General features: G+C 53.2%; 57 protein-coding genes and 2 tRNA genes (1 of these 59 cut by a window edge). 45 read left to right on the top strand and 14 right to left on the bottom strand.

The features are described from left to right. Together Q354_RS0119825 and Q354_RS26610 are read left to right on the top strand one after the other, a co-directional pair. Positions 1-303, top strand: the 3' portion of a protein-coding gene (locus tag Q354_RS0119825; RefSeq protein WP_027859125.1) for a DUF6586 family protein. Its footprint begins 222 nt before the window's first position; 303 of the gene's 525 nt are visible here — the last part of the coding sequence; its start codon lies off the left edge, out of view; its stop codon occupies positions 301-303. A gap of 4 nt (positions 304-307) precedes the next feature. Then, positions 308-565: a hypothetical protein gene (locus Q354_RS26610; protein WP_036230817.1), complete on the top strand. Its 258-nt coding sequence runs from the start codon at positions 308-310 to the stop codon at positions 563-565. Positions 566-765: 200 nt separating this feature from the next. Here Q354_RS26610 and Q354_RS26605 read toward each other — a convergent pair whose 3' ends face one another. Next, positions 766-1,218 carry a cell division inhibitor SulA gene (locus Q354_RS26605; protein WP_051560413.1) on the bottom strand — a complete coding sequence of 151 codons (453 nt, stop codon included), beginning with the start codon at positions 1,216-1,218 and terminating at the stop codon, positions 766-768. 2 nt (positions 1,219-1,220) lie between these two features. Continuing rightward, on the bottom strand, positions 1,221-1,829 hold the full coding sequence (lexA, locus tag Q354_RS0119810; protein ID WP_027859124.1) for a transcriptional repressor LexA: 609 nt from the start codon (positions 1,827-1,829) through the stop codon (positions 1,221-1,223). Between the two features lie 126 nt (positions 1,830-1,955). Here lexA and dinG point away from each other — a divergent pair, with 126 nt between their 5' ends. From dinG to Q354_RS0119770, 8 genes are all read left to right on the top strand, one after another. Next, positions 1,956-4,076, top strand: a complete 2,121-nt coding sequence (dinG, locus tag Q354_RS0119805; protein ID WP_027859123.1) for an ATP-dependent DNA helicase DinG — start codon at positions 1,956-1,958, stop codon at positions 4,074-4,076. A gap of 17 nt (positions 4,077-4,093) precedes the next feature. Further along, on the top strand, positions 4,094-5,440 hold the full coding sequence (gene rhlB, locus Q354_RS0119800) for an ATP-dependent RNA helicase RhlB (RefSeq protein WP_084332681.1): 1,347 nt from the start codon (positions 4,094-4,096) through the stop codon (positions 5,438-5,440). Between the two features lie 155 nt (positions 5,441-5,595). Continuing rightward, positions 5,596-5,802, top strand: coding sequence for a hypothetical protein (locus Q354_RS0119795; RefSeq protein ID WP_156948437.1), 207 nt, complete (start codon positions 5,596-5,598; stop codon positions 5,800-5,802). Positions 5,803-5,862: 60 nt separating this feature from the next. Then, positions 5,863-6,885, top strand: a complete 1,023-nt coding sequence (locus Q354_RS0119790; RefSeq protein WP_027859120.1) for an NAD(P)H-dependent glycerol-3-phosphate dehydrogenase — start codon at positions 5,863-5,865, stop codon at positions 6,883-6,885. A 3-nt stretch (positions 6,886-6,888) separates the two neighbouring features. Beyond that, positions 6,889-7,350: a phosphohistidine phosphatase SixA gene (sixA, locus tag Q354_RS26600; protein ID WP_051560411.1), complete on the top strand. Its 462-nt coding sequence runs from the start codon at positions 6,889-6,891 to the stop codon at positions 7,348-7,350. 198 nt (positions 7,351-7,548) lie between these two features. Next, positions 7,549-8,394: an alpha/beta fold hydrolase gene (locus tag Q354_RS0119780; protein WP_245601099.1), complete on the top strand. Its 846-nt coding sequence runs from the start codon at positions 7,549-7,551 to the stop codon at positions 8,392-8,394. Further along, positions 8,391-9,266 carry a DUF4892 domain-containing protein gene (locus Q354_RS27635; protein WP_156948436.1) on the top strand — a complete coding sequence of 292 codons (876 nt, stop codon included), beginning with the start codon at positions 8,391-8,393 and terminating at the stop codon, positions 9,264-9,266. Before Q354_RS0119780 ends, Q354_RS27635 begins: the two co-directional genes overlap by 4 nt. A gap of 10 nt (positions 9,267-9,276) precedes the next feature. After that, on the top strand, positions 9,277-10,167 hold the full coding sequence (locus Q354_RS0119770) for a patatin-like phospholipase family protein (RefSeq protein WP_027859118.1): 891 nt from the start codon (positions 9,277-9,279) through the stop codon (positions 10,165-10,167). A 1-nt stretch (position 10,168) separates the two neighbouring features. Here the strand turns inward: Q354_RS0119770 and folE are convergent, their stop codons facing one another. Together folE and Q354_RS0119760 are read right to left on the bottom strand one after the other, a co-directional pair. Then, positions 10,169-10,708 (bottom strand): GTP cyclohydrolase I FolE, encoded by a 540-nt coding sequence (folE, locus tag Q354_RS0119765; protein ID WP_027859117.1) that lies wholly within the window; start codon positions 10,706-10,708, stop codon positions 10,169-10,171. An 89-nt stretch (positions 10,709-10,797) separates the two neighbouring features. Next, entirely contained in the window at positions 10,798-11,352 is a 555-nt protein-coding gene (locus Q354_RS0119760; RefSeq protein ID WP_027859116.1) for a Smr/MutS family protein, read from the bottom strand. Between the two features lie 73 nt (positions 11,353-11,425). Between Q354_RS0119760 and prmB the strand changes: the two genes are divergently transcribed. From prmB to phaR, 6 genes are all read left to right on the top strand, one after another. After that, positions 11,426-12,343: a 50S ribosomal protein L3 N(5)-glutamine methyltransferase gene (gene prmB, locus Q354_RS0119755; protein ID WP_027859115.1), complete on the top strand. Its 918-nt coding sequence runs from the start codon at positions 11,426-11,428 to the stop codon at positions 12,341-12,343. Positions 12,344-12,415: 72 nt separating this feature from the next. Continuing rightward, positions 12,416-13,507 carry a chorismate synthase gene (aroC, locus tag Q354_RS0119750; RefSeq protein ID WP_027859114.1) on the top strand — a complete coding sequence of 364 codons (1,092 nt, stop codon included), beginning with the start codon at positions 12,416-12,418 and terminating at the stop codon, positions 13,505-13,507. A gap of 85 nt (positions 13,508-13,592) precedes the next feature. Continuing rightward, positions 13,593-14,447, top strand: coding sequence for a polyamine aminopropyltransferase (speE, locus tag Q354_RS0119745; protein WP_027859113.1), 855 nt, complete (start codon positions 13,593-13,595; stop codon positions 14,445-14,447). A gap of 87 nt (positions 14,448-14,534) precedes the next feature. Next, positions 14,535-15,698: an MFS transporter gene (locus Q354_RS0119740; protein WP_027859112.1), complete on the top strand. Its 1,164-nt coding sequence runs from the start codon at positions 14,535-14,537 to the stop codon at positions 15,696-15,698. Between the two features lie 66 nt (positions 15,699-15,764). Beyond that, positions 15,765-16,022 carry a DUF6489 family protein gene (locus Q354_RS0119735; RefSeq protein WP_027859111.1) on the top strand — a complete coding sequence of 86 codons (258 nt, stop codon included), beginning with the start codon at positions 15,765-15,767 and terminating at the stop codon, positions 16,020-16,022. A 52-nt stretch (positions 16,023-16,074) separates the two neighbouring features. Next, entirely contained in the window at positions 16,075-16,566 is a 492-nt protein-coding gene (gene phaR, locus Q354_RS0119730; protein ID WP_027859110.1) for a polyhydroxyalkanoate synthesis repressor PhaR, read from the top strand. Between the two features lie 117 nt (positions 16,567-16,683). Here phaR and phaC read toward each other — a convergent pair whose 3' ends face one another. The 3 genes from phaC to Q354_RS0119715 all read right to left on the bottom strand — a co-directional run bounded on the left by phaC (position 16,684) and on the right by Q354_RS0119715 (position 19,608). After that, positions 16,684-17,727, bottom strand: a complete 1,044-nt coding sequence (gene phaC, locus Q354_RS0119725) for a class III poly(R)-hydroxyalkanoic acid synthase subunit PhaC (RefSeq protein ID WP_027859109.1) — start codon at positions 17,725-17,727, stop codon at positions 16,684-16,686. Continuing rightward, positions 17,724-18,644 carry a poly(R)-hydroxyalkanoic acid synthase subunit PhaE gene (locus Q354_RS0119720; RefSeq protein WP_027859108.1) on the bottom strand — a complete coding sequence of 307 codons (921 nt, stop codon included), beginning with the start codon at positions 18,642-18,644 and terminating at the stop codon, positions 17,724-17,726. The genes phaC and Q354_RS0119720 overlap by 4 nt, the downstream gene beginning before the upstream one ends. 82 nt (positions 18,645-18,726) lie before the next feature. Further along, complete coding sequence (locus Q354_RS0119715) at positions 18,727-19,608, bottom strand: LysR family transcriptional regulator (protein ID WP_027859107.1); 882 nt, start codon at positions 19,606-19,608, stop codon at positions 18,727-18,729. 173 nt (positions 19,609-19,781) lie between these two features. Between Q354_RS0119715 and leuC the strand changes: the two genes are divergently transcribed. From leuC to Q354_RS0119640, 15 genes are all read left to right on the top strand, one after another. Further along, positions 19,782-21,200, top strand: a complete 1,419-nt coding sequence (gene leuC, locus Q354_RS0119710) for a 3-isopropylmalate dehydratase large subunit (protein WP_027859106.1) — start codon at positions 19,782-19,784, stop codon at positions 21,198-21,200. 19 nt (positions 21,201-21,219) lie between these two features. Further along, entirely contained in the window at positions 21,220-21,867 is a 648-nt protein-coding gene (gene leuD / locus Q354_RS0119705) for a 3-isopropylmalate dehydratase small subunit (RefSeq protein WP_027859105.1), read from the top strand. A 52-nt stretch (positions 21,868-21,919) separates the two neighbouring features. Further along, complete coding sequence (leuB, locus tag Q354_RS0119700) at positions 21,920-23,002, top strand: 3-isopropylmalate dehydrogenase (protein WP_027859104.1); 1,083 nt, start codon at positions 21,920-21,922, stop codon at positions 23,000-23,002. 93 nt (positions 23,003-23,095) lie between these two features. Beyond that, a complete protein-coding gene (gene asd, locus Q354_RS0119695) occupies positions 23,096-24,211 on the top strand; it encodes an aspartate-semialdehyde dehydrogenase (protein WP_036230811.1) in 1,116 nt (371 codons plus the stop codon). A 343-nt stretch (positions 24,212-24,554) separates the two neighbouring features. Then, positions 24,555-27,938, top strand: a complete 3,384-nt coding sequence (locus Q354_RS0119690) for a FimV/HubP family polar landmark protein (RefSeq protein ID WP_084332678.1) — start codon at positions 24,555-24,557, stop codon at positions 27,936-27,938. A gap of 3 nt (positions 27,939-27,941) precedes the next feature. After that, on the top strand, positions 27,942-28,787 hold the full coding sequence (gene truA, locus Q354_RS0119685) for a tRNA pseudouridine(38-40) synthase TruA (protein ID WP_027859101.1): 846 nt from the start codon (positions 27,942-27,944) through the stop codon (positions 28,785-28,787). Positions 28,788-28,837: 50 nt separating this feature from the next. Then, positions 28,838-29,467 carry a phosphoribosylanthranilate isomerase gene (locus Q354_RS0119680; RefSeq protein WP_027859100.1) on the top strand — a complete coding sequence of 210 codons (630 nt, stop codon included), beginning with the start codon at positions 28,838-28,840 and terminating at the stop codon, positions 29,465-29,467. A 10-nt stretch (positions 29,468-29,477) separates the two neighbouring features. Continuing rightward, complete coding sequence (gene trpB, locus Q354_RS0119675) at positions 29,478-30,671, top strand: tryptophan synthase subunit beta (RefSeq protein ID WP_036230901.1); 1,194 nt, start codon at positions 29,478-29,480, stop codon at positions 30,669-30,671. A 26-nt stretch (positions 30,672-30,697) separates the two neighbouring features. Then, entirely contained in the window at positions 30,698-31,501 is an 804-nt protein-coding gene (gene trpA, locus Q354_RS0119670) for a tryptophan synthase subunit alpha (RefSeq protein ID WP_027859098.1), read from the top strand. 40 nt (positions 31,502-31,541) lie between these two features. Further along, entirely contained in the window at positions 31,542-32,402 is an 861-nt protein-coding gene (gene accD, locus Q354_RS26590) for an acetyl-CoA carboxylase, carboxyltransferase subunit beta (protein ID WP_036230808.1), read from the top strand. A gap of 71 nt (positions 32,403-32,473) precedes the next feature. Beyond that, on the top strand, positions 32,474-33,760 hold the full coding sequence (gene folC / locus Q354_RS0119660) for a bifunctional tetrahydrofolate synthase/dihydrofolate synthase (RefSeq protein WP_051560407.1): 1,287 nt from the start codon (positions 32,474-32,476) through the stop codon (positions 33,758-33,760). Further along, positions 33,744-34,295 (top strand): SPOR domain-containing protein, encoded by a 552-nt coding sequence (locus Q354_RS0119655; protein ID WP_027859096.1) that lies wholly within the window; start codon positions 33,744-33,746, stop codon positions 34,293-34,295. The genes folC and Q354_RS0119655 overlap by 17 nt, the downstream gene beginning before the upstream one ends. Positions 34,296-34,356: 61 nt before the next feature. Next, the gene (locus tag Q354_RS0119650) at positions 34,357-34,851 is read left to right on the top strand and encodes a CvpA family protein (protein WP_027859095.1); all 495 of its coding nucleotides are present in this window, start codon (positions 34,357-34,359) and stop codon (positions 34,849-34,851) included. Positions 34,852-34,895: 44 nt separating this feature from the next. Further along, on the top strand, positions 34,896-36,422 hold the full coding sequence (purF, locus tag Q354_RS0119645; RefSeq protein ID WP_027859094.1) for an amidophosphoribosyltransferase: 1,527 nt from the start codon (positions 34,896-34,898) through the stop codon (positions 36,420-36,422). A 13-nt stretch (positions 36,423-36,435) separates the two neighbouring features. Further along, a complete protein-coding gene (locus tag Q354_RS0119640; protein ID WP_051560404.1) occupies positions 36,436-37,653 on the top strand; it encodes an O-succinylhomoserine sulfhydrylase in 1,218 nt (405 codons plus the stop codon). A 70-nt stretch (positions 37,654-37,723) separates the two neighbouring features. Here the strand turns inward: Q354_RS0119640 and thpR are convergent, their stop codons facing one another. After that, complete coding sequence (thpR, locus tag Q354_RS26585) at positions 37,724-38,242, bottom strand: RNA 2',3'-cyclic phosphodiesterase (protein ID WP_051560402.1); 519 nt, start codon at positions 38,240-38,242, stop codon at positions 37,724-37,726. Between the two features lie 88 nt (positions 38,243-38,330). Between thpR and Q354_RS26580 the strand changes: the two genes are divergently transcribed. Further along, entirely contained in the window at positions 38,331-39,323 is a 993-nt protein-coding gene (locus Q354_RS26580) for a tRNA dihydrouridine synthase (RefSeq protein ID WP_051560401.1), read from the top strand. Then, on the top strand, positions 39,295-39,822 hold the full coding sequence (locus tag Q354_RS0119625; protein ID WP_027859092.1) for an O-acetyl-ADP-ribose deacetylase: 528 nt from the start codon (positions 39,295-39,297) through the stop codon (positions 39,820-39,822). The genes Q354_RS26580 and Q354_RS0119625 overlap by 29 nt, the downstream gene beginning before the upstream one ends. A gap of 24 nt (positions 39,823-39,846) precedes the next feature. Here the strand turns inward: Q354_RS0119625 and Q354_RS0119620 are convergent, their stop codons facing one another. The 3 genes from Q354_RS0119620 to acnB all read right to left on the bottom strand — a co-directional run bounded on the left by Q354_RS0119620 (position 39,847) and on the right by acnB (position 43,595). Continuing rightward, positions 39,847-40,266, bottom strand: a complete 420-nt coding sequence (locus Q354_RS0119620) for an Hsp20 family protein (RefSeq protein WP_027859091.1) — start codon at positions 40,264-40,266, stop codon at positions 39,847-39,849. A gap of 158 nt (positions 40,267-40,424) precedes the next feature. Then, positions 40,425-40,844, bottom strand: a complete 420-nt coding sequence (locus tag Q354_RS0119615; protein WP_051560397.1) for an immunity protein Imm33 domain-containing protein — start codon at positions 40,842-40,844, stop codon at positions 40,425-40,427. A 156-nt stretch (positions 40,845-41,000) separates the two neighbouring features. Next, positions 41,001-43,595: a bifunctional aconitate hydratase 2/2-methylisocitrate dehydratase gene (gene acnB / locus Q354_RS0119610; protein WP_027859089.1), complete on the bottom strand. Its 2,595-nt coding sequence runs from the start codon at positions 43,593-43,595 to the stop codon at positions 41,001-41,003. Positions 43,596-44,106: 511 nt separating this feature from the next. Here acnB and Q354_RS0119605 point away from each other — a divergent pair. The 7 genes from Q354_RS0119605 to miaE all read left to right on the top strand — a co-directional run bounded on the left by Q354_RS0119605 (position 44,107) and on the right by miaE (position 49,532). Next, positions 44,107-44,583, top strand: coding sequence for a hypothetical protein (locus tag Q354_RS0119605; RefSeq protein WP_156948435.1), 477 nt, complete (start codon positions 44,107-44,109; stop codon positions 44,581-44,583). Positions 44,584-44,600: 17 nt separating this feature from the next. Continuing rightward, positions 44,601-46,295 carry a hypothetical protein gene (locus Q354_RS0119600; RefSeq protein ID WP_027859087.1) on the top strand — a complete coding sequence of 565 codons (1,695 nt, stop codon included), beginning with the start codon at positions 44,601-44,603 and terminating at the stop codon, positions 46,293-46,295. Between the two features lie 40 nt (positions 46,296-46,335). Beyond that, positions 46,336-46,968: a hypothetical protein gene (locus Q354_RS0119595; protein ID WP_027859086.1), complete on the top strand. Its 633-nt coding sequence runs from the start codon at positions 46,336-46,338 to the stop codon at positions 46,966-46,968. A gap of 62 nt (positions 46,969-47,030) precedes the next feature. After that, a complete protein-coding gene (locus tag Q354_RS0119590) occupies positions 47,031-47,393 on the top strand; it encodes a roadblock/LC7 domain-containing protein (protein ID WP_027859085.1) in 363 nt (120 codons plus the stop codon). Positions 47,394-47,556: 163 nt separating this feature from the next. Continuing rightward, complete coding sequence (locus Q354_RS0119585; protein ID WP_027859084.1) at positions 47,557-48,018, top strand: PAS domain-containing protein; 462 nt, start codon at positions 47,557-47,559, stop codon at positions 48,016-48,018. A gap of 13 nt (positions 48,019-48,031) precedes the next feature. Continuing rightward, complete coding sequence (locus Q354_RS0119580; protein ID WP_027859083.1) at positions 48,032-48,778, top strand: phosphate/phosphite/phosphonate ABC transporter substrate-binding protein; 747 nt, start codon at positions 48,032-48,034, stop codon at positions 48,776-48,778. Between the two features lie 151 nt (positions 48,779-48,929). Then, positions 48,930-49,532 (top strand): tRNA-(ms[2]io[6]A)-hydroxylase, encoded by a 603-nt coding sequence (gene miaE / locus Q354_RS0119575; RefSeq protein ID WP_027859082.1) that lies wholly within the window; start codon positions 48,930-48,932, stop codon positions 49,530-49,532. A gap of 52 nt (positions 49,533-49,584) precedes the next feature. Here miaE and Q354_RS0119570 read toward each other — a convergent pair whose 3' ends face one another. Together Q354_RS0119570 and Q354_RS0119565 are read right to left on the bottom strand one after the other, a co-directional pair. Beyond that, on the bottom strand, positions 49,585-50,316 hold the full coding sequence (locus Q354_RS0119570) for a UDP-2,3-diacylglucosamine diphosphatase (RefSeq protein ID WP_027859081.1): 732 nt from the start codon (positions 50,314-50,316) through the stop codon (positions 49,585-49,587). Next, positions 50,316-50,849, bottom strand: coding sequence for a peptidylprolyl isomerase (locus Q354_RS0119565; RefSeq protein ID WP_027859080.1), 534 nt, complete (start codon positions 50,847-50,849; stop codon positions 50,316-50,318). Before Q354_RS0119565 ends, Q354_RS0119570 begins: the two co-directional genes overlap by 1 nt. A 319-nt stretch (positions 50,850-51,168) precedes the next feature. Between Q354_RS0119565 and Q354_RS0119560 the strand changes: the two genes are divergently transcribed. From Q354_RS0119560 to cysS, 3 genes are all read left to right on the top strand, one after another. Beyond that, positions 51,169-52,848: a glutamine--tRNA ligase/YqeY domain fusion protein gene (locus Q354_RS0119560; protein ID WP_027859079.1), complete on the top strand. Its 1,680-nt coding sequence runs from the start codon at positions 51,169-51,171 to the stop codon at positions 52,846-52,848. Between the two features lie 70 nt (positions 52,849-52,918). Continuing rightward, a complete protein-coding gene (locus Q354_RS0119555; protein ID WP_027859078.1) occupies positions 52,919-53,803 on the top strand; it encodes a hypothetical protein in 885 nt (294 codons plus the stop codon). A gap of 171 nt (positions 53,804-53,974) precedes the next feature. Beyond that, positions 53,975-55,360 carry a cysteine--tRNA ligase gene (gene cysS, locus Q354_RS0119550; protein WP_027859077.1) on the top strand — a complete coding sequence of 462 codons (1,386 nt, stop codon included), beginning with the start codon at positions 53,975-53,977 and terminating at the stop codon, positions 55,358-55,360. Between the two features lie 146 nt (positions 55,361-55,506). Here cysS and folD read toward each other — a convergent pair whose 3' ends face one another. Next, a complete protein-coding gene (gene folD / locus Q354_RS0119545) occupies positions 55,507-56,367 on the bottom strand; it encodes a bifunctional methylenetetrahydrofolate dehydrogenase/methenyltetrahydrofolate cyclohydrolase FolD (protein ID WP_027859076.1) in 861 nt (286 codons plus the stop codon). 257 nt (positions 56,368-56,624) lie between these two features. Between folD and Q354_RS0119540 the strand changes: the two genes are divergently transcribed. Beyond that, positions 56,625-56,701, top strand: a tRNA-Arg gene (locus Q354_RS0119540). Between the two features lie 39 nt (positions 56,702-56,740). Then, positions 56,741-56,816, top strand: a tRNA-His gene (locus Q354_RS0119535). Position 56,817 lies beyond the last annotated feature (1 nt).

Genomic DNA, 56,817 nt, shown 5'->3' with positions numbered 1-56,817 from the left:
CGGTCATTGGTGCAGGAGCTGGAACACAGTGGTCAGGAAAGTCCTGAAATTTCCGAGATCGTTAAGCTGGAAAACGATGACATCAGTTGGCTGCATAAGCTGCTGGCCGCCTATGAGGCTTGCTGGCATGGCAGTGATAAGCGCCAGCAGGTAACGGAAACCAGCAGTGTATCGGAGATTCATGTGTTACAGGTCAATCCTGATCATGCCGAGGATGTTGATATCATCGCTGAGCTGGAAGGGTGGCTGGTGTCTCTTCGTGAATTGGTTGAGCGTCTCAGAAATAATATGCAGGAGTGGTAAAAGTTTGAAGGGTAAGGGTGTGGCTGGCGAATTGCTGATGGAGATCGTAGAACTGGAAAGTGGTGAGTTTGCGATCAGACCGAGTGGGGAGGATGGAGAGCCTGTTATCAGAGTTGCTTTTTCCGATGCGCTGAAGGATCAGCTGGGTGACGGGGGGACTGAAATCAGTCGCGTCATGCTCACGGCCGGAATTCAGCTGGTTGCTGAAGCGGGCCATGAGATTCAGGCGCCTGCACCTGCACCAAGGCCTGTTATTCACTGAGTGTTGGATACAAAGAAGGGTGGCATATGCCACCCTTTTTTTGTTTCAGGGATGCTGCTTCAACCCAGCTTGTCGGCACGGTGGTAATCAGTGTAGGAAAGTCCGCTCAGGCATTTGCGATACCTCTTCCGGCGTGGAGTGAAAGCGCATGTTACCGGGCTTATGAGGTCGATAAAGCGGTGCGGGTGTTGCAGGGTATTTCAATCCAGCAGCCGGCGTCTGATCACTATGCCGTGACTTTTTCCTGTCAGGGCGGCTTCTTCCAGTCCGCAGAGTTCATCACCTGAAAGGTAACCAGACCAGCTTATCACGGCGTGACAGGTGCCTACCTTCAGCGCCTTCCTCGCCAGGTCGTAGGTTGAGTGCTTGTCATCGGTTTTCAGCAAAATGACCTTATTGAGATCGATGCCCGCTTCCAGCAAGAGGCTTTTCGGCAGTGATACCGGCGGGTCAACCCATACCAACCAGCGGTTATCCTGGCTGAGTTGTGCCAGTAGCGGCATTAGCATAGCAAAGTGGTTTGCCTCATCGTCGGTAACGATGATTTCGGTTACTTTGCCTGAAAGAGAGTTACTCGCCCTGTTGGATTTGTTATTGAACAGTTCAGGGCGAATAAAAGGGAGTTGCTTATTATCGGTGTACCTGTTCAACATCTTCAGCTTCCTCGCCGGATCACGCCGACTCCAAGACCTTCAATGTGCAGTTCCTGCTCGCGAAGGTCGACTTCAATCGGCGGAAACTCGTCATTCTCAGCGATAAGGTAGGCCATATGGCCTTCGCACTTCAGTCGTTTTACCGTTACATCTTCTTCCAGGCGGGCCACCACTATCTGACCATCCTGGGCCTGATTGCATTGGTGTACTGCCAGCAGGTCGCCGTCCATAATGCCGACGTTGATCATGCTGCTGCCTTTAACGCGCAACAGGTAGTCAGCTTTGGGATGGAAAAAGTCTGAGGAGATGGTGCAATGGTCTTCAATGTGCTGCTGCGCGAGTATCGGATTACCGGCAGCGACCTGGCCAATGACCGGTAAACCTTCATTCGCGGCTTCTTCGGGCTCGGGCAGTCGAATGCCGCGCGATGTGCCCGGAATCATCTCGATAGCGCCTTTGCGGGCCAGTGCCTTGAGGTGTTCCTCTGCCGCATTGGCTGACTTGAAACCCAGGTCTTTCGCAATATCGGCCCGGGTTGGTGGGTATCCGGTGTCATCGATATGACGCTTGATGCATTCCAGCACTTCTGTTTGGCGTTTTGTGAGTTTCATAGTCTTAATCTGTTTTTTTATACAGTACATGTGATTATATACAGTGTTTTAATTGTGTAAAGCTGCTTCTGTCTATATATCCAGTGTTTTGCTAGAATCGCCGAAAAATTTTCCGGACTTAATCACTTGCTCGACAATTCCACCAAAGCGCGTATTCAGGGCGCTTACAGTACTTTCCTCGAAAACCGTAAGCTCAAGCCGCGTAGTGGTCAGAAGATGATGATCGCTCAGATTGCACGTACGCTTGGCAGTATTGAGCAAACCGGCGAAGGTGAACGTGATGGTGGTGCGCATATTGCGGTGGTTGAAGCCGGTACCGGTACGGGCAAAACCATGGCCTACCTGCTTGCCTCTGTGCCGGTTGCGCAGGCCCGCAAGAAGAAAGTTGTCGTAGCTACGGCCACCGTAGCTCTGCAGGAGCAGCTGATACTGAAGGATCTGCCGCAGCTTGTCGCGGACGCTGGTATCAACCTTACCTATGTTCTTGCCAAGGGGCGTGGGCGCTATTTCTGTGTGTCGAAGGCAGAGCAGGTGCTGCATGACCAGAACGAGTTAGGGCAGATTGCGCTGTATGAGGATGAGCAGGAGCGCAAGCTGGATGCCGATGCGGTTTCCTTCTATAAAAGTCTGCTGAATGACTTTGCTGCCGGAGAGTGGGATGGCGATAGGGATTCTCTCACCGACGCGGTGGAGGAGGAGCTCTGGCGACCTATGACCAGTGACCACCTGCAGTGTACTAACCGGCGTTGTGCGAACTTTAGTATCTGTCCGTTTTTTCAAGCCCGGCAGGCGTTGGATGGGGCGGACCTGATTGTCGCCAACCATGACCTTGTTCTGGCCGATCTTTCACTGGGTGGCGGGGCTATCCTGCCTGAGCCGGCAGATGCGATCTTCGTGTTTGATGAGGGGCATCATCTGGGTGCGAAAACCACCGGGCATTTTGCCTATAGCATGAAGTTGCGCAGTTCGCAGCGCTGGCTGAGTAAGGCCATGCGGCAGCTGAATAAAATGCTGACGGATTGTGAACATCATCAGGTGTTGAGCCGCTATGTTGAGCAGCTGTCGCAACCGTTTACAGATATGGAGCATATGCTGGAGCAGTGGCAGCAGATGTTCTCAGAGATGTTTAAGGACAAGATGGATCGGCGTGAGGCGCGCTATCGCTTCGCGCAGGGGGTTCTTCCCGAAGAGTTAATGGTGCTGGCGTCATCCTTTAAGGGGAGTGCTGAGCGTGCAGCCCAGAAGTTTGAGCAGATTGTAGATCTGCTAAAGCAGGGCATGGATGGAGAGGTAGCCGATATCTCCCGTGATGCGGCTGAGCGCTGGTATCCTCAGATTGGCCAGCTTACCGCGCGGATGCAGGGGATGTGCGGCCTGGGGCGTTCCTATGCGGCCCCTGACCCGGCGGGAAGCTCTCCTACCGCTCGCTGGGTTAATATTGCCGACAGCCTGGAGGGGGTGGACTTTGAGTGTCGGAGCAGCCCCGTTTCGGCTGCGGACACGCTGCGTTCCAACCTGTGGGACGTCTGTTACGGCGCGGTCGTAACCTCTGCTACGCTTACTGCGCTGGGACGGTTTGATCGACTTCAGGCCGACCTCGGGCTGCCTGCGGATGCTTCCTTCGGCTGTCAGCAGAGTCCGTTTGATTATTATAATGCCGCGGAACTGCTGATTCCTGCGATGAAAAGTGATCCCAAGGAACCTGACCTTCATACTGCCGAAGTGGCTGAGTACCTGGAGCGCGAGCTGAAAGAGATTGACGCCGGTCTGGTGCTATTCAGTTCCTGGAAACAGATGCTGACAGTACTGGATAATATGCCGCAGTCTCTGAAAGAGCATATTCTTGTTCAGGGTGAGTTGGCGAAGCATGAAATACTGTCCCGGCATCGCAAGCAGGTAGATCAGGACGTTCGCAGTATCATATTCGGTCTTGCCTCGTTTGCCGAAGGTGTGGATCTGCCGGGGAAATATCTGACGGAGGTAATTATCACAAAATTGCCTTTTGGGGTGCCAGATGATCCTGTAGATGCGACAATGGCTGAATGGATCGAGCAACAGGGCGGTAATGCCTTCTCTGAGTGGGCCATTCCGATGGCTTCAATGAGGTTGACTCAGGCAGCGGGACGGCTGTTGCGAACTGAACAGGATCGGGGGCGGGTAACACTTCTGGATCGCCGTCTGGTGAACCGTCGCTATGGGCGACAGTTGCTGGACGCGTTACCGTCTTTTCGACGAAACTTTGCATAATTCGGATATATATAGTTTTGAGTACCGAACAGATTTCTAACAGTGAGCCGCAGAAGGCTTCAAAATCTCCTAAGGAAAACGGTGCAGGCAAGGAGCGTCGTCAGCGCAGGCGTCGTCCGCGTCGTCGCAGCGAGCCTAAAACAGCTGCAGCGACTGGCTGGACGCCGTCTATGTTTGCAGTGGCTGAGGAAGAAGGTAAAACCCGGTTTCAGGACTTTAATCTGCCGGATGATGTCCTGCGCGCGGTAGCCGATCTTGGTTTTCAATATGCGACCCCGATTCAGGCAGAAACTGTTCCGGCGGCGCTGGCAGGTAAAGACATTATCGGTAAGGCGCAGACAGGAACCGGTAAGACGGCTGCATTCCTGCTGGGGATTATCACTGACCTGGTCGACTATCCGCTTGAAGGCGAGCGTCGTCTGGGTGAGCCACGCGCCCTGATTATCGCGCCTACCCGTGAGCTGGCGCTGCAGATTGCGGCCGATGCTGAAGGGCTGGCGAAGTATGCCGGTCTGCATGTGGTGTCTCTGGTAGGCGGCATGGACTATGACAAGCAGCGTCGTCAGCTAAAGGATAAGCCGGTTGATATTCTGGTGGCTACGCCGGGTCGGCTGATCGATTTCGTCAATAATAAGGAAGTCGACCTCTATCAGGTTGAGGTGTTGGTGCTGGACGAAGCGGATCGCATGCTCAGTATGGGCTTTATTCCGGACGTGCGTACTATTATTCGCCAAACGCCGCGCAAAGGAGCCGATCGCCAGACATTGCTTTATAGCGCGACGTTCTCGGATGATATTATGAGCCTTGCCAGTCAGTGGACGCTGGATGCCGTCAAGATTGAGATCGAATCTGAGCGTAAGACAACGGACAATATCTCTCAGACCGTGTTTCTTGTTTCCGGCGAAGAGAAATATAAGCTGCTGCGCAACTATATCCGGGTGAACAACGTCGAGAAGGTTATCGTGTTTGGTAATCGACGCAGTGAAACCCGTGATCTGGCTGAAAAGCTCAGCAAAGACGGCCTGAAAGCGGCGCTGATGTCGGGTGAAATCTCCCAGCAGAAGCGGGTGCGGACACTTGAAGAGTTCCGCGAAGGCAAGATTCAGGTGCTTGTCGCTACAGATGTTGCCGGTCGCGGCATTCACATTGATGGCGTTACCCATGTGGTTAACTATCAGTTGCCGGATGATCCGGATGACTACGTGCATCGGATTGGTCGGACTGGCCGTGCAGGGGCTACCGGTACTTCTATCTGTTTCGCCTGTGAGAACGACTCTTTTATGCTGCCTGAAATCGAGGCTGAGACCGGCGTGAAGCTCGAGTGTGTTCATCCGGAAGAAGAGTTGCTGAAAGATCTGGACTGAATAGTCTGAGGCGTTTATAGCCCTGGAGTGAAGAAAGCCGGTAACCCTTGGGTGCCGGCTTTTTTATTTCAGGAGATTTCCGGGCGCCTTTGGCTATGGGTTTGCCTCTCCCGGGGCAAGCTGCCACAATGCGCTGGCGTCAGAAGGAGATCGTTATGGATAAGCATAATACCCGTAAAATCAGCAATATAGTCGCAATCGTAGTCAGTGCATTTTTTGCAGCGATCGGAGTCGCGGGTTACCAGCGTACCGGAGATCTGACGCAACTGATGGTCTTCGTGGCGCTTGCAGTCCTGGCTTTCGCTGTTGTGAAGCTGCTTTTCGGGCTGGTGAATAAAGTGTTGGATCATTTCAGTGACTGAATCTCCTCTAGGGAGGTTGCATGTTAACGTTTTGCATAAAGGAAGAGAGGTCATCTTTGAATGTGCGCAGTGAATAAAGTTGCGGTGCTGGGTGGTGGTAGTTTTGGTACCGTAATCGCGAATATCGTCGCCAATAAAGGAATTTCTGTCAGCCTTTGGATGCGCAGTGAGGAGCGGGTGGCTGAAATTAAAGCCACGGGAGAAAACCGCCGCTATTTGCCTGGCTACAGTCTGGCTGAGTCACTGGAACCTACCACCGATATGGCGGCCGCGCTGGAAGGTGCTGAGCTGGTGTTTGTTTCAATTCCAAGTCAGTCGTTTCGTCAGGTGGTGCATCAGGCAGCAGCCTTCCTCCGGCCAGAGCAGATGGTTGTCAGCACCACTAAGGGCATTGAAGCCGGTACCTTTAGCCTGATGAGTGAGATTCTGCTGGATGAATTACCGCGGACTCCTATCGGTGTGCTGAGTGGCCCCAATCTGGCGAAGGAAGTGGCGAATCGCTGTCTGACCGCGACCGTAGTTGCCAGTGAAAGTGACGAACTGCGTCAGGCGGTCCAGCGAACCCTGCATAACGAGTATTTCAGGATCTATGCCAGCAGTGATATGTATGGTGTTGAACTGGGCGGTACGCTGAAAAATATCTATGCCATTGCGGCAGGATTAAGCACCGCCATGGGTATGGGCGAAAACACTAAGAGTATGCTGATGACCCGCAGTCTGGCCGAGATGAGCCGTTTCGCGGTATGTATGGGAGCCAACCCGATGACCTTTATAGGTCTGGCCGGTGTGGGAGACCTGATTGTTACCTGTATGTCGCCGCTGAGCCGAAACTACAGGGTTGGCTACGCGCTGGGCGAAGGTAAAACACTGGATCAGGCGGTCGAGTCACTGGGACAGGTGGCAGAGGGCGTCAGCACGTTGAAGCATGTGAAGGCTAAGGCCGAAGAGATGAATGTCTACATGCCGCTGGTATGGGGCTTGTACGAGGTGGTTTTCAATCAGGCGCCGGTGGCTGAGGTCGTTAAGACGCTGATGCTGAACGAGCAGAGTACTGACGTGGAGTTTGTACTGCCAAGGGAGTGAGCTATGGAACTTTTGCTGATGCGTCACGGTGAGGCCTCCTGGGAAGCGATGCAGGACCAGCTTCGCCCCTTAACGCCAGCTGGTGTGCTGAGTGTCAGGTGCAAGGCGGAGCTGTTGGTGCGGCAAGGGGTTACGCCGGATGCGTTGTTACACAGCGGCTTTCTTCGGGCTGAGCAAACGGCGGCTAACCTGGCTGATGTGCTGGGGTGTCAGCAGGTTATCGTAAATGAGGCCTGGCAACCGGATTGTGACCCGCAGGCCGCGATTGATACGCTGGAGCAGTATGCAGATCTTCCATTGATTTTCGTCGTGGCCCATATGCCGCTGCTTAGCAGGGTTGCCGGGTTATTGTGTGAGGGGCGGGGGGGGATTGGCCCCGGGTTTGCGACAGCTGATATATTGCGGCTGGAGATGGAATGGCCGGGGCTGGGTATGGCAACCGCCGGTGGTTTTATCGCTGAGTAACAGAGGGAAGCAATAGCTTCCCTTTTTTGTTAGTTAACCTGGCTGCGATTAACTGGTGGAGCTATGAGGCGGGAACTGCAAACCGCTGCTACCCAGCGTCGGCTTTATTGTATTTTTCGGCTGGCTGGCTGGCTGGCTGGCGGGTTTTCCTATTTCACAGAATAGTGTGCAGCCGATTTTGTTTTCAGGGAGTTTATCTTGTCAGAATCAGAGCTTCGTTTTGAGATAAATGGCCATCTGATCGCTGCGGTTGAATGGGGCGATCCAACGGGTGTACCGGTGCTGGCGTTACATGGATGGCTCGATAATGCCGCAAGCTTTTCATTTGTGGCGGAGGAATTGACAGGAATCCGGTTGATAGCTCTGGATCTGATGGGGCATGGCTATTCAGATCACAGGCCCGAATCGATGCCCTATTATATCTGGGATAATGTCACTGATGTTATTGCCGTTGCAGATGCCTTGGGATTGGATCAGTTTTATATCGCCGGACACTCGATGGGAGCCAGTGTGGCGACATTGACAGCCGCCGTGTTCCCCCGTCGGGTCAGAGGACTTTGTCTGATCGAGGGGCTGGCGCCACTTGTCTACAGTGAAAGTGAGCTCCCCGGGCGCATGGCCGAGGCTATTCTGAAGCGCCAGCGCATGAAAGGGCGCAGCCTGCGGCCATACAAGTCCATTGATCAGGCTGTGGATGCGAGGGTCAACGGGCGCTGGCCGGTATCGAGGCAGGCCGCAGCACGACTGGTGTCACGGGGGGCTGTGGTCAGTCAAGAGGGGGTTATCTGGCGCTCAGATGCCAGCCTTATGATGCCGTCGGTGCTGCGCATGAGCGAAGCACAGGTTGTTGGTTTTATTCAGAATCTCAGGGTTCCGGTTAGCCTGGTTTTGGGCAGTGACGGTATTGAGGATGAGCAGATGCAAAGCCGAATCGCGTTACTCGAAAGCTGTGAGATTATCCGGCTGGAGGGCGGGCATCATTTGCATATGGAGCAGCGGGCCGCCCAGAGAATTGCTAAGCTGATTAATTGTTGGGCTGCTTGATATTCGATGCAGTGGCTGATTTTCCGGGAGGAAGTAAAGGAATGAGACGTATCTGCTGGGTGATAGGATTAATGCTACTTGGTGCGCCAGTGTTGGCGGCAAAGGATTATCCGGGGTCTTCTGACCATGCCGGACTGGATCGCTTTCCTCTCTCGTATATTGTGCACTATCGAGACCAGAATATTCCTGAATACCGGCTTGCGCTCGGGGAGCTGGAGAAAATCAACGGGGTTGTAACGCCGGAAAAGGAGGTAAGGCTCTCTGGCCCGCTTAAACGGGTTATCTACCGGTTGCCGAATAGCTACTCAGCTCAGGCCCCGTTCGATCACTTCCGTGACCAGTTAACCGGGCAGGGCTTTGAGATTCTTTTTGAATGTGCTGGCCAGGCTTGCGGTAGCAGTAATTATTGGGCGAACACTATCTTTCGATATTCAAAGCTGTATGGACTGGAGCGTTCTCAGCGTTATCTCGCGCTAAAGAAAGCCGGTCAGCATATTGCTCTTTACAGCATCAAGCGGGGCAATAAGCGGGTCTATACTATTGTTGATGTGATTGGTAAAGCTGAGGAGCAAAAAGTATCCAAGCTGGATCAGTTACTTGAAGCAGGCTCTTTGCTCTACCGGCAGCCGTTGGCGGATGAGGTGCTGGAATATTTGCGCCAGGCTGAGTCTCCATTCTGGCTGTTGGGGGCAGTTGCACCGGCTGAGGACGCCGATGCCGGTGTCAGTCGTTCTGTCGGGCTGGCGGAAGCTGTGCGAGATCAACTTGTGGAGGCAGGAATTGCGGGAGAGAAAGTCCGGGTTCACGGTGTAGGTGCTCTGATGCCGTCGAAGGAACTACGCGAAGCGCAGGTGTGGATAGTGATTCCATGAGGAGGGATCTATGGCAACCACCGTGTCTCTGGTGTTGGGGAGTGGGGGCGCACGCGGTTATGCGCACATTGGCGTAATCGAGGAACTGCAGCGTCGTGGCTATGAAATTACCTGCATAGCGGGCAGCTCGATGGGCGCGTTGGTAGGCGGAGTCTATGCGGCTGGTTGTTTGCACGAATATAAGGACTGGGTTACCAGTCTGGGAAAAATGGACATTTTTCGCCTGCTTGATCTTGCGCTGACCAGAGGTACCATCAGAGGTGAGCGCCTGTTCACACGCATTCGAGAGATCGTGGGCGATCCCCTGATTGAAGATCTGCCGTTAAGCTATACCGCCGTGGCGACCGATATCTTCCGCCAGAAAGAGGTCTGGTTTCAGCGGGGATCATTGCAGGCGGCCATGCGGGCGTCTATCTCTGTACCCGGTTTCTTTACGCCGGTTGTGTCAGGCGACAAAGTGCTGGTCGATGGAGGTGTGCTTAACCCCCTTCCCATTATTCCCACCGTAGCCGCGCACGCTGACCTGATCATAGCGGTTAACCTGAATGCTAAGGATGCTGAGCTGGGGCGTCCGAAAATCGTTGCTGAAGAAGTGGTGGATCGTTCCGGGTTCTCAGATGTATGGCGTTCGGCGAATGGCAGGGGCGCTAAGGCTGCCGGCAAGACCCGGCTGGGGCCGCGAATCGGTGGCCGGATTGATGTGCTGCTGGATTCTGTTGAGGTTATGCAGGCAAGTCTTTCGCAATACAAGATTGCCGGCTATCCGCCTGACCTGGTGGTGGAGATTCCTTCGGACCTATGTAGCTTCTATGAGTTTCATCGTGCTGCGGAGGTGATTGAAGTAGGGCGTCAAATTGCCAGAGAGCAGCTTGACGCACTGGAGAATGGTGGTGCGGGGTAGATCAGCTAACCAGAGAGAAGAATTCCGCACGGGTTGCCGGGTTGTCACGGAAACTACCCAGCATCATTGAGGTTTTCATGCTGGAGTTCTGTTTCTCGACGCCGCGCATCATCATGCACATATGTTTGGCTTCGATAACCACCGCAACACCGGCTGCATCAGTGACTTCCTGAATCGCTTCGGCGATCTGCTTGGTCATGTTCTCCTGGATCTGCAGGCGACGCGCATACATATCAACGATACGGGCAATTTTTGAAAGGCCGACTACTTTGCCCTGCGGGATATATGCAACATGTGCCTTGCCGATGAATGGCAGCATATGGTGCTCGCACAGTGAGTACAGCTCGATATCTTTGACGATAACCATTTCGCTGTTATCTGATGGGAACATAGCACCGTTCACAACTTCTTCGAGCGACTGCTCGTATCCTTGTGTCAGGTAGCGCATAGCCTTGGCGGCGCGCTTAGGTGTATCTTTCAGGCCTTCACGGTCAAGATCTTCACCCAGTTCGGAAATGATTTTGGCAAATGCGTTTTCCATCAACTAATCCTACGAAACAGGTCGGGTTTTAAAAAGCCGTTAAAGGTACGTCATCAGATCGTCAAGGTAAAGGGATACCGTTGTCTATTTTAGCTGTCGCGTTTAAGCAGGACGTAGACAGCGCCGGTACCGCCGTCTTTAGGCTGAGCAGAGCAGAACGCCAATACGCCGGGGAAGCGGCGCAACCATTCATTGACATAGGATTTGATCAGGGGGGACTTGCCTGCCTGGGTATGAGCCTTTCCATGGACCAGAATCACGCTGCGCATATTCTGCCGGCGTGCATCGCGCAGGAAGTGGCTGACCTGATCCCGCGCCTGATCAATGCTGTACCCATGCAGGTCCAGTCCCGCTTCCCAGGGAACATGGCCCTGCTTAAGGCGTTTGATCAGGCGGAGCTGAACACCGGGGGATACGAACAGCAGCTCCTCGTTGGACTCGACCAGCCCGACCGCTTCGCTGGAAAGGTCATCGATAACCTTCTCCTCCTCCCGAATTGCCTGGCTGCGTTTATATTCGATGCTGATATCGACCGGTGCGGGCTTACTCAGGTCGGCGCGATCATGATGGTGTCGCGTAATTCCCTGCATCGCCTCACTGAAGTCTATATCGTCGTCCGGCGACAGATCTGGATAGTCTGACATGGCTTTCCACTACAATATTCATTAACATAGCGGCCCTTTTTCGACCGCATTGAAGGTTATTATCCGCGCTGCCATGATAAATGATCAAGACCAGATTCTGGATGAGCTCCAGACGATACGCGACTATATCCGCTGGTGCATGAGCCGGTTTAATGAGCACCGGGTGTTCTTTGGTCACGGCACAGACAATCCGTGGGATGAGGCTGTTCAGCTGGTGCTGGGTGCCTTGCACCTGCCATGGGATATGGATAACAGCGTCCTCGATGCCCGCTTGACGCTTAGCGAGAAGCAGCGGGTACTGGAGTTCGCCGAAAAGCGGATCTTTGAACGCGTGCCACTGCCCTATCTTACGAATGAAGCCTGGTATTGCGATCTGCCTTTCTTTGTCGATGAGCGGGTGTTGATTCCGCGCTCGCCAATCGGCGAGCTGATCCAGCAACAGTTCGCGCCCTGGTTGCGCGAAGGGCCTGTGCACCGGATTCTGGATCTTTGTACGGGCAGCGGTTGTATTGGTATTGCCTGCGCCTATGCATTTGAAGAGGCGGAGGTTGATCTGGTCGATATCTCTCTGGATGCGCTGGCTGTCGCCGAGATCAATATTGAGCGTCATCAGTTACAGGACCGGGTTATTCCGCGCTACAGCGATCTTCTCGATGGTTTGGCGGGCGAGAAATATGATCTGATCGTCAGCAACCCGCCCTATGTTGATCTTGACGACCTCAGCAGTATGCCGCAGGAGTATCATCATGAGCCGGAGCTGGCGTTGGGTTCTGGCGATGATGGCCTGGATATAACCCGCAGGATTTTGCGCGAAGCCTCTGATTATCTGGCGGACGATGGCTTGCTGGTGGTCGAGGTGGGTAACAGCGAAGTGCATCTGATGAGCAAGTTTCCGCAGTTACCTCTGGTATGGATAGAGCTTGAGCACGGTGGCAACGGAGTGTTTGCCATCACCGCAGAAGAGCTCAAGCAGCACCGCGAGCTAATTTAACGGCGTTCGCGACGAACTTTGATAGGGGCGCTATAATTGGCTTCCCTAATTTTCAGGAACAGGGCATAGGCAATGTCAGGAAACAGTTTCGGCAAATTATTTACAGTCAGTACCTTCGGAGAGAGCCACGGGCCGGCCCTGGGTTGTGTCGTCGATGGCTGCCCTCCGGGTATCGAGCTTTCAGAAGCCGATCTGCAGCGCGATCTGGATCGACGCAAGCCGGGTACATCCCGTCATACCACGCAGCGTCGTGAGCCGGATCAGGTGAAGATCCTTTCCGGTGTGTTTGAAGGTAAGACTACCGGTACTTCTATCGGTCTGCTGATCGAAAATACAGACCAGCGTTCAAAGGATTACTCTAATATCGCCGAAACTTTCCGGCCGGCACATGCTGACTATGTATACACTCAGAAGTACGGATTCCGTGATTATCGCGGCGGCGGTCGTTCGTCAGCCCGTGAAACCGCGATGCGGGTGGCGGCTGGAGCTATTGCCAAAAAAGTGCTGGCAGCCAAGGGTGTAGAGGTTAAGGGTTACCTATCTCAGCTTGGGCCGCTGGCGATCGATCCGGCAAACTTTGACTGGAACGAAGTGCATAACAACGCCTTCTTCTGTCCGGATGCAGCGAAAGCAGAAGAGATGGCCGACTATATGGATGCCCTGCGTAAAGAGGGGGATTCTGTCGGAGCTAAGGTCTCTGTCGTCGCGTCCGGCGTGCCGGTCGGGCTGGGCGAGCCGATTTTTGACCGGCTTGATGCCGAGCTGGCTCATGCACTGATGAGTATCAACGCCGTAAAAGGTGTGGAGATCGGAGATGGCTTTGCCGTTGTCTCGCAGAAGGGGACTGAGCATCGCGACGAAATGTCGCCGGACGGTTTTAACTCCAATCATGCCGGAGGCATCCTTGGCGGTATCTCAACCGGTCAGGATATTGTCGCCCATATCGCGCTTAAGCCAACCTCGAGCCTGCGCCTGCCCGGTAACAGTATCAATACCCGTGGTGAGCCGATTGAAGTCGTGACTAAAGGGCGGCATGATCCCTGTGTCGGGATTCGTGCGACGCCAATAGCTGAAGCGATGGTTGCAATTGTATTGCTGGACCATTTTATGCGGAACCGGGGTCAGAATGCCGATGTCGTATCCGGGGTGCCGGTGATCGCCTGAGTGGGTCGGGGCAATAGAATTATTCCTGAGTGCCCGTCTTGTGCGGGCACTTTTCGTTATTGATTTGCATAGTGAAGAACAACTGATGGCAAACGTATATACAGAAAAACTCTATGACGGTTACGGTCAGAGCTTTGATATTGATGAAGTGCTGTTCGAGCAGCAGACCGATTCATGGCACCTGATCATTTTTCGTAACAGCATGTTTGGTACTGTGATGGCGCTGGATGGCATTATTCAGACGACTGAGAAGGATGAGTTTGTCTATCACGAGATGCTTACCCATGTACCGCTGTTTGCACATGGGAATGCTAAGCGTGTACTGATCATTGGTGGCGGTGACGGTGGCATTCTGCGCGAAGTATGCAAGCACCCGGAAGTTGAGCATGTAACACAGGTCGAGATCGATCAGGCAGTCATCGACATGTGTAAAGAATACCTGCCGGGTCATTCTGACGGTGCCTTTGATGATGCCCGCGCCAATATCGTTATTGCGGATGGTATTGAATACGTCAGCACCACTGATGAAAAGTTTGATGTCATTATTTCTGACTGCACCGACCCAGTGGGGCCTGGCGAGGTGCTGTTCTCGAGCAAGTTCTATGAGAACTGTAAGCGCTGCCTGAATGATGGCGGGATCTTTGTTGCTCAGAACGGCGTGGCCTATATGCAGATCGATGAAGTAGTGACCACACGTCGTCGTCTGAGTCCTTACTTCACGGATCAGTCCTTCTACGCGGCTGCTGTGCCTACCTATATCGGGGGCGTGATGACGCTGGCATGGGGTAGCGACGATGCATCCCTGCGCCAGGTATCACTGGAAACGCTTGAGCAGCGCTTTAAGGCGGCTGGCTTTAAGAGTCGCTACTATAACCCGGCGTTGCATCAGGGCGCCTTTGCGCTACCGCAGTTTATACGGGATGCGCTTGACGACGCCTGATAACGGAAACCAAAAGCCGACGATCTGTCGGCTTTTTATTGTCTGCTTTGTGCAGTATTTGTTGGTCGGATTTGGTGCAGCGATCTGATGTACACCCGCGTTCCCTATCTTCGCCTTTCTGGCTTCTACTTTTTCTACTTTGCTTTGCTGGGCGCGCTGGTGCCCTACTGGAGTCTGTACCTACACGGCTTCGGGTTTGATGCGTTTACCATCGGAGCGCTGATGGCAATCCTGCATGCGACCCGTATCTTCGCGCCGAATCTGTGGGGATGGCTGGCGGATCGCAGCGGGCAGCGGCTGAAGATCGTGCGTTTTGGTGCGCTGATCACCCTGTTGGCGTTTTCGGCGATATTCTGGCAGCAGGAGCCGCTTGGCATTGCGCTGGTGATGCTGCTTTTCAGTTTTTTCTGGAATGCTGTATTGCCCCAGTTTGAAGTGGTGACGTTGAGCTGGCTGGGAGAGCAAAGGGAGCGCTATAGCCAGATACGCCTGTGGGGCTCGGTCGGATTTATTTTTACCGTTGCCGGAGTCGGCTATCTGCTGGACCGGGTAGCTGTATCCGAATTGCCGCTGATCCTGCTGTTGCTGATGCTGATGATCTGGCTCAATACGCTGCTGGTGCCTGAGCCCGAACAACTCAGCGCCAGGCCCTCTAAAGGGGATTTTATGGCGCTGTTGCTGCGTCCCCAGGTGATTGCGTTCTTTGTTATCTGTTTTCTGGTGCAGTTTGGTCACGGTGCTTATTACACTTTCTATAGCGTAATGATGGAGGGGCTGGGTTACGACCGGGGAGAGATCGGGCTGTTATGGTCTGTCGGAGTTGTAGCGGAAGTGTTGATCTTTATTGTGATGCACCGGCTTATTGCCAGTTATGGTGTCAGGGCAATTATGCTTTGCAGTCTGGTGCTCTGCGTAATTCGCTGGACGCTCACTGGTCTGTTTCCAGAGCACCTTTTGCTGATGCTGCTGATGCAGAGTCTGCATGCTGCCACCTTTGGTTGTTTACATGCCGTCGGTATTCATTTGGTGCATCACTATTTCTCACCCTCAACCCAGGGTCAGGGGCAGGCTTTGTTCTCCAGTTTCGGTTTTGGTGCAGGAGGTGCGCTAGGTGCACTTGTTTCCGGTGTGATGTGGGATGCTGCAGGTGCTACGGCGACCTTTATGCTGGCTGCCTCTGTCAGTCTGGTTGCTATAGTGCTGGCAATGGTTTGGATCTATCCGGAAAAACTGCAGCAAAGTGGCCCGTGACTATTTTGCAGTGCGGTGGGAATGGTGTAAGGTAAATACTAAACGCGTCAGCGCAGGAGGGTGCTCGTGAAGCTCAAGATGGATGTGGAAGTAACGCCTGAAGAGGTGCGGCGGCTGCTTGGTCTGCCGGACGTTGCCGGATTGCATCAGGACATGATCGAGCAGATCCGTGAACAGATGGCTTCAGGTGTAGAGGGATATGACCCGCTTACGCTGTTTAAGCCCTACCTGTCGGGCGGCATGGGTTCGATGGATGCGCTGCAAAAAATAATGCTCGGCATGATGGCAAACGGCTATCAGTCTGCAGACCGTGAATCGGACTGACGGTCATGTTTGACGGCAAGGATAACGGAAGAACGGAAGAGAGAGCCCTACAGTGCGAATCCTCAGAAAATATACCAACCGTCGGTTGTACGATACTTCACGAAGCTGCTATGTCACGCTGGAAGACGTAAAGCAGCTGGTGCTTAGCGGTGAGCCGTTCAAAGTCGAAGACTCCAAAACCGGAAATGATCTGACGCGGAATATTCTGCTACAGATTATCAGTGAGCAGGAAGCGCAGGGTCATGGTACCTTGCTGACCAATCAGGTGCTGCAACAGTTGATCCGCTTCTATGGCGACAGCATGCAGGGCATGATGAGCCAGTACCTCGAACAGAGTATCGCATCGTTCCTTGAGCATCAGGATCGTATACGTGAGCAGATGCAGACGATGATGGGGGCCGCTAACCCGCTGACCATGATGAATCGAATTGCCGATCAGAATATGGCGATGTGGAATATGTTCAGCCAGCCAGGCCAGCCCGGAAGTGAAGATGGCGCACCGGAACAGCCGACTCCTAAAGAGCCTGATGGCGATAAGAAATAATCCCGTCGATCGCACTGCAGCCATGCGCTGTCTGTATAGATTTCTATAAAAAAACCGCCATCAGGCGGTTTTTTTATGGCGGAATCCGGTTGTCAGGTACGGGTTGTCGTAGCGCGCTTAACTCTTTAGCCAGTGGTCAATCTGCTGGCATAGCTGTTGATTGACCTTGCCGGATACGAAGAGGCCTATATGACCGCTATTGACCTCAATCTCGGTATAATCGGCTGATCCCGAAAGCTCCTTCAGTGGTCGTGAGGCGGATGGCGGAACCAGGTGATCCTGGCTGGCGAATATATTGAGCAGGGGCTGAGTGATTTGTTTCAGGCAGGCACGTTCTTCGCCGATACTGACGCAGTCGTTAATAAAGCCGTTTTGCTGGAAAAATGTGCGGATAAATTGTTCGAAAGCCATGCCAGCCTGATCGGGGCAGTCATTGATCCATCGCTCCATGCGGAGGTAGGACAGTGCCTGCTGCGGGGTCTGCATTCTTGCAGGGGCCTGTATTGCTTTGTGGATACCCAGTCTGGCCGGCATAAGGGATGAGAAAAGGCCATTCAGGATCTGCCCGGGTATATTACCGTACGCGCGGCTGAGGGCGGATATGTCGATCTTTTCTGCCAGGTGGGATAGCAGGTTATCGGAGGTATTGAAATCTACCGGTGTAACCATGGTAATCAGCTTGCGGATCTTTTTCGGATGCAGTGCGGTATAGCAAAGGCTGAGAGTGCCGCCCTGGCAGATGCCGAGCAGGTCAACCGAGTCATGATCGCAGTGCGTCTGTGTCGCTTCGACGCAGTGGTCCAGATAATCGTTGATGTAATCGTCGAGGTCCAGGGCGTAGTCGAGGGCGTCCGGATAGCCCCAGTCGATCAGGTAGATATCGGAGCGGTGTTGCAGCAGATGGGCGATGAAAGAGCGTTCTGAGTCAAGGTCCAGTATGTAGGGGCGGTTGACCAGCGCGTAGCAGATCAGGAGTGGGGGTTGTCCGGATGTAACGGCCTTGCCTTTGTAATGATAAAGACGCAGCTTATCCTGCTGATAGATCAGTGTGCGCGGCGTAGGGGCAACATCGATCGTATCGATGGCGGCGATACTGCGCAGTGCCTGACCTAGCTTGAGCTGGTAATCCAGCAGCTGCTGGTCCTGGCTGGTATTGCTCATTTAGTTCCCCGGTCGAGGACCAGTTCGCGCAGCGCTTTAAGTTCGTTCCTGAGTATGCTGCGTTCACTATCGAATTCGGCCAGTTGGTGTTGATGGCTCCGGCTCATAGTATCGAGCTGCTCTTGCAGTGTCCTGATCTTCTGCTGCATCCTGCGCATGGCTTTTTTCTGCTGCTGTTGTCGAATAAGGTTCTGTCTGAACGTGGCGCTGCTGACCATGCCCAAGCCGGATAGGCTTGTTTCCAGCTGGCTGTTGAAGCTCTCTTTCATCTCTGTACAGCTGTTGCAGAGTTCCGCGTAATCCTTTTGATAGGCAGGTTTGAATACCTGTTGCCGGTAGGCCTCTTCATAGCAATCGGTCCAGAGCGATTCGAGTTCCAGGCCGCTACCGGGCTGCCCGGACTCCTTCAGAGCCTGTTCCAGGTTATGCAGGGTGTGCTGGTTTATCGCCTCAAGGTGTGTCAAGTACCGGGCCAGTGCCTGATTGAAACGATTGCAGGCCGGAGCGAAGCTGGCTGTGCCTCTGATCAGTGTGGCGAGCGGGTCGGGGGGGGCTTTATCCTGACTCGGATTTTCGCTGCCGGGCTGCTCTTTTGTGATGGCGGTCGCCAGTGAGGCCGGTAATTGCCATTGTTCCAATAAGAGTCTGCTTAGCGCCGGGGAAGTGATGTTCTGGAAGTGGTCTGCCAGCGTCTCCGGAGATAGCGTTTTATCGCTGTTGCTCAGAGTCTGTAGTAAGCGCGCGTGGGCATCGAAAAGTGTTCTGGATATTTCGTTTGGCTGGTATTCGTTTGAGCTTCGGGTGGAGCCATTCTCCGGTGCATCGTCTGGCAGCGAGGCAGGGGACAGCGCCAGCTCCCAGCATCTCTGCTGTAGCTGCAGGAACTGATCCGCTAATTGCTTAAGCTCTTCTGCCAAAATCGCATCTCCATACTGAGCGAAGTGTTATCTTATTACATCAAGGGGGCGGTTACATTCGTACTTCTTAGATTGGTATTTCTCACACTGGTGCTTCGGACTGCTGTCGCAGCATTTCTACCAGATGTCTTGCCGCATTGGAAAGTGTGCGGTCGCGGTGATAAATGATGCCAAGCTCCCGCTCGACCGACTCCTCCTCAACCTGAAGAACCTGCAGGTCGTTGCCGATGAGATTTGCAGGCAACAGGCTCCAGCCGAGTCCGATGCTGACCATCATCCTGATGGTATCAAGGTAATTGGTGGACATGCTGACATTCAGGTTAAGTCGATGGCGGGCAAAGAGGGCCTGAACCAGCTGGCGGGTGAAGGTGTTCTGGTCCGGCAGTATGGCGTGGTAGTCCGTCAGTTCGGCCAGGGATACCCGCTCGCGCGCCGCCAGGGGATGGGTTCTGGCGACCATATAGCAAAGGCGGTCTTTCCATACGGTTTCAGATTCGATGTTTTTATCGGGCGAGGGAGCCAGCGTGATCAGGGCCAGCTCCAGGTCGCCTTTAAGCACCCCTTCATAGGCAACTTCAGATTCTTCAAACCGCAGATCCAGCTTTACCTTCGGGTAATGCTGGTTGAAGGCCCGCAATACCGGAGGCAGGCGATGGAGGCTGATATGGTGGCTGGCGGCCAGTGACAGGGTGCCGGTAACTTCGCCGGAAAGATTGCTGATTGCGCGTTTGGCGTCATCAAGCTGAAGCAGGATCTGGTTGGCGCGGGGAAGCAGGGCCTTGCCGGCTTCGGTCAGATTGATCTGTCTGCCGATGCGATCAAACAGCTTGCTATCCAGCTGTTCCTCAAGCTGTGCAATACGTTTGCTGATGGCCGACTGTGTGAGGAAAAGCTGGCTGGCTGCACGGGAGAAAGAACTGGATTCGGCAACAGCCACGAAGGCCTGAAGTGTGTGTGTATCCATAGCGGTCATCAGGAGTAGTGGGGAGAATCCCTGTATTATTTTCTATTCCGATTTGGAATTCAAACAATAAAAATAATGAATTTGTTTTGTGCGAAATGGTGGGATAGGATGCTTTCAAACTCCCGGCGTCATCGCATGGATGTCTGGGAAATAAGAATAGTGAGGTGAGATAGATGGCCGGTAAAACGCTTTACGACAAGCTCTTTGAGTCGCATCTGGTTCGACAGAATGAAGATGGAAGTTCCCTGATCTATATCGACCGTCAGGTACTGCATGAAGTGACGTCGCCACAGGCATTTGAAGGGCTGCGTCTGGCTGGCCGTCAGCCGTGGCGAATTGATGCCAATATCGCGACTCCTGATCACAATGTACCAACCACCGAGCGTTCTGCCGGTGTCGATCAGATCGCCGATCCGGTTTCACGGATTCAGGTGAAAACTCTGGATAGCAACTGTGATGAGTTTGGCATTCTCGAGTTCAAAATGAACGACCAGCGTCAGGGCATCGTCCACGTGATGGCCCCTGAGCAAGGCGCGATTCTGCCGGGCGTAACCGCGGTTTGTGGTGATTCCCATACGGCGACCCTGGGTGCCCTGGGAGCTCTGGCTCATGGTGTGGGTACTTCAGAGGTTGAGCATGTGCTGGCAACTCAGTGCCTGATCACCAAGAAAATGAAGAATATGCTGGTTCGCGTTGATGGCGAGCTGGGAATCGGTGTTACGCCTAAAGATGTTGTGCTGCATGTGATCGGTGTGATCGGCACGGCGGGCGGAACCGGCTATGCGATCGAGTTCGGTGGGGACGTCTTCCGTAATATGTCGATGGAAGGCCGTATGACTGTATGTAATATGGCGATTGAGGCCGGTGCCCGTGTTGGTCTGGTTGCCGTGGATCAGACGACGGTCGATTATGTTGAAGGTCGGGCCTTTGCGCCTAAGGGAGCGCAGTGGCTGCAGGCGGTTGAAGCCTGGAAAGATCTGGTTTCCGATACGGATGCTGAGTTTGATGAAGTGGTCGTCATCAATGGTGCTGAAATTGAGCCGCAGGTAACCTGGGGCACGTCTCCTGAGATGGTGGTCGGCGTCGGTGATCAGGTGCCAAACCCGGCTAACGAAACCGACCAGGTTAAGATCGATGGCATCAATCGGGCGTTGCAGTACATGGGGCTCGAGGCAGATCAGAAGATCACTGACATTAAGCTTGATCGGGTATTTATCGGTTCCTGCACAAATTCCCGTATTGAAGACCTTCGCGATGCTGCCAAAGTGGTTGAAGGTCGTAAGGTGGCGGAGAATATTATTCAGGCACTGGTTGTGCCGGGATCGGGGCTGGTGAAAGAGCAGGCCGAGAAAGAAGGGCTGGATAAGATTTTCACTGATGCCGGACTTGAGTGGCGGGAACCGGGCTGCTCAATGTGCCTGGCGATGAACCCGGACAAACTGGGTAATGGCGAGCACTGCGCTTCTACCTCTAACCGTAATTTCGAAGGTCGTCAGGGCTTTGGTGGGCGTACCCATCTGGTAAGTCCGGCGATGGCCGCTGCTGCTGCCGTCGCAGGGCACTTCGTAGATGTACGTGAATTGATTAAGTAAGGTATCGGAGGCGAGCCAAATGAATAAATTTACACTGCATACGGGTATTGCCGCGCCGATGGATCGGGCGAATATCGATACCGATATGATTATTCCAAAACAGTTTCTTAAATCGATCAAACGCTCCGGCTTTGGTAAGAATCTGTTTGATGAGTTGCGCTACCTTGATGAAGGGCTGCCGGATCAGGAATGTACCGGCCGTCCACTGAACGAAGATTTCGTACTGAACAAGGCGCGTTATCAGGGTACAAGTATCCTGCTGGCCCGTGAGAATTTTGGTTGCGGTTCCAGTCGTGAGCATGCGCCTTGGGCGCTGGAAGATTTCGGCATTCGTTCGGTTATTGCTCCGAGCTTTGCTGAAATCTTCTATAACAACTGCTTCAAAAACGGCCTGCTGCCGATTGTGTTAAGTGATGAAACCGTTGAGCAGTTGTTTAAGGAGGTTGCGGCGACGGAGGGCTATCAGCTCACTGTTGATCTGGAGCGACAGCTGGTGGTCACGCCTGCCGGTGAGGAAATCGCCTTTGAAATTGATGAGTTCCGAAAGCATTGCCTGTTAAATGGTCTGGACGATATTGGTCTGACACTGCAGCACGCAGATGATATCCGCGCCTACGAAGATAAGCGTAAGCAGCAGGCTCCGTGGTTGTTTGGCGCAATTAAGTAACTGGATTTGATCGATGGCAGCTGCCTGCCATCAGGAATGGAGATAAGAACAGATGGCTAAGAACGTATTGATCCTGCCGGGTGATGGTATCGGGCCTGAAATTGTTGCTCAGGCGCGTCGTGTACTGGAGCTGGTGAATGAGCAGGACGCGCTCGGACTGGAGTTCAGTGAAGCGCTGGTAGGCGGAAGTGCTATTGATGCTGATGGCGTGCCATTGCCAGAAACAACACTGGATGCCGCCAAGGCCGCTGATGCAATTCTGTTGGGTGCCGTTGGCGGGCCAAAGTGGGACACAAATCCTGATTTCCAGATTCGTCCGGAGAAGGGGTTGCTGGGTATTCGTTCTCAACTGGGGCTGTTCGGTAACCTGCGTCCGGCTATCCTCTATCCTCAGCTGGCAGAGGCGTCAACGCTTAAGCCTGAAGTCGTATCCGGTCTTGATATCCTGATTGTGCGTGAGCTGACCGGTGGTATCTATTTCGGCCAGCCGCGTGGCGTGCGTGAAAAGGAAGGCGGCATTCGCGAGGGGTACAATACCTATGTATATGACGAGCATGAAATTCGTCGTATCGGTCGCGTCGCGTTTGAAGCCGCTCGTCAGCGTGGCAAGCGCCTTTGCTCCGTCGATAAAGCCAATGTTCTGGAAGTGACAGTGCTGTGGCGTGAGATTATGGAAGAGCTGGCCAAAGAATACCCGGATGTCGAACTGAGCCATATGTACGTGGATAATGCTGCGATGCAGCTGGTACGTGCGCCTAAACAGTTTGATGTGATGGTGACGGGTAATATGTTTGGCGACATCCTATCTGATGCGGCGGCGATGCTGACCGGGTCGATCGGTATGTTGCCGTCTGCATCCCTGGATGTGGACGGTAAGGGTATGTATGAGCCTTGTCATGGCTCAGCACCGGATATCGCAGGGCAGGGTATTGCTAACCCGCTGGCGACTATTCTGTCTGCTGCCATGATGTTGCGATACTCGCTGGGCGCCGGCGCTACTGCCGATCGTATTGAGGCTGCAGTAAGTAATGTGTTGGATCAGAACCTGCGGACAGCTGATATTTGGTCTGAAGGTGCCGAAAAGGTATCCACTTCCGAGATGGGTGATGCGGTTGTGGCTGCTCTGAAAGGCTGATAGCCACAGAGTGTAAGTTGTAGCATAATCTTAAGTCGGTCTCTGTCAGGGGCCGATTTTGTCAATGTAGATATCCAGTTTTTGGTGAAAAGAATGAAACGTGTAGGTTTTGTTGGCTGGCGCGGAATGGTTGGTTCCGTGTTGATGCAACGTATGCAGGAAGAGCGTGATTTCGATCATATCGAAGAGCCGGTCTTCTTCACCACATCCCAGGTAGGACAGGCTGGCCCGGATATTGGTAAAACCATTCCGGCGCTGAAAGATGCGCGCTCTATTGATGAGCTGAAGCAGATGGATGCCATTATTTCCTGTCAGGGCGGTGACTACACGAAAGAAGTCTACGGTCCACTGCGTGAAGCTGGCTGGAAGGGTTACTGGATCGATGCGGCCTCTTCGCTGCGAATGGATGATGAGGCCATCATTGTTCTGGATCCGGTCAATATGAATGTCATCAAAGACGGTCTCAGCAAAGGCGTTAAGACCTATGTCGGTGGTAACTGCACCGTTTCATTGATGCTGATGGGGCTGGGTGGTCTGTTTCAGGCGAACCTGATTGAATGGATGACCTCCATGACTTATCAGGCTGCTTCCGGTGGTGGTGCACGTCATATGCGAGAGCTGATCTCCCAGATGGGGATCGTTCGTGATTCGGTTGCGGCTGAGCTGGCGAACCCGGCCAGTGCAATTCTGGACATCGATCGCAAAGTGGCAGAGACCATTCGTGGTGAATCCATGCCCGTTGATAACTTCGGTGTGCCTCTGGCCGGTTCCCTGATCCCGTGGATCGATACCAAGCTGGATAACGGACAGAGCCGCGAAGAGTGGAAGGCTTTCGCAGAAACGAACAAAATCCTGGGGCTGGATAATAATCCGGTGCCGATCGATGGTACTTGTGTGCGTATTGGTGCCATGCGCTGTCACAGCCAGGCGTTCACCATTAAGCTGAAAAAGAACGTTCCTCTGGATGAGATCGAGTCCATGCTCGCCGAGGCGAATGACTGGGTTAAGGTGATTCCAAACGAACGTGATATTACGGCAGCAGAGCTTTCGCCTACCAAGGTAACCGGAACTCTGAGCGTGCCGGTAGGACGTCTGCGTAAGATGAATCTCGGAGACGAGTTCCTCAATGCCTTCAGTGTGGGTGATCAGTTGCTGTGGGGGGCCGCAGAGCCTCTGCGCCGGATGCTGCGTATACTGTTGGCGGACTGATATATCTCAGGACACCAGAAGCCGATTCGTTTCAGGACGAATCGGCTTTTTTATTGCCCGGAATTTGTCGCTGACGTTGATCGTTATCTAAATTCGCCCTGATTTCTTAGAAAAATCAAAGGCTACTGCAAGATTTTTCGTGGCTGCCGATATACTATTGTAGGGTTTTTATTACTGGTCGTGGGCTGGGATGCAATGCCGCGCCAGACAGGATGTCGATGGGACTCAAACGTTTGTTTTAGTTGCTTGACCGGTTATAGAGTTTTAATTGATACTTTTCGCGGGCTCAAAACTCGGAAACCTGTAGTTGTGAGTATATCGGAAGGATGTCACAAGGAATTTAATGATGCTGCGTAAACTCGCTATTAGCCTCGCAATAGCAGGGGCACTAGGCGTAACCAATGCAAATGCATTGGGGCTTGGCGAAATCAAAGTTAAGTCGGCCCTGAATGAGCCCTTGAGCGCAGAAATAGAGTTAGTCCAGGTAAGGACGTTAAAACCATTGCAGATTCAGCCCAGAATGGCTGATGTCGATGAGTTTGCCCTCGCCGGTTTACAGAGATCCCGCTTTCTTTCCAATGTGCGTTTTCAGGTTCAGGTCAGGCCGGATGGTACAGGCATAGTCCGACTAACCTCGAACGAAGTCGTACGAGAACCGTTCCTGAGTTTCCTGGTAGAAATTAACTGGCCAAATGGACGTTTGGTCAGGGAATATACCGTACTGCTCGACCCGCCGGTATTCAATCCTGCCCCCATTCGACGCACGGTTCAGCCGGTCGTAAGCGCGCAAATGGATGTGGCTACGATTCGTCAGGGGCAACCTGTTGATATTCCGCCCCGTCCCGGCAAGGCCGTCGACAATATCCGTACCCGGGCCCGCTCTGCCAACCAGATCTATGTCGGTGTAAATGAGACTTTGTGGCGTCTGGCAGAGAAACACCGGCCGGATGGCAGTGTAACACCGACCCAGATGATGGTGGCGTTGCAGAAAAAGAATCCCCAGGCTTTCTTTGATAACAACCTCAATCGCCTTAAAGCCGGGGTAGTGCTGGATCTGCCATCGCTGCAAGAGGTGCAGGCACTGACCCATCAGCAGGCGGTAGCCGAGGTACGTCGCCAGACCCGTCTGTGGAAACAGGGCAAGAGTAATAAGGCGCCGGCAGTCACACCAAAACGTGAGTCTAAACCCGCCGCTAAGAAAGTTGCGCCTCAGGCTGAGTCGGGTGTGGGCAAGCTGACGATAACGGCTCCGGGGTCTGAAGAACCCGTGAGCGATACGGCCGCCTCAGGTGACGGTAGTGAAAAGGATAAGCAGATTGAGGCGCTGACCCAGCGTAATCAGGAATTACAGACCCGCCTCAATGAAGCGTTGGAAAATGCCGATAGCGCCAGTCGTGAGAATGCTCAGCTGTCAAAGCGTCTGGATGCGATTGACGAGCATCTGGAAACATTGCAGAAGCTGCTCAATGTAAAAGATGGTGAAATTGCGCAGTTGCAGGCGGCTTTGGCTGATAAAGAAGAGGTGGCTGCAACGGATTCAGGTAAGGGTATTCTGGACTATCTTACCTCACCTGTTGCTTTGGCAGGTATCGGTAGCGCTCTTCTCGCGTTGCTGGGCGGTGGTCTGTTTATGCTGCTGCGTAAACGTAAGAAAGATGCTGCGGAAGACGATTCCGGCCTGGTGCAGGTGCCTGGCGAACTGAAGATGAGCGCCATTGATGAACCTGAAGAGGCTGCAGCGACAGATAAAGCGGACGACGCTGAAGATCTGGCTGAGGCTGAAGCTGACTCTGATATGGCTGATCTGTCTGATCTGGAAGAGGTAGCGGATCTTGATCTTGATATGGATCTGGAGCTTTCCGAATCTGATCAGGTTGCGACCGACGTGGCAGATGACGCGCTTGGTGACCTGCTGAATGAGGCTTCGGATGAGAGCCGGCTTGATGATATTGAGTTTGACCTCGGGCTCGATGAAGAGACTGAGGCTGTAGCCGATCAGATTGCGGCCGAGACCGAGACTCTGGGCAGTGCCGGGGGAGCAGATCCGCTGGATGAGATCCTTGGCGAGGCTGACGCTTTCGACGGTACTGATGTCGATGCAGCCGACCTTGACGCTCTGTTGGACGGTGGGCTGGATGATGTTGTCGGATCTGACCCGGCGGGGAGTGCCGATCCGCTGGATGATCTCGAGTTGCCGGAAGAGGACATCTTTGCCGATCTTGGCATGGACTTCGACGACGTCGATTCTGCGCTGGAAGATGATGCGCCTGAAAGCAGTGCTCAGGATGATATCGATGCTCTGTTATCTGGAATGGATGAAGAGCTGGAAGAGCTTTCAGCCGCAGAGCCTGATGCGCTTTCTATCGAAGATGAAGACCTGCTGACGGGGCAGGATGATATTGATTCCCTGCTGGCGGGAGTCGGTGATGACAATGTCGACGCGCTTGTTGACGATGTCCTGCAGGCCGAAGAGCCGTCCGTAACGGCTGAAGGCCAGGATGATATTGATGCATTGCTGAACTCTGTCGCCGGTGACGCCGGTGACGGGCTGGATGATCTGCTTGACCTTGAAACCCTGTCGGCGGCGGAGCTGGAGGACGCAGGTGATGATGCAGAGCTTAGCTCGCTGTTGGGGGATGCAGACAGTACTGAGTCCCCGTTCGAGATTGAAGATGTAGCTGAGAGTGGAGCTGAAGTTGCTGTCCCTCCTGACCTGGAGGCTTTTGAAACCGATCTGGAAGCTGCTGATATCCAGGAATCAGCCGAGCTCGAAATGCTGGGTGACGCTGATCTGGATGCGCTGCTGGCTGATGAGCCGGAAGAAGTATCAGGCACCGGCGATGAAGTGTCTGATCTTGACGCGTTACTGGCGGAAAGTGCAGAGGGTGAAAGCGAACCGGATCTGTCTGATCTGCTAACTGAGTCTGCGCCTGACTTTGGCGATGACGTTGCTGCGGCGACAGAGGCGCCTTCCGAGATCGATGATCTCCTCGGGCAGGCGGCAGGCGAAAGCGAGCTTGAGCCAGCGATGGATCAGGCTGAGGCAATGTCGGAGCTTGAGGCGCTTCTGGGCTCGGGTGAACTGGATGTGGACCCTGCTGATTCGGAATCGTCGGATATTGATGGCGCAGTATCTGATCTGGAGCAGGAGCTGGCCAAGCTTTCGGGGCTGGAACTCGAAGAGAGTGGTGCAGAGTCCGAATCTGCAGAAGATGCCCTGAATGCCTTGCTGGATGAAGAAATAGTCGAGGAAAACGCAGATTTTGATGCTCTGCTTGCTGAAATCTCCGGCGATGAAACTGACTTCGACGATGATCTGACTGATACTGAAGCGTTGCAGGATATTGAGCTGCCGGTGGCTGAGTTGGGTTCTGCAACGCTTGCTGAAAAGACAATGAGCAGTCAGGCGGTTACCAAAGAGTTGACCGCCAACATTGCGCATGACCTGGTAGCGGATGAGGCTGGGCTTGAGGATATTCTCGCAGACTCCGGGGCGGCAGTTGAGCTTGAGGAATCGTCGCTGACTGAGGGGCTTTCCTATGAAGAAGTTGATGGCTGGAGCCTGTTAGAGGCAACCAATGAAAATGATACCAAGCTTGATTTAGTACGCGCTTATATCGATATGGATGATCATGAGGGTGCGCGTGAAATCTTGCAGGAAGTAATGAACGAAGGCAGTGACCAGCAGCGCCAGGATGCGCAGAAGTTGTTGCAAGAGATTGGTTAGGTAATGTCCGAAGACGTTAAATTGGAAGAAGGGGCGGCTGATGCCGCCCTCACTCGTTGGGCTCTGTGCGTTGAGTATGTGGGGACCCATTATCACGGCTGGCAGGTGCAGAAGAACGGCGGCGTTGCCAGTGTGCAGGGGATGGTGGAAAAAGCGCTGTCCTCAATAGCGAATGAACCTATATCGGTGGTCTGTGCGGGGCGGACAGATTCCTGTGTCAATGCCACTTATCAGATTATTCACTTCGATACCCGTGCTGAGCGTGACGAACGTGGCTGGATCTACGGTACAAACACGCGATTGCCGGATGATATCGCGATTCGCTGGGCGGTGCCGGTCTCCGCAGACTTCCATGCGCGTTTCTCTGCGCGGGAGCGGCGTTACCGCTATTTGATCTATAGCGCGCCAGTGCGGCCGGCTTTGCTAGGTAAGGGAGTGACCTGGACTCATCGTACGCTGGATGTGGGGCGCATGAACCGGGCCGCCCATCACCTGATCGGTGAGCATGACTTTACCTCCTACCGGGCGGTCGGGTGTCAGGCGAAAAGCCCTGTGAGAGAGGTGCGGCGGCTGGATGTATATAAGAGCGGCCATCTTATCGTGATTGACGTTACCGCCAATGCATTTCTTCATCATATGGTCCGCAATATTGCAGGTGTACTGATGAAGGTCGGTTGTGGCGATGCAGGACCTGACTGGGCGCGCGAGGTGCTGGAGGCGCGGGACAGAAGACAGGGAGGCGTGACTGCTCCACCGTTTGGATTGTACTTTGTGGATGTAAAATATCCTGAAGAGTTTGATCTGCCGGCGTCTGAGATCGGGCCCTATTTCTTGCAGGCTCTGGACTAACGTTTATTCTGTCGTTCTGATACTATTCAACGATTTACGGAAAGATCTCAGTGGCTCGTACCCGAATTAAAATTTGCGGCATTACCCGCGTAGAAGATGCGCAGAATGCGGTCTCGGCAGGCGCGGACGCCCTCGGTTTTGTGTTTTATCCGCCCAGCCCGAGAAATGTCGGGATTGAACAGGCTGCCGGGATTATTCGTTCACTCCCGGCTTTCGTAACCACTGTCGCTCTTTTTGTGGATGCTGACAGGGAACAGATTCAGCAGGTTATCGATCAGACGGGTATTGATCTGATTCAGTTTCACGGGGATGAGACTGCAGAGTTTTGCCAGCAGTTCTCAAGGCCTTACATCAAGGCGGTGAGGATGAAGCCGGATGTAGATCTGGCGTTGGTCTGCAAGCAGTATGATTCGGCCCAGAGTATTTTGCTTGATGCGTATCGTCCCGGCGTGCCGGGCGGAACCGGCGAATCCTTTGACTGGGATCGCATTCCTTCGGTTTTAGCGAAGTCAGTGATTCTGGCTGGCGGCCTGGTGCCAGGCAATATTGCTCAGGCAGTGAGCCAGGTGAAGCCCTATGCTGTTGATGTCAGTGGCGGCGTTGAGGCTGCGAAAGGCATTAAGTGCAAAGATAAGATAATAAAATTTGTTCAAGAGGTTAGTCGTGTCGACCAAATTTGATCTGGCAGCAATGAAAGAGTTGCCTGATAGTTCAGGCCATTTCGGACCCTACGGCGGTCGTTTTGTATCCGAAACGCTGATGGCTGCGCTGTCTCAGCTTGAGCAAACCTACGAAAAGCTTAAAAACGACCCTGATTTTCAGGCCGAGTTTGATAAGGACCTGGCTTACTACGTCGGCCGCCCGTCGCCGTTGTACCATGCTGAACGGTTATCGCGTGAGGTAGGCGGCGCACAGATCTATCTCAAGCGAGAAGATCTTAATCATACCGGCGCGCACAAGGTAAATAACACCATCGGTCAGGCACTGCTGGCGAAGTATACCGGTAAGCCACGTGTTATTGCCGAGACAGGCGCGGGCCAGCATGGTGTAGCGTCTGCAACCGTTGCTGCGCGTCTGGGCCTCGAGTGTCAGGTCTATATGGGCGCTGAGGATGTCGAGAGACAGAAGCTCAATGTCTATCGCATGAAGCTGCTGGGAGCAGAGGTCATTCCGGTTGAGTCCGGCACCCGCACCCTTAAGGATGCGCTTAACGAGGCGATGCGTGACTGGGTAACCAATGTCGACAACACCTTCTACATCATCGGTACCGCCGCAGGTCCTCATCCTTACCCAATGCTGGTTCGGGATTTTCAGGCGGTGATCGGCCGTGAAGCGCGCCAGCAGTGTCTTGCGCAGACAGGTCGTTTACCGGATGCTCTCGTTGCCTGCGTGGGTGGTGGCTCCAATGCGATCGGTCTGTTCCACCCATTCATCGGAGATGAGACCGTGCGTATGATCGGGGTTGAAGCCGGCGGTCATGGTCTGGAAACAGGCGCTCATGCTGCGCCGCTCTGTGCCGGCCGTCCGGGTGTGTTGCATGGAAACCGTACCTATCTGATGGAAGATGATGCCGGGCAGATTATTGGTACTCACTCTGTCTCTGCCGGGCTGGATTATCCGGGAGTTGGGCCAGAGCATGCGTGGCTGAAAGATGCAGGCCGGGCGGAGTACGTTGCTATCAACGATGATGAGGCTATGAATGCATTCCGTACCCTGACCCAGGTAGAGGGCATAATGCCCGCGCTTGAGTCGAGTCATGCTGTAGCTCATGCGATGAAAATGGCAGCTGATATGGACAAAGATCAGATACTGGTTGTTAACCTGTCTGGTCGTGGCGATAAAGATATTCACACCGTTGCTCAGATCGACGGCATTATTGTCTGATCCGGTAATCGGTAGAGAGAAGAAGAATGAGTCGAATAAACAGCTGTTTTGAGAAGCTCGGGCAACAGGGCCGTAAGGCATTGATTCCCTATATCACGGCAGGAGATCCCTCTCCGGCAGTATCTGTCCCCTTGATGCATGCTCTGGTCGAGGCCGGAGCAGATATTATCGAACTGGGTGTGCCGTTTTCTGATCCTATGGCCGATGGCCCGGTAATCCAGCTGGCATGTGAGCGTGCACTCGAACATAATGTGCGACTGGTTGATGTGCTTGAAATGGTACGAGAGTTTCGTCAGAAAGATGGCGAAACCCCGGTTGTGCTGATGGGCTATCTCAATCCGGTCGAAGTACTGGGTTATGACAACTTTGCTTCTCAGGCTGCAGCTGCAGGAGTGGATGGTGTATTGACCGTTGATTTGCCGCCCGAAGAGGCCGGCGAATTCGGTGAGGCGCTGCGGGCAAACGGCCTGGATTGTATCTATCTGTTGGCGCCGACCACCACTGAGCAGCGTATCCAGCATATCTGTGATAGCGGTAGCGGCTATGTCTACTATGTTTCGGTCAAAGGTGTGACCGGCTCGGCTTCACTGGATGTTCAGGCCGTGGCAGAGAAACTGGATTTGGTTCGAAAATATACCGACATGCCGATTGGCGTAGGTTTTGGCATCGGTACGGCCGAGGCTGCCAAGGCAGTATCTGCTGTGGCTGATGGTGTGATCGTAGGTAGTGTGCTGGTTAAGCAGATAGCAGCGCTGGCTGATGATCAGGAAAAAATTCCGGAAAAGGTTGCTGCGATTATTGCAGAGATGCGCGCAGCAATGAATGCGTAACACACTGAATGTGTTCGTATCTGAATAGGTTTGGAGAGAAATGAGTAACTGGCTCGAAAAGATTGTTCCGTCATTGGTTCGTTCCGAAAAGAAGCGTTCAAATATTCCAGAAGGGCTGTGGAAGAAGTGCCCTAAGTGCGACTCTGTTCTGTATCGCCCTGAACTGGAAAAGAACCTGAACGTATGTCCTAAATGCGATCACCATATGCGTCTCAATGCGCGCCGTCGTCTGGAGTTATTCCTGGATGAGGGCAACCGTGTTGAGCTGGCTACTGACGTTGAGCCGGTGGATCGCCTGAAGTTTAAGGACTCTAAGAAGTATAAGGACCGACTCACAGCGGCGCAGAAAGCGACTGATGAGAAAGATGCCCTGATCGTGATGCGCGGTGAACTTAATGGGCAGCCAGTAGTAACGGTTGCCTTCGAGTTCCAGTTTATGGGTGGTTCCATGGGCGCAGTTGTGGGCGAGCGTTTCGTCCGTGCCGCAACCGTCAGCCTTGAAGAAAACATTCCGCTGATCTGCTTCGCAGCCTCCGGTGGGGCGCGTATGCAGGAAGCACTGTTTTCCCTGATGCAGATGGCGAAAACCAGTGCCATTATCGAGCGAATGAAGCAGGCAGGTGTGCCGTTTATCTCAGTGCTGACCGATCCTGTCTATGGCGGTGTATCTGCCAGTCTGGCGATGCTTGGTGACCTGAACATTGCTGAGCCTAAAGCGCTGATCGGTTTCGCCGGACCTCGTGTTATCGAGCAGACTGTGCGTGAAAAGCTGCCGGAAGGCTTCCAGCGCAGTGAGTTCCTGCTCGAGCACGGTCAGGTTGATATGATTGTGCGTCGTGGTGATATGCGGGATAAGCTCTCGTCTATCCTGGGTAAGCTGACGCATCAGTCGGTTGCCTGATCGTTTGAGTCGTATCTCACAGGCCGGCGCATAGCGTCGGCCTGTGTTGTTTTTGAGGCATGTAATAATTGATGAACACTGAATCCGAACAGTTATCGCTGGAACAGTGGCTAAGCTGGATTGAAGCGTGCCACCCGGCGGAAATCGAGCTGGGCCTGGGCCGGGTAAGCGAAGTCGCCGGGCGGATGAAGCTGGATTTGGGACAGTCGCAGGTCATTACGATCGCTGGCACCAACGGAAAGGGGTCTACCGTTGCCTATCTTGAGAGTATTCTCCGGGGGGCGGGGTATTCGGTTGGGTGCTATACGTCACCGCATTTCATCAAGTACAACGAACGCATCCGTATCAATGGAAGCAATGCTAGCGATCAGTCTATTTGTTACGCTTTTGCCGCGATTAATCAGGCGCGTGAAGAGATTGAGCTGACCTATTTCGAATACGGTACCCTGGCCGCGTTGCAGATCTTCACTCAGGCGCAACCGGATGTCGTGCTGCTTGAAGTCGGTCTTGGCGGGCGGCTTGATGCGGTTAATATTGTTGATGCGGATATCTCTGTGGTAACAACGGTTTCAATCGACCATGTCGACTGGCTGGGCGATGACCGTAATCAGATTGGTCGGGAGAAGGCGGGCGTATTTCGCGCAGACCGCCCCGCAGTTTGTGGTGAACCTGAGCCGCCGCTGAGTATTGCGGAAGTTGCGGCGGAAACGGGTGCCCGGCTGGTTCAGGTAGGCGTTGATTTCAGCTATCGGTTGGGAGACGCTGGCTGGAGCTGGAGTGGGTTTGATGCTGGCGGGCAGGAGGTGCAACTGAACGGCCTTGCGTTGCCACAGTTGCCTCTGGCAAATGCCGCGACTGCGGCGCAGGTAGTGAAATTACTGCCACTGGTGGTTTCGGATCAGCAGATATCGGATGGAATATCTGCAGCACGCTTAACCGGACGTATGCAGCATGTGCAGCTGCCGGAAGGCGACTGCTGGCTGGATGTGGCTCACAATCCTGAGGCCGCGGAGCTGTTAGCCAAGCGCCTGGCTGATTCGTCAGCGCCGGTAAGGCTGGTGCTGGGTATGCTTGCTGATAAAGATATAGGTGCTGTCGTAGAGCTTATTCGTCCGGTGGTCTCTTCCTGGTATCTCGCCGGTCTTGACGTGCCGCGAGGGCAGAGTGCGGATAATCTGGCTCAGCATATGATTGAGTCAGACCATCACCGGAAGTTCTCCAGTGTTGCTGCCGCGCTAGGACAGGCGAGGGCTGATCTGCAGGCGGGTGAGCGGCTTATTGTAGCGGGTTCTTTTTTTACTGTAAGTGATGCATTAGAGGTCTTATCCGGGGAAGCAGGTGATGGAGCAGAGTCTTAAGTATCGATTGGCCGGGCTGGCGATTATCGTTCTGGCCGCCGGTGTGATTTTGCCTCTGATATTCGATGGCGAAGGCTATAAAGAGCGTCATCTGGCGTCTGCAATTCCTGATGCCCCGGGATTGCCCGAAGTCGTTAAGATTGAGCCGGTCACTGTGCCTGCGCAGGTACCAGAGACACTTGCTGCGCCTGTGAAACCTGTCGTTGTTGAAAAGCGCCCGGCGAAGGTAGAAAAGGCGATCATCGCACACGCGCCTGAAGAAAGTGTCGATGCCGATGCGCCGGTACTGGATCAGCAGGGCGTGCCGGTGGCCTGGACCCTTCAGCTGGCGACCTTTAGTGACGAGGCAAATGCGAAAGGGCTGCGTTCCCAGCTGGTTAAGGCGGGGCACAAGGTCTATACGCGCAAGCAGGGTACGCTGGTAAAGGTATTCGTAGGTCCTGACCTGCAGCGCAGCAAGCTGGAAAAACTTAAGCGGAGGCTTGAAAAGGATTTTGGCCTCGATGGTATCATCGTGCGTTTCTCCACTCAGTAGGCATTGGGTTGGCTCAAACCCTCTGGTAGAATGCGCGCAATTTTCCGGATAGACAGCAGACATGAACTGGGCTGACTGGACCATAATCGCAATCATCGCTATTTCAAGCCTTTTCAGCTTGAAACGCGGCTTTGTAAAAGAAGCACTTTCTCTCGCTACCTGGGTGGCGGCACTTATCGTAGCACGCATATTTTCAGCTTCGCTGGAAACTGTGCTGGTTCCCTATATTGAAACCCCTTCGCTTCGCTTGATGGCGGCTTTTGCTATTCTGTTTGTGGCTACGCTGGTGGTCGGTGCCCTGATTAATCAGCTGGTGTCTATGCTGGTTCATGCAACCGGTCTGAGTGGGACAGACAGAGTGCTGGGTATCGCCTTCGGTGCAGCCCGAGGCGGGTTGCTGGCGATAGTGCTGGTAGCGCTAGTGGGTATGACTCCGGCGATACAGGACCCCTGGTGGGCGGATTCACGACTGATACCTCATCTGGTATTGATGGAAAGCTGGACTAAAGATGTGGCTTCAGATCTGATCAATGTGATCTGGTCTGCGGGTCGCTAGTAAAATACAAATAGAATGACTATTTACCTTCGAGGTGAGTTCGAATGTGCGGTATTGTAGGCATTGTTGCCAAAACACATGTAAACCAGACGATTTTTGACGCGCTGACAGTGCTGCAGCATCGTGGGCAGGATGCCGCAGGTATGGTGACCTGTCAGGGTAGCCGGTTCTACCTGCGCAAGGATAATGGTCTGGTCAACGAGGTCTTTCGAACTCGCCACATGAAAAACCTGGCCGGTAACATGGGTATTGGTCATGTTCGTTATCCGACTGCAGGCAGCTCCAGTTCTGCTGAAGCCCAGCCTTTCTATGTTAACTCTCCTTATGGTATTGCGCTTGCCCATAACGGCAACCTGACCAATGCAGAAGAAGTTGGCGAACAGATGTTCCGTGCAGACCTGCGCCATATCAACACGACTTCTGATTCTGAGGTATTGCTGAATGTTGTAGCGCATGAGTTGCAGCGACAGGGCAAGCTGGTACCGGAACCAGAAGATATTTTTAAGGCCGTTGAGGGTGTCCATCAGCGCTGTAAAGGCGGTTATGCTGCGGTTGCGGTGATCACCGGTTACGGCATCGTTGCGTTCCGTGATCCCCATGGTATCCGTCCGCTGACGTATGGTAAGCGCACTGCTGAAGATGGCAGTACTGAGTATATGGTTGCTTCGGAAAGTGTTGCACTCGACGTTTGCGGATTTGAGCGAGTGCGCGATATCGAGCCGGGTGAAGCGATCTTTATCGATATGGACGGTAACGTATATACCCGTCAATGTGCTGTTGCGACTAAGCTGGCGCCTTGCCTGTTTGAATACGTATATCTGGCGCGTCCTGATTCCATTATCGACAACGTCTCAGTCCATCAGTCCCGTATGCGTATGGGTGTGAAGCTGGCGGACAAGGTTAAGCGCGAGCGTCCTGATCACGATATCGACGTGATTATTCCGATTCCGGATACCAGTCGTACTGCGGCGCTGGAGATGGCGCTGTCTCTGGGAGTGACCTTCCGTGAGGGTTTCATCAAGAACCGTTATGTCGGCCGTACCTTTATCATGCCAGGTCAGGCTCAGCGTAAGAAATCCGTCCGTCGCAAGCTCAATCCGATTCAGATGGAATTCAAGGATAAGGTTGTGATGCTGGTCGATGATTCTATCGTACGTGGCACAACTTCTGGCCAGATCGTTGAGATGGCCCGTGATATGGGCGCGAAAAAGGTTTATTTCGCTTCTGCTGCTCCGGCTGTGCGTTATCCGAACGTTTACGGCATCGATATGCCGGCGGCCAGCGAGTTGATCGCTCACGGCCGTGAAGATGACGAAGTCGCTGAAGCTATCGGCGCTGACTGGATGCTGTACCAGGACCTGGATGATCTGAAGGACTGTGTGCTGGAAGGTAATCCGGCGATTCAGGACTTTGATACCTGTGTCTTTGATGGTCGCTATGTAGCGGAAGATGTCGATCAGGCCTACCTGGACCGTCTCGAAGCGAAGCGTAACGACGCCGCCAAAGAAGAAGGTGAAGATGATGCGGACAAAGGAAATGAGTCCGCAGATCTGCACACTAAGATTGACTGAGGGGTAATCCACGATGGCGAAGCCAGGATTTGAGAGGGCGGAGCGTATTCAGTTCGGCGTAGACGATTGTGAATTCGATACACTTGCTGTGCGCGCTGGTCAGTGGCGTACCGATGAGGGGGAGCATAATGACGCGATCTTCCCGACATCCAGTTTTGTGTATTCCAGTGCCCGTGAAGCGGCGGCTCGCTTTGGCGGAGACGAGGCGGGTAATATCTATTCTCGTTTCACCAATCCGACGGTGCAGGCCTTCGAGCGCCGTATGGCCGCCCTTGAAGGCGGTGAACGTGCAGTTGCAACCTCCTCAGGCATGGGGGCGATCCTGACACTGGTGCTGTCCCTGTTGAAGCAGGGCGATCATGTGGTATGTTCGCGCAGTGTATTCGGATCGACGGTTTCGCTGTTTGAGAAATATATCTCCCGTACCGGTGTTGAGACGACCTTCGTCAGCCCAACTGATCTGGATGCCTGGAAAGCAGCGGTCCGCCCTGAGACCCGTATGTTTTTCCTTGAAACGCCGTCCAACCCGCTGGCTGAAGTGACAGATATCAGGGCAGTGGCTGAGCTGGCTCATGCGAATGATGCCGTACTTGCCGTGGACAACTGTTTCTGCACTCCGGCTTTGCAGCAGCCATTGAAGCTGGGGGCGGACGTTGTTGTACACTCAGCCACCAAGTACCTGGATGGTCAGGGGCGCTGTGTTGGGGGGGTGCTGGTTGGATCGGATAAGCTGATGGAAGAGGCTTTCGGGTTTGTTCGTACCGGTGGGACCGCACTGAGCCCGTTCAACGCCTGGGTGTTTCATAAAGGTCTTGAGACTCTTCGCCTGCGTATGGATGCCCATAGCCGCAGTGCGATGGAGATGGCAAGCTGGTTGCAGCAACAGCCGGGAATCAAAAAGGTGCATTATGCCGGCCTGGCTGAGCATCCGCAGCACTCACTGGCGGCTTCCCAGCAGTCGGCCTTTGGTGGCGTTCTCGCGTTTGAGGTCGAGGGTGGAAAAGAGGCTGCCTGGCGCTTTATCGATGGTACTGAAATGGTCTCCATCACGGGCAACCTCGGTGACGCAAAGACCACGATAACCCATCCGGCGACAACGACTCACGGCCGCATGAGCGAAGAAGCTAAGGCGGAGGCGGGTATTGTCGAAGGCCTGATTCGCCTTTCGGTTGGCCTTGAAGCAGTTGGGGATATTAAGGCAGACATGGTAAGAGGTCTCGCCGCGCTCTGATTCTCAGGATGCTTTAAAGAATACCCGCACTTCCCGAGACAGGGGTGCGGGTTTTTTTTGGCCGAAAGGCTCAGGACCTGAATTCGGCCTCGATATTGTGGATAGCCCCGTCCTGTTGCAGGACGCTGCGTTTAAGCTGGAAGCGGTCGACGGTAAAGGATAGTTCCCCCTCTTCAAAGGCAAGGTTGAGCTCTTCGGCTGCGCTCCTGCTGTCACCTTTGTGGCTACAAAGTGTAATGTGGGGTGTAAAAGGCCTGTTATCAGGTTCACTAAACCCTGCCTTCTCAAGTGTCTGCTTTATTTCCCGGTGCAGTTGTTCCAGCGCTTCGTTGGGTTTGATGCCCATCCAGATAGCACCGTTACGAAAGTGGTTCACTTTGTCTGTGGTGAGCTGGAAGGGGCTGAAGCGGATCTGGCTTAATGCAGCCGATAGTTTCGGCACGGCGAAGCCAGGCTGTTCGCCAAGGAATGCAAGTGTCAGGTGAATCTGGTCCAGCTTGGTCCATTTGACCGGGTGCGTGCAGGCCAGGTGGCGGTGGAGGGATTGCTGGATATTCCGGGGCGGGTCTATAGAGATAAAAAGGCGCATTTTGGGTATTAATGGTCAGGTCGCCATCAGGCGAAAGTCAAAGTTTTTCCGGCCCATCAGGCCGGTCAGAACAATCGGAAAGTGACAGATGAAGATAGCGTTAGCCCCGATGGAGGGCGTGGTCGATCCGGTTATGCGGGATATTCTAACCCGTGTTGGTGGGATTGATTACTGTGTGACTGAATTTATTCGGGTCTCTGACAAGTTATTGCCGCGGCGGGTGTATCAGCGCCTGTGTCCTGAGCTGGAAACGGGGGGGCTAACGGCGGCTGGGGTGCCCGTTGTTCTACAGCTGCTGGGCAGCGATCCTGAGCTGATGGCAGTCAATGCGCGCCGGGCGGCAGAAATGGGGGCGCCGGGAATCGATCTGAATTTTGGTTGCCCGGCAAAGACAGTGAATAAAAACCGCGGTGGAGCCGTGTTGCTGGATGAGCCGGAGTTGATCTTCCGGATTGTTTCAGCGGTACGTCAGGCCGTGCCGGAAAGCGTGCCTTTGTCTGCCAAAATGAGGCTGGGCAACAAGGATAAAACGCGGGCACTCGAAAGCGCCGCTGCTATGGCCGAGGCGGGTGCGGGGCTGCTGACTGTTCATGCAAGGACTAAGATTGAAGGGTACAGGCCGCCGGCCCACTGGGAGTGGATCGGGCGTATTCGGGAGCATGTCAGGGTTCCGGTGGTTGCAAACGGTGAAGTATGGACGCCTGAAGACTGTAAGCGCTGTATCGAAGTCAGTGGTTGTGATGACGTTATGATTGGGCGCGGTCTAATTTCACATCCGGGACTGGCGAAACAGATCAAGAGTCAGGACGCGTTGAGTCCATGTGATTGGTCAGACGTGCTGCAGCTGCTGCTCGACTATTTTGCTCGGGTTGAGAGCGATCTGGCGCCCAAGTACGTGCATGGCCGCATAAAACAGTGGCTACACCAGTTGAAGCGTCACTATCCAGAAGCAGTAGTGTTGTTTGAGCGTATTAAGACAGTGACCTGGCTTGATCAGCTGCGCGATTTACTGATAACAGAGCTTCAAGCTGTACAGAGGGAGAGTAGGTACGATGATCAGATTAGGTGTCTGGCAAGGTGATATCACTCAATTAGATGTTGCTGTAATCGTAAATGCCGCCAACAGTAGTCTGCTCGGTGGCGGTGGGGTGGATGGTGCCATTCATCGGGCGGCGGGTCCGGGATTGTTGCAGGAATGTCGCTTGCTACAGGGGTGTAGCACCGGGGATGTAAAGGTGACATCTGGCCACCGGTTGCCTGCGAAGTACATTGTGCACGCCGTCGGGCCTGTCTGGCATGGCGGTGGGCAGGGAGAGGCTGAGTTGCTGGCTTCATGTTACAGGCATTCAATCGAAGCTGTGCTGGAGCTGGGGGCAGAATCGGTTGCTTTCCCGTCCATTAGCTGCGGTGTCTATGGCTATCCTCATGCGGAAGCGGTTGAGGTCGCGGTGGCATCAGTCTCTGATGCGCTGGAGGGGTGTGACAGGCAATTGGACGTGGTTTTCTGTTGCTTTAATCGGGCAATGACAGAACTGTATCGCAGCGCGCTAAAGAGGCGTGATGCAGGGAGAAGCGCCTAGGGCTTCTCCTCCACCGAAGCTGATTTAGCTTTCGATCGCGATCGTTCTGGGTTTCATGGCTTCCGGGACTTCCCGGATGAGATCGACATGAAGCAAGCCATTTTCCATTGAAGCCTTAGTTACTTTGACATGGTCTGCCAGCTGAAAACGCCGTTCAAAGTTTCGGGCCGCAATGCCCTGGTACAGGTACTGCCTTTCTTCGTCGTTTTCCCGCTTGCATCCTGCGATCATGAGAACACCAGCATCGCTCTGTAGTTGCAGTTCATCGATGGCAAAGCCTGCGACTGCCATGGTTATGCGGTAGTGGTTTTCACCGAGTAACTCAATATTATACGGCGGGTAGGCGGGCTGTTTTTCGCTGTTGTTGATGTTATTCAGTATCGCTGCAACCTGGTCAAATCCAATTGCTGAGCGGTAAAGTGGGGTCAGATCGAAATCTCGCATTATATATCCTCAGTTAAGCAATATATCCGGCCGTTTGGTCGGCCCTTCGTGGATCCTTTCGGCATCCGGAGCGCCTGTCCCACCGCAGGGGCTGGTAACAGGCGTAATCTATATCTGGGGTTTAGTGCGAGGATTTCAAGCGGTCGCCGGTAAAGGGATTAGTGGGGATCGCCGTACTGGTCTACATCGTTTGTGATCGATACGTCTACGCTGCTGGTTGGAATCTTGTAATCGTAAACCCTCTCCCAGCCATCGGCTTCCGGGGCGCGCTCCCAGACTGTGCCTGCATTGAACTGCACCAGGTCGGTCAGGGATGGATCAATGGTGCACATCTTTTCCAGTTCAACGGGGATCAGGTTGGTGACTTCATCTTCCAGAAACTCAGGCGTTTCATAGCCGGTGAACATGCGCCAGCCGGTGTCGTTCAGGTGTTCAGGTACTGTTTTGTACATAAACCTGATAGGGAGCTTTTCATCAAAGCAAAGGCGTGAAACCAGCGCAAGAAAGCCATTCTTGGTCTGATTGGTTTCTGATGAAGGGGTGCGTGGGGTATCCATTTCAGGTGATTTTTCTGTCATTGACGGCTTACCGCTTGGCTGTTTCAGATGCCCGGAATTTTAACACAGTCGCTAAAGCAGCGGCGGCTGCTTTGTGTCTGAGCTGGGTCGGTCGGGCAAAAAAAATCCCCTTCGGTAAGCCGAAGGGGATTTCTGTTTACTTACAGACTATGGATATCAGGCCTCAACCGTAGGGATAACGCTTGACGCTTTCGCTACGTAGCTTTCCATCTTGTCGAAGTTCAGGTACTGGTAGATTTCGCCAGACATGCTGTCGAAAGTCTTAGCGTACTCCATGTACTCTTCTACGCTTGGCAGCTTACCGGTAACCGCGGCAACGGAGGCTAGCTCTGCAGATGCCAGGAAGACGTCTGCGCCGGTGCCGAGGCGGTTCGGGAAGTTACGGGTAGAGGTAGATACCGCTGTAGAATTCTCAGCGATACGTGCCTGGTTACCCATGCACAGGGAGCATCCTGGCATTTCCATACGTGCGCCGGCGCGACCGTAGATGTTGTAGTAGCCTTCGTCAGAAAGCTGAGCTGCATCCATCTTGGTTGGTGGGGCAATCCACATGCGGGTCGGGATCTGTTTGCCGACTGCATCCAGCAGCTTACCTGCTGCGCGGAAGTGGCCGATATTGGTCATGCAGGAGCCGATGAAGACTTCATTTATCTCGCGACCAGCAACTTCGGACAGCAGGCGTGCATCGTCAGGATCGTTCGGTGCGCACAGGATAGGCTCCTTGATGTCCGCCAGATCGATCTCGATGATTTCCGCGTACTCTGCATCTGCGTCAGCACGCAGCTGACTTGGGTTGGCCAGCCATTCTTCCATCGCAGTGATGCGGCGTTCGATAGTGCGCGCATCGCCGTAACCTTCAGCCAGCATCCACTTCAGCATCACGATGTTGGAGGTCAGGTACTCAGCCACAGACTCGTCGGACAGAGTAATCGTGCAGCCCGCAGCAGAGCGTTCTGCAGAGGCGTCAGATAGCTCGAAAGCCTGTTCGGCGGTCAGGTGCTCAAGACCTTCGATCTCCAGTACGCGACCGGAGAAAGCGTTTTTCTTGCCGGCTTTCTCAACGGTCAGCAAGCCCTGCTTGATGCCGTAGTAAGGAATCGCGTGAACCAGATCGCGCAGGGTGATACCCGGCTGCAGCTTGCCTTTGAAGCGAACCAGAATGGATTCAGGCATATCCAGAGGCATTACACCGGTAGCTGCAGCAAATGCAACCAGACCGGAGCCCGCCGGGAAGGAAATACCCAGAGGGAAGCGGGTATGAGAGTCACCACCAGTACCAACCGTGTCTGGCAGCAGCATGCGGTTCAGCCAGGAGTGGATTACGCCGTCACCGGGACGCAGGGAGACGCCGCCACGATTCATAATGAAATCTGGCAGGGTGTGGTGTGTATTCACATCAACCGGCTTAGGATAAGCGGCCGTATGACAGAAGGACTGCATCACCAGATCAGCAGAGAAGCCAAGGCATGCCAGGTCTTTCAGTTCATCACGGGTCATTGGACCAGTTGTGTCCTGAGAGCCGACAGTTGTCATCTTAGGTTCGCAGTACATGCCAGGGCGTACACCCTCCAGGCCGCATGCTTTACCAACCATTTTCTGCGCCAGGGTATAGCCTTTGCCAGTATCGGCAGGCTGCTGTGGCTTACGGAACAGTTCGGATGGCTCCAGGCCCAGTGCTTCACGTGCCTTGTCGGTCAGGCCGCGACCAATGATCAGCGGGATACGGCCGCCGGCACGAACTTCGTCCAGCAGTACAGGAGTCTTAAGGCCAAACTCGGAAATAACTTCGCCAGCTTCGTTCTTAACAACGCCTTCGTATGGATAGACTTCGATAACGTCGCCCATTTCCATTTTGGAAACGTCCATCTCGATAGGCAGGGCGCCAGCATCTTCCATCGTGTTGAAGAAGATAGGTGCGATTTTGCCACCGAAACAGAAACCGCCTGCACGCTTGTTAGGTACAGCAGGAATGTCATCGCCGAAGAACCACAGTACTGAGTTAGTAGCGGATTTACGGGAAGAGCCGGTACCAACAACGTCGCCGACATAGACAACCGGGTGGCCTTTGGCTTTAACTTCTTCAATCTGCTTCAGCGGGCCTTTAACGCCCGGCTCAACAGGCTCGATGCCTTCACGAGCCATCTTAAGCATGGCATTGGCGTGAACCGGGATGTCCGGGCGAGACCAGGCGTCAGGTGCCGGGGAAAGGTCATCGGTGTTGGTTTCGCCAGGAACCTTGAATACGGTCAGGGTGATCTTTTCAGCCAGCTCAGGCTTGCTGGTGAACCACTCGCCGTTTGCCCAGGATTCTACAACTTTCTTAGCTATAGCATTGCCTGCGTCCATTTTCTCTTTAACGTCATGGAACGCATCAAACATCAACAGGGTGTTGGAGAGCGCTTTACCTGCAGTTTCTGCCAGTTCGGCATCGTCGAGGCAGGCGATCAGAGGCTCGATGTTATAACCACCCAGCATAGTGCCGAGAAGCTCGACAGCCTTAACTTTATCTACCAGTGGGGACTCAGCTTCACCCTTGGTGATTGCTGCCAGGAAGCCTGCTTTAACATAAGCAGCCTGGTCAACGCCTGCCGGCACACGGTTAGCCAGCAGGTCAAACAGGAATTCTTCTTCACCAGCCGGTGGGTTTTTCAGCAACTCAACCAGTGCTGCGGTCTGGTCTGCATCCAGAGCCTTTGGTGGCACGCCTTCTGCAGCGCGTTCTTCTACATGTTTACGATAAGCTTCAAGCACGATAGAGCCCTCATCTTTTATTAGCTGCTGCGCCCACAATAAGTATGTTGCGTTACAGCCTTATGCTCGATCTGGGATCGATTATTGATTGGCGTGCCGAATTCTAACGAAATACGGATTTAAAGTTAAGTATTGTCGACAATCTGAAGCTTAGACTTTCTGGCTATTCTGTTCCAGCTAATGCCAGGGATGCCGCAGCCGGTGACAGAATGCTGGCCGGATCTGAGGGATCAGCGTTGAATGTCGGGTTGCTTCTTTCGGTGGATCTCACCTCACCTTATCTTCTTAGTTTAATATCTGGCATACCGCCAGGGATTCAAACACAGGTTTTATTTTGATCCTGATCATAGTAGGTTACGAACATAAGAGAGGATGATCTGCCTCTGGATTTAGTAAGAGAGCTGTCCGGCGGATAACGTAGAGTCTCATATGTTGCTACCGACAGCAGTTCTCCATGCATGAAGCGTCCACACGCGATTGCATTACTCTCGATGTTTAAGGGACTTTAGTAGTGAACTCACCACTATGGGCGGCATTGTCGGACTGGGAGCTAAACTCCGACTTCGACAACGAACATACCGACACTATACAGGCGGCATTTCATATGCTGTCTTTCGATGGATTGATCTATAAGGGTGGTGAAGCAAGACGACTGCTCTACTTTGTAACGCGTCAGGCATCCAGAGAGCCTGAGCGCCTTCTTAACCACGTTAAACGTGTCTACCTCGCTATGGCCTGCAACGAGCGGGATCGCCTTGTCGGAGCGCTGGTTGATCTGTGCTGGGTGTCCCAGGGCAAAGCTGAACAGTTACTCCGCCGCCTTGTCGGACAGGCTGCTCCGATGTTGCCTCCAGAGACCGTTCTTCGGCTTACCTCTGTTATGAATGCATCCGACCGTCGTCAGCTGCTTGAGCTGCCGCTTGAACATGCTGTGGTTGTTCGGTCAATTGTTCCGTACACCTCCGGAAAGTGTGATAACCAGGGCTGAAAAGCGGGAGCTGGTAGATGGAACGAAAGGCCAGAGAAAACTCTGTTAAAGGTGTTTCGGCACTGGGGTTTCAGGAAAACGTTAAAGCCGCGCTTGAGCTCTTTATGTCTCGTCAGAAACAGTTTCGCCTGGTACCTGCCAGTGAAGCTGACCTGCTGATCGTTCATGGTGATCAGGGGCGGGATCCGGATACTCTGCAGCAATACTATGCGCACAAATATTCGAAACCAGGCGTGCTGATCAGCTCTCGTGAACTGGCATGGCCGAATTTTATTTGTTTACCTAAGCCTTATGATGCCGGAGATCTGCTGGCTGCTTTAGTGAGTATTGTCGATTCCGGCGCTAATCAAGTCAGCACTGAAAGCGTTGGCGACAGGGAGGCCACCCGCAAGCAGGCTTACGAGGTATATCAGGCCAAATTAAATAGCCAGAAACAGGCGATCACGCACTTTGCCAAAGGGCGGAAGTTGCCGTCATCGGCCGCTCCGAAGGCTGGAGCGACTCAAGGCTCTTCAGTCGCTAAGCCGTCTATGGCGGCTACGATTGCCAGTGTGGGCCTCAATGCAGGGCCTGGCGCAGCAGGAGAAGCGGCTCGGGAAAGCGGCAGGGTTCAGTCTGTTCGTAAAGCGCTGGCAGCCCGGTCTGTAGCAACAGCAACTGATGCTCAGGAAAAAACCGTAAATAGAGCAGTGGCTGAAGATAAAATCGGGCAGCGGAAGCGAACAGGAGCGGCTGAGTCAGGTGTCGTGCAGTCCTTGGCGAAAGCCGCTGAGAAGACGGGCGGGACCGATATTCGGGTGCCCGCTGTTAAGAAAGACGCGTTGCCAAAAACCCAGGCCAGAGCTGCAGCTAATGGGAAGCCTGTTGCCAAGAAACAACAGCTGTCTCCGGAAAAGAAGGGTGAGGGGACGGTGCCTACTGCAGCTTCGCTTCGCCAGCGCCTGTCCGGTGGAAAGCAAGCGTCAAAGCCACAGGCAGAGAACGTCCGGCCTTCTTCGGAGGTGAAAAAGCCCGCTGCTAAAAAAGTGAAGCGCCCTGACTCGCCGGTTTCATTCTCCTCCAGAGCGGTATCAGCGATTATAGATCCGGAGGAACTGGCACAGAGGCAGGAGATGGTCGCCCGGCTGTGCGGATTTATGCCAGATCTTGATTTAACTCAGTCTGACGTACGCAAGAGGGCATTTGTTAACCGCGATAATACCTTGCTTGATTGTCTTCTCAAGGCGCGACAGAGTGACAAGTCTTCACCGCTGCTGGTTTCAGGGGTGCCGCTTATACTCGGTTACCTGCCTGCGTCGGACCAGTTTATTCATGATATCGATGATGACATGTTGCTCCAGTTGGCGACTACGCGATTCGGTATTGGCGAGTTGGGGTTGGAGACAAAGGCTGAGCTAGGGGTGCCGGATTATGATGGTGGACGTCTTAGTGGATTAAAGGTGGAAGCTTCGACAGGATTTTTGTGGAAGATCGCCCTGCTTACTGCAAGAGGGCGGCTATTTAGTGATATGGATCCTGAAAAACTGTATCAGTTAAAACCCATTGTCGGGCAGGACCGGATATTTGTTACGCCGCACGCAGATAAGATTGAGAAACTCTGGTATGGTCATCGCTTGTCTGTATTAGATGTGGCTAAAATATTAAAGATTCCACAACGTTTTGCATTTTCGTTTATGGTCGGTGCATATACGTTGGGCTGGTTTCAGGAATAATTAAGTTAGTAGCCCAGGTAGCGGGCGGAGCGAATTATTTGTGACAGACGAAATTTCCCCAGGTCGGTTTTTGAAAATTACTCCTGCAGGTGCGTATTATGCAACTGTCGGCTCGGAGCCTGATGATGCCAGGGCGCTATTGCTTCAGCTATTGAGTGCTGATATTAGTCTGCCGTATAGTCCTGAACTGATTGAGGAACTTACGGATCTGGATGCTCAGGAAGCGAAAGAGCTTTTCGACAAACTATTAACTAAAGGCTTTGTCGAATTAGCAGATCAGCCGGGTGTGATAGTATCTGAGGCGATTGAAAAGATGTTGCCGGAGCTCCTGCCAGCATTATCTGATGTAGGGCGGGTTGTATTTGCAGATGACCAGGGCTTCTGTCTGGGCGTTTGCGGGTATGATGATGCTCAGGCTGAGGGATTGGCTGCGCTGGCAGCTGATCTGGGTGCACTGCATGACCGGCACCGCGCCCTATTGGGGCGGGAAATAGATGTAGGAGGGGAATCCTGGGGATTAATAGATCCGCTGGGATTCAGTCAGATTGGTTTCTGGGTTCTTAATATAGGAAGCCAGAAGTTTATATTGGTAATTGATCAAATGCCTAAGCTGAATCAGCAGGCATTTGTTGACCTTTTGAGTATGTTGGCTCGCCGTTATCTGGATTATTGATCCCTATCAATGAGCTAAATTTTGAACTCGATATTCTTGGTGCTGATTTTAAGGAGAAGTTTATGCGCTCAGAAATGCTGACATCTATCTTGAGTGATCTGAATGGAACATCTGCAGAGATAGAAGCGTCTGCTGTCATCTCAACAGACGGCTTGATGATTGCGGCTTTGCTGCCATCGTCAATGGACGAAGACCGGGTTGGGGCAATGAGCGCCGCGATGCTGTCTCTCGGGGAGCGCACAGCGGGTGAACTGGCCCGGGGCGAGTTAGAGCAGGTGCTTGTAAAGGGTGATCTCGGTTATATCCTGATGACCCATGCTAATAACGACTCGGTTCTGACTGTTGTGGCTAAGCCAAATGCCCGCCTTGGCCTTATCTTTCTTGATGTTAAACGAGCAGCCGAAGCTATTGGTAAAATCCTTTAGGTCTTAGCGTATGGTGCGCCTCTGCTTTACTGTTGGCAGATAATCAGGGCGTGCAGCGCCGAGAATCGAGGGTGATATATAGAAGGGGTTGACCGGTATTGTCAGCCCTTTCTTCCTTTTTATGCTTGTGGACTGTGATAACTGGTAGTGAAAGGATTTATTTATGTTGTCGCAAAATTCTGACGGTCCGCGCCAGGTACAGATCGACTATTTTGATGGTAGTTCCCGCACCGTAGATGTTGTGGATCGGGAAGTGCCATATCCTGATGGAAAACTCATCGTATCCCGCACCGACCCACAGGGTATTATTACCCACGCCAATCAGGCATTTGTTGATATGTCTGGATATACCAAAGAGGAGCTGATTGGCGAAAATCACTATATATTGCGCCACCCGGATATGCCTGCAGTCGCTTTTGCGGGTTTATGGGAGACGATAATGGCCGGTACAAAGTGGCATGGTTATGTAAAAAACCTGCGTAAAGATGGTGCCTTCTATTGGGTTAAAGCGACGGTAATCCCAAACGTCCGTAATGGAAAGCTGGTTGGTTATACCTCGGTAAGGCGTAAGCCGTCCCGTAGCAAGATTGCCGAAAGTGAAGCGCTTTATGCCACGCTCAAATAGCAGGGAGGGGAGTGTGATTTATAATCTTACAGTGAGTCCTGACTTTGCGCCGGATCACATCTCTGGGTGGTACTTTTTCAATACCTGGCTGCAGCGTCAATTAGGCGAACGTGTACACCTTGAATTGTATGATTGCTTTGAAAAGCAGCGTGAGGATATAGCCGCCGACAAAATCGACCTGATCTACGCGAATCCCTATGATGCGGCCATGCTGGTTCGTGAAAAGGGTTTCCGGGCTGTGGTTCGCCCCCAGGGGAAATCTGACGAAGCGATCATCGCCACACTGGCGTCGAGTGACGTTAATGCCGTAGAGGATCTGGTGCCAGGTATTACGGTCGCAACTACCGATGACCCGGATGTGCATACCATGGGCATGATCATGCTGGAGTCAGCCGATCTTAATCGCTCTAACATCTCAATCGAAGAGGTGGATAGCTATGTCCTGGTTGCTAAGAAGTTGCTACAGGGTAAAGCTCAGGCAGGCTTCTTTCTTAAGGAAGGGTTTGAGGAGCTGTCCGATCTGATCAGGAATCAGATGAAGGTGCTGGTGTGTAGCCAGATCAGTGTAGTGCACCATACTCTGCTGGTCGGGCCGCGAATGGCTGAATCTATTCCGCAGCTTACCGAGGCGCTATTGTCGATGGGTGATGATGAAAAGGGCCGGAAGGTGCTGGAAAGCATGGATCTTACCGCCTGGGAGATCATGGAAGAGGAAGAAACCGAGTTTATGATCGATCTGATCGACACCCTGATCGACTGATCCCTTCTTTTTGCTCCGTTTGGAGCTCTCCTGTATCGATAGCCAGTTGTATGGCTGGCTATCGACCGTGAAACGAATCATTTCTAATTGAATTTGAGGCCGGCTTCAGGCGGAGTATAATCGCGCCCTGAATTCTTGTGGGTATTGGTTGATGGACGTTCTAGACGAAATTAAGCTGTTTTTGGGGTGTGAGACACCTGATGCGTGGATTGACGAGGCACTGAAAAATCAGGACCTGTTGCTTATAGATCATGCTCACTGTGAAAAGAAGGCTGCATCTACAGCGATGACGTTGATGTTTCGCTATGTCGATCGCACTGACCTATTGAATAAGATGTCTCGCCTGGCGCGGGAGGAGTTAATACACTTCGAGCAGGTGCTGGCAATTATGGAGGCCAGGGGGGTGGAATACTGTCACCTTTCTCCCGCCCGATATGCTGGTGGATTGCGGGAAATCGTCCGAACCAGTGAGCCGGGGCGCCTGATTGATGTATTGATTATAGGGGCCTTTATAGAAGCGCGCTCCTGCGAACGTTTTGCCAAGCTGGCACCCTATCTGGACGAAGAACTGGCTAAGTTCTATCGTTCATTGCTGAAGTCTGAAGGCCGCCACTACCAGGATTATCTGAATCTGGCTGAGGGATATGCCGGTGAGCCGATTGATGCGCGTATAGCAGAGTTCCGGGCGTTAGAAAGTGCCCTGATTCAGCGTGAGGATGAGGAATTTCGTTTTCATAGCGGCGTGCCAGGCTGATCGCCAGATCTCTTATATTGCCGATATAAGGGCTGCTGAATAGCAGCCCTTTTTATTGTGCTATTGGAAAGCTGATAAGTTGGCAGCCTTGCTCCGTGCAATCCAGATACCAGCCTGACGTGTCCCAATCTCCCAGTACGATGCGTCGGGCGCCAGGTACAGCGTCATCAATATCATGAATGGCCGGCCGGTGGGTGTGGCCGTGGATCATAAGTCGGCTATCGTAATCGGTCAGGGTCTCTGAGACTGCCTGTGCGGACACATCCATAATGTCGTTGCTCTTCATTGAGCCCTGCTCTTTGCTTGCAGCCCGGAGTTGTCGGGCAATTGTCAGCCGTTCTTCAAGCGGTTTGCTGAGAAATAGCTGCTGCCATTTGCGATCGCGTACCATCAGGCGGAATTTCTGGTATTCGATATCCTCCAGGCATAACTGATCACCATGGAGCAGCAACGCCGTTGCCTCATCAGGCAGTGTCGTGACGGCAATTTCAGGTAGTAGGCTGGCGCCAATCTTATCCATCAGCTGCTCGCCGACAAGGAAATCCCGGTTACCATGCTGGAAGAAAAGCCCAACGCCCTGATCGCTGAGCCGACTTAGCTGCGTGATAACAGGATTAAGCCATTGTGGGATGAAATCATCCCCAATCCAGGCTTCAAAAATATCACCTAGCAGGTAGAGTTGGTCGCAGTGTGGAGCCTGATCAGAGAGGAAGTGAAGCAGCGCCCGGGTAATATCCGGGCGCTGCTCACAGAGATGCAGGTCTGAGATAAACAGACAGCGCATTATTCTGCGTCCTGAGCCTCGCCTTCGGCGGTTTCTTCTGGCTCAACCAGTTCGGCAGATTCGATAACGACGTCATCAACAGGGACATCCTGATGGCCGGCGCGCATCGTTGTGGATGTTGCTTTGATCTTATTAACCACATCCATGCCATCGACGACTGTACCGAAGACCGCATATCCCCAGCCTTCCATTGTCTTGGCTGTGTGGTCCAGGAAAGTATTGTCGGAAACGTTAATGAAGAACTGGGCGGATGCGCTATGGGGTTCCATTGTCCGGGCCATGGCGATAGTGCCGTTTTGGTTGGACAGACCGTTGTCGGCTTCATTCTCGATGGTTCCGCGCGTTTCCTTCTGAACCATGCCCGGCTCGAAACCGCCGCCCTGAACCATGAATCCATTGATGACCCGGTGGAAAATTACGCCATCATAAAAACCATCTTTGACGTACTGCTCGAAGTTAGCAGCCGTCTTAGGTGCTTTTTCATGGTTGAGTTCAAGTGTGATATCGCCGAAGTTGGTATGGAGGATGATCATATACATTTATTCCCGCTAAAAGGACGTCTGATCACCGGCGATTGTAACGCTGCTCTGGCAGGTCACAGTCGATGGTGAGGCCTCTCTTTACTGAGGCTCTTCCTGAACGCCCTGACTGTTGATTTGCCTATTATACTCAAGTCTAGGGCTTGCGCATCCGTCTATTTTTAAAAGACTTTCGGCCCGATGTCGTGGAGTTGGCGGCATTTTGCCGGAGGGTGATTATGACGGTGCTTTCAGGTAGGCATCTGTTTATAATGATGGCTTACATAGATGCCTGTGCTCTGCAGGTCCGGACAGATTCGATAAGACGTAGACAATGAGTAACATTGAAAATACCAAGCCTGCTAATTTTATTCATCAGATAATTGAAAGTGATCTGGAACAGGGTAAGAACGGAGGTAAAGTTGTCACCCGTTTCCCGCCAGAGCCGAATGGCTATTTGCATATCGGACACGCGAAATCTATCTGCCTAAACTTTGGTACTGCTGAGAAGTATCAAGGCGTTTGCAATCTGCGTTTTGACGATACCAACCCGACCAAGGAGAGTCAGGAGTACATCGATTCCATTAAGGCGGATGTCAGTTGGCTGGGATTCAATTGGGATGGAGAGGTTCGCTACACCTCTGATTACTTTGACCAGCTTCATGCATGGGCAGTGCATCTTATCGAGCAGGGTAAGGCCTATGTTTGCGATCTGAGTCCGGAGCAGGCGCGCGAGTACCGCGGTGACTTCAATACCCCGGGTCGCAACAGCCCTTATCGTGATCGTAGCGTTGAGGAAAACCTGGCGCTGTTTGCACAGATGAAGAACGGTGACTTTGCAGAAGGTGCCTGTTCGCTGCGTGCCAAGATCGATATGACCTCCCCGAACATGAACCTGCGTGATCCGATGATCTACCGCATTATGCATGTTCAGCATCACCAGACCGGTGATAAGTGGTGTATCTATCCAATCTATGACTTCGCTCACGGTCAGTCTGATGCGATCGAGGGGGTGACGCATTCTATCTGTACTCTGGAGTTTGAAGATCATCGGCCATTATACGAATGGTTTGTTGAAAACCTTCCTGTACCGGCGCAGCCGAAACAGTACGAGTTCTCGCGGCTTGAAGTTAACTATACGGTAACCTCAAAGCGTAAGCTGAAGCAGTTGGTAGATGAGTCATTTGTCTCTGGCTGGGATGATCCTCGTATGCCAACGATTTCCGGTATGCGCCGTCGTGGCTATACGCCGGCTGCCGTGCGCAACTTCTGTGAGATGGTGGGTGTTACCCGTTCCAACGGTGTAGTGGATATGGGTATGCTTGAGGCTGCGATCCGTGATGATCTGGACAAGAATGCACCACGGGCAATGTGCGTCACTCAGCCACTTAAGGTCACCGTCACTAACTATCCTGAAGGTGAGGTGGAGTGGTTTGAGCTGCCTAAACATCCCAAAGACGAAACCATGGGGATGCGAAAAGTGCCGTTCTCCCGTGAGTTGCTGATCGAACAGGATGACTTCGCTGAAGAGAAACCGCGTAAGTGGAAGCGTCTGGCGCCAGGTGATGCGGTGCGTCTGCGCGGTGCTTATGTAATCACCTGTGATGAAGTTGTTAAAGATGATGCGGGCGAGATTGTCGAACTGAAATGTAGCTATGATCCGATCACTAAGGGGCAGAATCCGGAAGGCTATAAGCCAAATGGTGTTGTGCACTGGGTGTCTGCCGAGCATTCTGTGCCTTGCGAAGTGCGGATGTATGACCGTCTCTTTACCGAGGAGAATCCGGACGGCGACAAGTCCCGGGACTTTAAGGACTATATCAATCCTGAGTCGTTGGTTGTGCTGAAGGACTGTCGCGCAGAGATCGGTCTTCAGGGGAGTCAGGCGGGAGATCGGTTCCAGTTTGAACGCACCGGTTATTTTGCTATCGATGCAGATTCTACAGATGCATCACTGGTGATCAACCGAACTGTCGGCCTGCGTGACTCCTGGGCTAAATTGCAGAAGAAATAGGCCTTATTTCTTTCTGTTTAGATATAAAACGGCTGCCCTGATGGCAGCCGTTTTCGTATGGAGGCGGGAGATGAAAAGGTTAATTGTATTTCTTGCTTGTTCGCTGGCGACGGCGGCTTGCACGGTTATGGCAACCGGCGAGGCCGGCGGGCGACTGGTTTTGAAAGATCTTGCGGTCTGGCCTGAGGCTGTAGAGGAGACGTCTGGACTGGCAAGGTATCAGGGGCAGATCTGGACGATTAATGACAGCGGCGACCGGCCGGTCGTTTATGCCTTAGATGATGCCGGGGCGCTGGTTAAAAAAGTGGCTATCAGCGGTGCGCGCAATATCGACTGGGAAGACCTCGCTCAGGATGAAGAGACACTCTATATTGCCGACAGCGGCAATAACTTTGCCCGCCGCACTTCGCTTAGTATCTATGCCGTTCGGTTAGATGATCTTGCAGCCGCAGAAAATGATAAAACGGTCAGGGCTGAGCAGATCAACGTGGAGTATGCCGACTACGCCGCTTCAGTTGTCAGCCGGCGTAAGCATAATGTCGATAGCGAGGCGCTTACCAAGGTCGGCGATAAGCTTTGGTTATTTACCAAAAACAGAGAAGATAATCGGAGTAAGTTGTATGTGGTAGATCCGACGAAGCGGCAGCAGGTTGTCGAGCCTCAGGCCAGTTATTCAGTGGAGGGACTTGTGACAGCTGCGGACTACAATCCGGCGACAGGTATGATGGCGCTGCTGGGTTACAAGGCCGCAACATTCTTTGGTCAGTCTTTTCTCTGGGTGGTGCCGGTTAACAGCACCGGGCTGGACTGGGATAAGGCAAGGTATTGGGAATTTGAGCCAGCCGGGCAGTGGGAGGCGGTGTTGTGGCAGAGTAACACCCGGCTGTGGCTGACGACCGAGCGTAACCCTCTGACAATCAATAAGCTTTCCGAAATTGATATTGGGGTGCCCTGAACCGGGATGATATGGCTCTCTTGCGCTGACTTACCTTTAAGGCAGGAATAAATTAGGCTGCTGTACTCCACCTGATCCAGATATTTGCTTTATACTGTTGCACCTTTTCCGGTGTGCCAGTAGCGATTCTGGCACCGGTTGTTATTAATTTATAAGCGATAGCGGATTTCCATGCTGCAAATCTACAACACTCTGACCAAGGAAAAAGCGCCCTTCAAGCCTCTGGAAGAGGGCAAAATCAAGATGTATGTCTGTGGCGTCACCGTCTATGACTACTGTCATATTGGCCACGCCCGCGTCATGGTGTCTTTTGATGTAATTACCCGCTATCTGCGATCCCGTGGCTGGGATGTGGAATACGTCCGTAACATCACGGATGTGGATGACAAGATCATTAAGCGCGCTGCGGAGAATGGTGAAAGTACCGACGCACTGACCCAGCGGATGATCACTGCGATGCATGAAGATGAGGCTACACTCGGTGTTCTGCGTCCTTCACAGGAGCCGCGTGCGACTGCTCATATAGGGAATATCATCTCGCTGGTAGAGACACTTATCGAAAAGGGCTTTGCGTATGCTGCGGCCAATGGTGATGTTTACTATCGTGTCGAGAAGTTTGCTGAATATGGCAAGCTTACCAATAAGAATGTTGATGAGCTGCGTTCCGGTGCCAGGGTCGAGGTAGAGGCGGCTAAAGAGAGTCCGCTTGATTTCGTGCTCTGGAAATCGGCTAAGGAAGGAGAGGTGAGCTGGGATTCACCTTGGGGGGCGGGACGTCCTGGCTGGCATATTGAGTGTTCAGCTATGTCGAAATGCTGCCTGGGCAATACCTTCGATATTCATGGCGGCGGTCCGGATCTGCCATTTCCGCATCATGAAAATGAGATTGCACAGTCCGAAGCGGCAAATGGCGTTAAGTATGTTAATACCTGGATGCATGCCGGTCCTGTTCGGGTCAATAGCGAGAAGATGTCCAAGTCACTGGGGAACTTCTTCACCATCCGTGATGTACTGACGCAGTATGATGCAGAGGTGATCCGTTTCTTCCTCTCCCGTGTGCATTACCGTAGCTACATCGATTACAGCGAGGACAGTCTGAAGGAGGCGCGCACTATGCTTGAGCGTTTCTATCAGGCGCTGAATGGTGTGGTTGTCGAAGAGGGAGCGGTTGAAAACGATTATGATGCCCGTTTCTTTGCGGCGATGGATGATGACTTTAATACGGCTAAGGCTATCTCGGTATTGTTTGAGCTGGTTAATGAGCTGAACAAGGCGGTGCGAGCATCAAGTGCTGATGCCGGTTTGCTGGCGGGCCAGCTGAAACGACTGGCCGGTATTCTCGGACTGTTGCAGCAGGATCCGGCTGCCTTCCTTCAGGGTGAAGCCCGGGCAGGTGAGTTCAGTGCTGATGCTATTGAGCAGCTAATCTTGCAGCGGGCCGATGCGAAGAAAGCGCGGAATTTTGCGGAAGCTGATCGTATCCGTGAGGAATTGTCCTCACAGGGTGTCGTGTTGAAAGATAGTCGCGAAGGTACAACCTGGTACCGGGAAGGCTAGGGCGCACGCCGCTCCGTTTGCAAAAAGCAGCGCTCAGGCGCTGCTTTTGTGTATCTGGCTCTGTGGCTTTTTCGTTGCCGCAGTGGTCAATGCCAGGCAGAAGGATCTTCTGGTTTGGGGAGTGTTAGAAGATCCCGGAAAGCTTGTCAGGCTTCTGCTGTCTGGTTGTTGGCGGCTTCGAGTGTATTCTCCATCAGGCAGGCAACAGTCATCGGACCTACGCCGCCTGGAACCGGAGTGATCCATCCGGCGCGCTCGGCAGCGGTATCGAAAACAACATCACCTGCCAGGCTGCCATCGGGTAATCGGTTGATGCCGACATCGATAACAATAGCGCCCTCTTTGATCCACTCGCCTTTAACCAGTCCCGGCTTGCCGACACCAACGATCACAATATCTGCCCGGCCCACATGGTAGGCCAGGTCTTTTGTAAAGCGATGTGTCGTGGTTGTGGTCGCGCCAGCCAGCAACAGCTCAAGTGTCATAGGGCGTCCGACAATGTTTGATGCTCCGACAATCACGGCTTCCTGGCCATGCAGTTTTACACCGGTAGACTGAAGCAGACGCATAACACCCTTAGGTGTGCAGGGGCGCAGGGCAGGCAGACGCTGAGCCAGTCGTCCGAGGTTGAACGCATGGAATCCGTCAACATCCTTTTCAGGACGTATACGGGTAAGTATGGCGTCGCTATCAAGATGATCCGGAAGCGGAAGTTGTAACAGAATACCGTGAACGTTCTGATCGCTGTTCAGATCGTCAACCAGATCCAACAGAGCCTGCTGGGTGGTGTCGGCTGGCAGATCAAAAGCGCGGGATTCTATACCGACTTCCTCGCAGGCGTTTTTCTTGTTCCGGACATAGACCTGAGATGCAGGGTCCTGTCCAACGAGAATTACGGCCAGGCAGGGTGCTGTTCGTCCTGCGGCAATGCGTTGCTGAATGCCATCAGCAACTTCACGGCGTACATCGGCGGCAATCTGCTTGCCGTCAATCATTTGTGCACTCATGTGGCTGCACTTTCCTCTATTTAGTTATAGTGCGCGAATTCTCTCATGCTTGGCAGTTGTCGCCAAGGTTGCCCCGTTTCGGCCCCGGCGCTGATCTGGTCTATTGGCCAAATTGTGAGCTAACTTGTTTATTTTATTAAAAAAATAAAAAAGGGGGTTGACGACATGAAAGTCTCTCTTTAATATTCGCACCTCCTTCAGCGGGGTGCTCTGAAACGGTCTTCCGGACAGGGTGCAGCGCAGTATCGGGCAGTAAGGCGCCCGTAGCTCAATTGGATAGAGCAACGGCCTTCTAAGCCGTAGGTTGCAGGTTCGAGCCCTGCCGGGCGTGCCATTAGGTTGAAGCTGCTTGATCTGGGAAGGAACTATTGTGGTGGGCATAGCTCAGTTGGTAGAGCTCCGGATTGTGATTCCGGCGGTCGTGGGTTCGAGCCCCATTGTCCACCCCAT

The sequence above is a fragment of the Marinobacterium jannaschii DSM 6295 genome, assembly GCF_000620085.1.
Lineage (GTDB): Bacteria > Pseudomonadota > Gammaproteobacteria > Pseudomonadales > Balneatricaceae > Pontibacterium > Pontibacterium jannaschii.
The sequence above is the reverse complement of the archived record's forward strand: the minus strand, read 5'-3'. Positions and strand labels throughout refer to the sequence as shown.

Bases quoted from the DNA above. Each gene is read 5' to 3' on its own strand.
- prmB (WP_027859115.1), top strand. From the start codon at position 11,426: ATGATAAATGATCAAGACCAGATTCTGGATGAGCTCCAGACGATACGC.
- folE (WP_027859117.1), bottom strand. From the start codon at position 10,708: ATGGAAAACGCATTTGCCAAAATCATTTCCGAACTGGGTGAAGATCTT.
- purF (WP_027859094.1), top strand. From the start codon at position 34,896: ATGTGCGGTATTGTAGGCATTGTTGCCAAAACACATGTAAACCAGACG.
- miaE (WP_027859082.1), top strand. From the start codon at position 48,930: ATGGACGTTCTAGACGAAATTAAGCTGTTTTTGGGGTGTGAGACACCT.
- asd (WP_036230811.1), top strand. From the start codon at position 23,096: ATGAAACGTGTAGGTTTTGTTGGCTGGCGCGGAATGGTTGGTTCCGTG.
- sixA (WP_051560411.1), top strand. From the start codon at position 6,889: ATGGAACTTTTGCTGATGCGTCACGGTGAGGCCTCCTGGGAAGCGATG.
- Q354_RS0119600 (WP_027859087.1), top strand. From the start codon at position 44,601: ATGGAACGAAAGGCCAGAGAAAACTCTGTTAAAGGTGTTTCGGCACTG.
- phaC (WP_027859109.1), bottom strand. From the start codon at position 17,727: ATGAGCAATACCAGCCAGGACCAGCAGCTGCTGGATTACCAGCTCAAG.
- Q354_RS0119560 (WP_027859079.1), top strand. From the start codon at position 51,169: ATGAGTAACATTGAAAATACCAAGCCTGCTAATTTTATTCATCAGATA.
- trpB (WP_036230901.1), top strand. From the start codon at position 29,478: ATGAAAGAGTTGCCTGATAGTTCAGGCCATTTCGGACCCTACGGCGGT.
- Q354_RS26580 (WP_051560401.1), top strand. From the start codon at position 38,331: ATGAAGATAGCGTTAGCCCCGATGGAGGGCGTGGTCGATCCGGTTATG.
- cysS (WP_027859077.1), top strand. From the start codon at position 53,975: ATGCTGCAAATCTACAACACTCTGACCAAGGAAAAAGCGCCCTTCAAG.
- Q354_RS0119625 (WP_027859092.1), top strand. From the start codon at position 39,295: ATGATCAGATTAGGTGTCTGGCAAGGTGATATCACTCAATTAGATGTT.
- folC (WP_051560407.1), top strand. From the start codon at position 32,474: ATGAACACTGAATCCGAACAGTTATCGCTGGAACAGTGGCTAAGCTGG.
- thpR (WP_051560402.1), bottom strand. From the start codon at position 38,242: ATGCGCCTTTTTATCTCTATAGACCCGCCCCGGAATATCCAGCAATCC.
- speE (WP_027859113.1), top strand. From the start codon at position 13,593: ATGGCAAACGTATATACAGAAAAACTCTATGACGGTTACGGTCAGAGC.
- Q354_RS0119615 (WP_051560397.1), bottom strand. From the start codon at position 40,844: ATGACAGAAAAATCACCTGAAATGGATACCCCACGCACCCCTTCATCA.
- Q354_RS0119740 (WP_027859112.1), top strand. From the start codon at position 14,535: ATGTACACCCGCGTTCCCTATCTTCGCCTTTCTGGCTTCTACTTTTTC.
- Q354_RS0119620 (WP_027859091.1), bottom strand. From the start codon at position 40,266: ATGCGAGATTTCGATCTGACCCCACTTTACCGCTCAGCAATTGGATTT.
- Q354_RS0119795 (WP_156948437.1), top strand. From the start codon at position 5,596: ATGGATAAGCATAATACCCGTAAAATCAGCAATATAGTCGCAATCGTA.
- leuC (WP_027859106.1), top strand. From the start codon at position 19,782: ATGGCCGGTAAAACGCTTTACGACAAGCTCTTTGAGTCGCATCTGGTT.
- Q354_RS0119760 (WP_027859116.1), bottom strand. From the start codon at position 11,352: ATGTCAGACTATCCAGATCTGTCGCCGGACGACGATATAGACTTCAGT.
- Q354_RS0119565 (WP_027859080.1), bottom strand. From the start codon at position 50,849: ATGATCATCCTCCATACCAACTTCGGCGATATCACACTTGAACTCAAC.
- folD (WP_027859076.1), bottom strand. From the start codon at position 56,367: ATGAGTGCACAAATGATTGACGGCAAGCAGATTGCCGCCGATGTACGC.
- Q354_RS0119640 (WP_051560404.1), top strand. From the start codon at position 36,436: ATGGCGAAGCCAGGATTTGAGAGGGCGGAGCGTATTCAGTTCGGCGTA.
- Q354_RS0119570 (WP_027859081.1), bottom strand. From the start codon at position 50,316: ATGCGCTGTCTGTTTATCTCAGACCTGCATCTCTGTGAGCAGCGCCCG.
- Q354_RS0119770 (WP_027859118.1), top strand. From the start codon at position 9,277: ATGGCAACCACCGTGTCTCTGGTGTTGGGGAGTGGGGGCGCACGCGGT.
- Q354_RS26605 (WP_051560413.1), bottom strand. From the start codon at position 1,218: ATGTTGAACAGGTACACCGATAATAAGCAACTCCCTTTTATTCGCCCT.
- Q354_RS0119555 (WP_027859078.1), top strand. From the start codon at position 52,919: ATGAAAAGGTTAATTGTATTTCTTGCTTGTTCGCTGGCGACGGCGGCT.
- leuD (WP_027859105.1), top strand. From the start codon at position 21,220: ATGAATAAATTTACACTGCATACGGGTATTGCCGCGCCGATGGATCGG.
- leuB (WP_027859104.1), top strand. From the start codon at position 21,920: ATGGCTAAGAACGTATTGATCCTGCCGGGTGATGGTATCGGGCCTGAA.
- Q354_RS0119590 (WP_027859085.1), top strand. From the start codon at position 47,031: ATGCGCTCAGAAATGCTGACATCTATCTTGAGTGATCTGAATGGAACA.
- aroC (WP_027859114.1), top strand. From the start codon at position 12,416: ATGTCAGGAAACAGTTTCGGCAAATTATTTACAGTCAGTACCTTCGGA.
- trpA (WP_027859098.1), top strand. From the start codon at position 30,698: ATGAGTCGAATAAACAGCTGTTTTGAGAAGCTCGGGCAACAGGGCCGT.
- Q354_RS0119715 (WP_027859107.1), bottom strand. From the start codon at position 19,608: ATGGATACACACACACTTCAGGCCTTCGTGGCTGTTGCCGAATCCAGT.
- truA (WP_027859101.1), top strand. From the start codon at position 27,942: ATGTCCGAAGACGTTAAATTGGAAGAAGGGGCGGCTGATGCCGCCCTC.
- Q354_RS0119690 (WP_084332678.1), top strand. From the start codon at position 24,555: ATGATGCTGCGTAAACTCGCTATTAGCCTCGCAATAGCAGGGGCACTA.
- lexA (WP_027859124.1), bottom strand. From the start codon at position 1,829: ATGAAACTCACAAAACGCCAAACAGAAGTGCTGGAATGCATCAAGCGT.
- accD (WP_036230808.1), top strand. From the start codon at position 31,542: ATGAGTAACTGGCTCGAAAAGATTGTTCCGTCATTGGTTCGTTCCGAA.
- Q354_RS0119655 (WP_027859096.1), top strand. From the start codon at position 33,744: ATGGAGCAGAGTCTTAAGTATCGATTGGCCGGGCTGGCGATTATCGTT.
- Q354_RS0119650 (WP_027859095.1), top strand. From the start codon at position 34,357: ATGAACTGGGCTGACTGGACCATAATCGCAATCATCGCTATTTCAAGC.
- Q354_RS0119790 (WP_027859120.1), top strand. From the start codon at position 5,863: ATGTGCGCAGTGAATAAAGTTGCGGTGCTGGGTGGTGGTAGTTTTGGT.
- Q354_RS0119585 (WP_027859084.1), top strand. From the start codon at position 47,557: ATGTTGTCGCAAAATTCTGACGGTCCGCGCCAGGTACAGATCGACTAT.